Source organism: Nonomuraea sp. NPDC000554, from assembly GCF_040300065.1.
Lineage (GTDB): Bacteria > Actinomycetota > Actinomycetes > Streptosporangiales > Streptosporangiaceae > Nonomuraea.
In genome coordinates this window covers 373845-429080 of sequence record NZ_JBEPDC010000006.1, presented here as the reverse complement: position 1 = coordinate 429080, position 55236 = coordinate 373845, and the positions used below count along the sequence as shown (strand labels likewise).

Here is a 55236-nt window from a genome sequence, read left to right as displayed (position 1 = left end):
GCGCGACACGGACGTCCCGGCGCCCTTGATCGTCACCGGGTAGGTGCCGGCGGGTGTGGCCACGGACGTCGCGAACGTCACCGTCGCGCTCTCCCCCGCCTGCACCGATGCCGGGGAGAACGAGGCCGTCGCGCCGGACGGCAGCCCGGTCGCCGACAGTGTCACCTGCTGCGCGGCTCCGGCGGTGACGGCGGTGCTGACCGTCGCCGTCGCGGATCCGCCGGCCGTGACCGAGCCCGAGGCCGGCGTGACCCCGACGGAGAAGTCGTCGGTGACCGCCGGGGTGAACACCCACTGGCTGGCAGTCCCCGAGCAACCGCCCGCGACCAGGTTGGCGCCGGACTGCCTGAAGCACTTCTGGCCGGTCTGGATGTCGGAGACCGTGCCGTTCGGGTTGATCGACCACTGCTGCGAAGGGCCGCCCGTGCAGGTGGCGAGCACGATGGAGCTGCCCGACATGGCCGCGCACAGGTCGTTGATCTGCAGGAACGCGCCGTGGAAGGTGAAGCGCTGGTTCGCCGCTCCGGTGCACGCGGCGACCTTCAGCGCGGTGCCCGGGGTGGAGCTGTTGCCGGGGTCGTCGATGCACTGGCCGGACGAGCCGTTCTGGTACTGCCCGACCGTCGTGTTGGGCCGCGCGCCGCCGTAGCAGGCGCCGGTGCTCGTGTTGAAGATCGGGGTCGAGTCGTACGCCTCGGACGATCCCGGGTTGACGATGACGGGTTCCAGCGTCGGCGTGCTGTCGGCGTTGTAGTGGGTCAGGGCGTCCTCGCAGTCGATGGCGTTCATCGCGTTGCCGCCCTTGCCGCCGAGCCACAGGTCGAAGTGCCACAGGCCGGGCCCGCCGTTGGGGCCCTGGCCGCTCCAGTCCTCGCCGCACTCCTGGCAGGAGTCCTCCATGATGAAGTACTTCTTCACCCTGGGGACGTAGATCCGGGTGCCTGGGGACGCCTCCGCCGAGGCGGTGGCGAAGGTGATCGGGTCGGCGTAGGTACCCTTGCCGCCGGCCGTGCTGTGGATGCGCGGGTAGGCGATGTCGCCGCCGGGCGGGGTGTTGTCGTACCAGCCGTAGAACGTCAGGAACGTCTGCCGGGTGGTTGCGGCCTGTGCCGTCGCGCCGCCTACCAGGCCCATGGCCACGAGGAGGAGCGCGAGAACGGCTGCTTTCAGGACGAGGGCGGGCGGGCGCCGACTCATGGTGGTCCTCCACGGTCAGGGGGATGCAGCGACCTGAACGAAGGATCAAGCGCCCGCTCGGCGGCGTCAAGAGAGTTCGATAGGAAACTTACCTAACAAACAGGTCGCGCCGGACGAACCTCCACTGGGCCTGGCGGGGCGGTTCGCATGATCACCCCATAGCCGACGATCTTCAATAAAGACCCATAAAGCGCCATATCCGGCATTAATGCAGCCCCTTTTATGGCTTTTCGTTAAATGGGGTCTAGCCGGATGATCGCGTTCTTTGGTAGATATTTCGGGCTGCCCGCTCCACAGGGCTTTCCGGAACCGGCCATCCATTAAGGGCGATAGTGAGCGAACCGATTTCGATGTCTCCTCAGCGGACGCACCCGATTCGGCGGGCAGATCTCTCTCGACGGGGGAACACGGTTGCTGGCCGATGACTTCTTCCTCGTCGCCTGGGACACGACGGGGACGGGCAAGCCCCGCCTGCACCTGCAAGGAATCGCGTTGGGGCTGGCAGGCGCCCTGCTCGGGGAGCTGGTCATGGCGGAGAGGATCACCGTCCGCGGCGTCCACCTCCGGCTCACCGACTCGCGCCGGCTCGGCGAGGCCGTGGCCGACGCCGTGCTCGCCGACCTCGGAAACTCCCCTCAGCACACCGACGTTCGGACGTGGCTCGCTTATCTAGCACAGCGTGCCATAACCAACGTGACCGGACGTTTGATACGCGCCGGACTCCTGGAACGCTTGGATCCGAAACTACTCAAACGCAAGCAGAGCCGGTATTTCTCCACCGATTTCGGTCAGGGAACCTGGCCGTCGGCGAGGTTGCGCCTGGCACTGGCCAAAGGGCAGCCGCTGACCCCGTACGACATGACCCTGGCCGCGCTCGTCGACGCCTGCGGCATGACGGACCTCCTCATGGAGGACCCCGCCGACAGGCCCGCCGCCCGCCGCTACCTGACCACCGTGCTGGCCGCGATGCCGCAGCCGCTGGGCGACCTGACCCGCCAGGTCAGCGCGGCCGTCGGCGACTCCGTCCTCACCTACCGCACCTGAGTCCCCGAAAGGAATTCGATGCGTTCCGTACACACTGGCGACCGGCTGGACCCGATCGCCGGAGCCCTGGCCGCCGACCGGCTCGGCGCCCCCTCGGTCGTCTACTTCGTGCTGTCGGCCGCCGCGCCGCTCACGGTCGTCGCCGGGGTGGTCACCACCGGATACGCCGTCACCGCGATCACCGGGCTGCCGGTCGCCTTCCTGGCCGTGGGAGCCGTCCTGGCGTTGTTCGCGGTCGGCTACGTGGCGATGGCCAGGCACATGGCCAATGCGGGCGCCTTCTACACCTACATCAGCCGGGGCCTGGGACGCCCTGTGGGCATCGCCGCCGCCTGGGTCGCGCTCATCGCGTACAACGCGCTGCAGGTCGGCCTGTACGGCGCGTTCGGGGCGGCCGCCGCCCCGCTGATCGACCAGTGGACCGGCGTCGCCCCTCCCTGGTGGCTGCTCTCGCTGATCGCCTGGGCCCTGGTGGCGACGCTGGGCATGATGCGGGTGGACGTCAACGGCCGCCTGCTCGCCATCCTGCTCACCGCCGAGGTGGCGGTGATCCTCATCTTCGACGTCGCCGACCTGGCCAACCCGGCCGCGTCCGGCCTGACAGTGGAGACGCTCTCGCCCGGCGCGCTGTTCGTTCCGGGCGTCGGCGCGCTCCTGATCATCGCCACGCTGGGATTCGTGGGCTTCGAGTCGTCGGTGGTGTTCTCCGAGGAGAGCCGCGACCCGCGCCGCACCGTGCCGCTGGCGACGTACGCGTCCGTGGCCATCATCGCCGGCCTGTACGCCCTGTCGGCGTGGGCGATGACCGTCGCCACCGGGCCGGCGAACATCGTGGCGACCGCGCGCCGCGACGGCGCGGAGACGATCTTCGTCATCGCGGCGGCGCATCTGGGGGACGCGGTGGTCGACCTCGCCAGGGTGCTGTTCGTCACGAGCCTGTTCGCCGCGATGATCTCCTTCCACAACACCACCGCCCGCTACTTCTTCGCCCTCGGCCGCGAGCGGGTGCTGCCCGCGGTCTTCGGACGCACCCGCGCCAGCACCGGGGCGCCCAAGGCCGGCTCGATCGCGCAGAGCACGCTCGGCCTGATCGTGATCGTCGCCTTCGCCGTCCTGGGCCTGGACCCGCTGGTGCAGCTGTTCTACTACGGCGGCACCTTCGGCGGCTTCGGCGTGCTCCTGCTGGTCTGCACGACGTCCGTCGCGATCGTCGTCTTCTTCGCCCGCCGGCCGAGCGGCGAGAGCGCGCTGCGCCGGGTCGGCGCCCCGGTCCCGGCCGCCGCCGCCCTGACCGTCATGGTGTGGCTGGCACTGAACAACTTCTCGACGCTGCTCGGCGTCGAGCCCGGCGATCCGCTCGCGTGGGTCCTGCCCGCCGTCTACGGCGCGGCGGCGGCCCTGGGGCTGGTGTGGGCGTTCGTCCTGCGTTCCGGCCAGCCCGCCGTGTACTCCCTGGTCGGGATGGGCGCCAAGGCGGCGACCGCGCACGACCCCACCCACTGAGCGGGCCCACTGAGCCGGCCCACTGAGACAGTCTGATGAGACAGGAGACTCCAGCTATGCCGCCAGCCATCCGCCGCGCGGGCGCCGGTGACGCCCACCAGGTTTCGGCGCTGATCGCGACGGCGTTCGCGTCCTTGGACGCGGTGGCCTACGTCGTACCCGATCCGTCCGTCCGCGACGAGATCATGACGGCCGACTTCCGGATCCTCGTGGACCACGCGGTCGAGCACGGCCAGATCGACGTCATCGACGAGGACGCGGTCGCGGTCTGGTTCCCCCGGACGGCCCCCCTGCCGGAGCCGCCGGACTACGACCGCCGCCTGGCCGCGGCCACCGGCGAGTGGGTCGACCGCTTCCGCGTCCTGGACACCCTGTTCGACCAGCACCATCCGAGCGAACCACACCATCACCTGGCGTTCCTGGCGGTCCACCCGTCCCGCCAGGGCGGCGGCCTGGGCACCGCCCTGCTCCGCCACCACCATGCCAGGCTGGACGGCCTGCCCGCCTACCTGGAGGCCAGCAGCCCCCGCAGCCGCGAGCTGTACCTCCGGCACGGCTACCGGGCCCGCGCCCCCTTCGCCCTCCCGAACGGCGCCCGGTTCTGGCCGATGTGGCGCCCCGCGACCGCCTCACACGCCGGCCCGTGACACGGCCGGCCAGGCTATCCCTCATGGGCGACGCCCACCCTGGGAGACTGTCATCTCCAGCAGCCAGGAGGTGGATCGCGTAGGACGGGCCGTGCCGAGGCGGAGCCCCGCGGCGGCCGCGAGCCTGTCGAACTCCGCGAGCTCGCGCTCCTTCCCTCCGTACACCAGCAGCATGTACAGGTCGGAGGCGGTCACCTCGCACCGGTCGGCGTCGTCGGCCAGGACCTGGTCCATCACCAGGACCCGGCCGTCCGGCCCCGCCGCCTGGCCGCAGCGTCGCAGGATGGCGGCGGCCCGCGCGTCGTCCCAGTCGCAGATCACGTTGCGCAGCAGGTAGACGTCGTGTCCCGCGGGCAGGGGCTGGAAGAAGTCGCCGGCGACGAGGTCGCACCGGTCGTCCACGCCTGCCTCGCGCATGGTGTGGGCGGCCCGCTCGGCGGTCATCGGCCGTTCGACCAGCGTCCCGCGCAGGCCGGGGTGAGCTCGAAGGAGGCCGGCCAGCAGGGCGCCGGTGCCGCCGCCGACGTCCGCCACGCTCCGCACGGCGGCCCAGTCGAAGCCGTCGAGCAGCAGCGGCAGGTCCTGCGAGGAGCGCCGGCGCATGAGGGCGTCGAAGGAGGCGGAGCGTTCGGGGTCGTCCTGGAGGTCGTCGAAGAAGGGACGCCCGTGGACGATCGCGTAGGCGGGACGGCCGGTGCGGATGGTCTCCAGCAGGTGGGAGAAGGTCTGGTCGATGCGGCCGACGGCGCCGGTGAGGTCGAGGCGGGCGCGTAACCCGTCCGGATGGCCGTCCAGGAACGGCAGGGCCTCGTCGTTGAGGACGAACCGGCCGGGCTCCGGCTCGGCGAAGACGCCACGGCAGGTCAGGTAGCGCAACAGCCGGCCGAGGCTTTCCGTGTGCGTCCGGGTGCGGGCCGACAGGTCCTCCAGGCGGGACACTCCCTCCGCCATGAGGTCGGCGAGCCCGAGCGTCGCGACGACCCGTATCACCCAGGGCGTCATCAAAGGCTGGCCCGGCTCCGCCGGCTGTTGCATGCCGTCTCCCTCCGTGGGTCGTCGTCGCGCTCGGCGAGCGGCCCCCACCGGCGCGGGTGGGGGCGAGATCAGGGCCGCTCAGCGGTGCCGGAACGGGCGGTCAGGCGGCAGGACATGGCCGTGGGGATGAGCGTGGGGCCGAAGTCGGCGCTGACCTGGTCCAGATCGGACGTCTCGAGGTGGAAATCCGTCGTGAGGTGCGCGGCCGTCAGCAGCAGGATCGCCATGCCCAGGTGGGTGCCGAGGCAGCCGCGGGGTCCTGCGGCGAAGGGCAGGTAGGCGCCCGGGGCGTGCTGCGGGCCGGCCCGCAGCCAGCGGCCGGGGTCGAACCGCTCGGGCTCGTCCCACCAGCGGGCGTCGTGATGGAGCAGGTAGGGGCTGAACATGATGGCCGTGCCCGCGGGCACCTCCAGGTCGCCCAGGGTGACGCTGGTGATGGCGTCACGGCCGAGCAGCCAGGCGGGCGGGTGGACGCGCAGGACCTCGTGGACGAACGCCTGGGTGTACGGCAGGGCGCGTTCGGGGTGAGCGCCGAGTTCGTGCGGGGCCGCGGCGGCGACTTCGGCGCGGATGCGTTCGAACGCCTCGGGGTGGGCGGCGAGGTGGTAGAGCAGCCAGCACCACGCGCCGCCCATGGTGCCGATGGCTCCGAGCACGGTGATGCCGAGCGCGGCCTGGGCGACGTCGGCGGGCACCGGTTCCGGCCGGTCGAGGATGTGCTCCAGCAGCGTGCCGGGAAGGCCGTCCGCGCCGGGCGGATCGCGGGTGAGCAGCGGGGCGATCTGGTCTCTGATCCGCTGGTCGGCGGCCTGGACGCGGCGCCGCAGGCGGCTCGGCCACCAGCTCGGGATGCGGATGCCCGCCTGGCCGGCGCGCCGGCCCTCGACGAAGGCGGTCAGCAGCGCGTCCGTCAGTTCCGGCGGCGGTTCGGGGAAGTAGAGCGGCAGCAGGGCGCTGACGCAGATCCGCCACGCGCGTTCGGCCGGATCGAACCAGGCGCCCTCCAGCGCGCGCAGGTCGGCGGCCACCGTCCGGCTCACCGAGGGCAGGCGGGAGGGCAGCGAGGCCGGTTTGAGCACCGGCAGCGCCACCTGGCGGGTGCGCATCCACTGCCGTGTCTGCTCGGGGGTGGGAAACCGGCCGCCGTGCAGCGGGTTGGCGTTGGGCACATTGTCGCGGTTGGTGTGGACGAGCACCGTGTTGATCACGGCGGGTTCGGTGACGACGACGACGTCGGTGTCGAACCGGAAAACGTCGCCATACCGCTGCCGGCACTCCTCCAAGAACGTCGCCGGATTGGCTTCGTACGCCTCCAGATGATCCGCGAAAATACCGCCCCGCGGTCCAGGGATCTGCACGGCCGAGCGTTTGAACATCGGCACCGCCGCCTCTTCTCCAGCCATTCTCCGGTATCAAGAAAAGCGCGGTGCCGGCGGAACGGATCCGACCGGCACCAGCGCTCGTGGCTCCGTCAGCGGAGCCGGTAGATCGGGTAACGGCCCTTCATCTGCCCGCGGTGCAGGCCCAGTACGCGCTTGACAAGCTTCGCCACGATCATCACCTCTTCTCTGCGGCGGAATGCGTGCCTCCCCATCTATGCATGAATGCGTCGGCTTTTGAAGCCGCCGCAGTGAAGTTGCCACTTAAAGGCGGTGGGAATTGCTTTTTGGTCTGAATAAAGACTTTGCCATCATGTCCGGAAGACGGCGCCACCCGTGCCGTCCTGGGGGAAAAGGCCACTGCCGCCCGCGCCTGGCCCGCACGCCCGATGAATGACCATCACGGAACTGCGCCCGAATCTCCGGAGTTTTCGGAATCTCCGGATCTCCCTACGCGGCGTACGCGCACCGGAGCCCGGCGTGCCCGCCTCAGGGCACGCCTTCCGCCGGGCGCGTTCGCGGGTGTCGATCAGGTCCGGTTCGTGCTGATAGTGCGCACCGAATGAGCACCTTGTTTGGGAGACTGAGGCCATGCGCGCCGACCGTCTCGTGGCCGCCCTGCTGCTGATGCAGGCGCGGGGCCGGGTGACCGCGTCCGAGCTGGCTGACGAGCTGGAGGTGTCGGTGGCCACGGCCCGCCGCGACCTGGAGGCGCTGTCCGCCGCCGGCATCCCCGTGTACCCGCAGCCGGGGCGCGGTGGCGGCTGGTCGCTGCTCGGCGGCGCCCGGACTGACCTCAGCGGGCTCACCGCCGCCGAGGCGCAGGCGCTGTTCCTGCTGGCGGGCCCGGCCGCGGCCACGGCTCCGGAGGTCAGGTCGGCGCTCCGCAAGCTGGTGCGCGCCCTGCCCGGCACGTTCAGGGCCGACGCCGAGGCCGCGGCCGAGGCCGTCGTGGTGGATCCGGTGCGGTGGGGCGAGCGGGAGCGGGAGCGTCCCCCGCTGGTCGAGCTCCTGCAGACGGCCACGGTCCGGCGGGTGAAGGTCCGCCTGGTCTACACCGGCCGGAGTCGCGAGCGGACGGATCGGCTGGTCGATCCGTGGGGCCTGATCGACAAGGACGACGTCTGGTACCTGCTGGCCGGAACCGAAGGCGGGCAGCGGACGTTCCGCGTCGACCGGATCGCCGAGGCCGTGGTGACGGACCTGCCCGCCGAGCGGCCCGCGGACTTCGAGCTGTCACAGGCGTGGCAGCGGGTCGTGGACGAGGTGGAGCGGCAGCGCTCGCTCGTCTCCGCGACCGTCCTCATCGAGGCGAGATACCTGCCGGTCCTGCGCACCCGGTTCGGACGGCACTGCGACGTCCTGGACACGCTCGACGACGGCCGCGCCCGCGCCCGGCTGACGGCGCCGACGCCGTTGATGATCGCCCAGGACCTGGCCGGCTGGGGCACGCAGATCGAGGTGGTTGAATCGGAGGAGGTCCGCGCGGAGCTCGCCCGGATCGGCGCAGAACTCACCGCGCGCTACGCCAAACCGGCAACCAGGTCAAAATAGGCCATTTTCTTCATCCTGCCTTGACCTGGAATGGCACTACTGTGCACGTGCATCCGCTTGTCGAGGTCCGCGAGCCGGAATTCCAGCCGGTCAGCGGCGACGGAGAGGGGCCGCAGGGGTGATCATAGACGGAGAGCAGCGGTCGCGCTGGTCCAACTGGTGGCTGGTCGCGGTGCCGCTCGCCCTGATCGCGCTGATCACGGCCGCGGACATCGTCACGCCGAGCCAGGTCCATCTCGGCCCGCTGCTGGTCGTGGCGCCCGCGATCACGGCCTCGTTCGCGGGCCCCTGGCTCACCGGCGCCATCGGCCTGGTGGCCGTGGCCGCGCAGGCGCTCATCGGCGCGCGCGAGGACACCCTCGACACACAGGGGCTGCAGGTGCAACTCCTCGCGGTCACGGTGATGTCGGCGTTCGTCGTGCTCTTCCGGATCCTGCGCGACCGCGACCGCAGGAAACTCGTGCAGGTGCGATCCGTCTCCGAGGCGGCCCAGCGCGCGCTGCTGCGTCCCCTGCCCCGCCAGGCCGGCCCGCTGCGGCTGGCGTCCCACTACCTGGCGGCGGAGGCGGAGGCGCACATCGGCGGCGACCTGTACGGGGCGATCCGCACCGATGGCGGCACCCGCCTGATCATCGGGGACGCCCGGGGCAAGGGCCTGAGCGCGGTATCCGACGCGGCGCTGCTGCTCGGCGCGTTCCGCGAGGCCGCCCGGCGGTGCCCGACCCTGCCCGAGCTGGCCGCCGACCTCGACGAGAGCGCGAGCTTCAACATGGAGTCGGCCGACGAGGGCGAGAGCTTCGTCACCGCGGTGATGCTCGACATCGCCGACGACGATCCGGCGTGCGTGATCGTCAACTGCGGCCATCCGCCGCCGCTGCTCATCCACGGGGGCGACGTCGAGCTGATCGACTCCGAGCTGTACGCCCCTCCCCTCGGGCTCGGCGGCCTGGCGGCCTCCCGGGTCTACACGGCGCAGGCCTGCCACTTCGAGGTGGGCGACATCCTGCTGCTGTACACCGACGGCGTCGTCGAGGCCAGGGATCCGGCGGGCCGGTTCTACCCCCTGGACGAGCGGATCACGGCGTGGACCGGTTGCGAGCCGCAGGCCCTCCTGGAGCGCATCTGCGCCGACCTGGTCGGGTACGTGGGCGGCCATCTGGGCGACGACGCGGCCATGGTCGCCATCGAGCGGCTGCCGCACGACGGGATCGCCGTCGCGAGCGCGGTCGCGCGCCCCCGGGCGGCCGAGCTGAACGGCCATCCCGGGCCCGCGAGCAGCCTTGGTGGCGCCCGGGTCTAGGGTCGAGGCTGTCGCGTCCGATGCTGGGCCTGGTCCGAGGGGTGTCCGCGTGAGAGTCGTCCTGGTGCAGCCTCCCCGATGGTCGCCCGACGGGCACGAGAACTTCGACACGGTCGAGGAGATCCTCGCGGGCTTCCGGACGGAGGCCGAGGACGTCGTGCTGCTGCCCGAACTGGTGGGCGCGGACCTGCCCGGCCGCGAGTACCTCGCCAGGGTGCGCGGCCTCGCCGCACGGCTGGGGGCCTGCGTCGTGGGCGGGTCGCACTACGAGCCGACCCCGGAGGGGAAGGTCAACCGCGGGGTCGTGGTCGAGGCGGGCGCCGGTGTCGTCCTGGAGTACGACAAGCTCAACCCGTACGGCGTCGAGCGGCGCAGGGGCGTGCTCCCCGGGCGGGGTGAGGGGGTCTTCGAGGTCTACGGCCGGCGGTTCCACGTGCTGTTATGCGCGGATCTGTGGTACTCGGAGCTGCTGGCGCGCTCCGAGGCGACGGACGTGGTGCTGGTGCCCGCGTTCTCGGTGACGCAGTGGCCCACGCCCGACCCGGCGCGCGCCCTGTGGCAGCACATGTGCGTCGCGCGGGCCTACGAGTTCACCGCGTACGTCGCGGTGAGCGACTGGCACCACGCGTCCACCTACGACGGGCAGCCGTGCGCGGGGGTGACCGGCTTCGCCGACCCCTACCCCGCGCGGCCGGGCGGCTACTTCACCGCCCGCCCCGGCCACCCGGTCTCGGCGCACCGCCTGGACTTCGACCGGCTGGACTCCTTCCGGCTCAACCGGGCCCAGCGCGGCTTCAACGCCAGGCCCACGGGCTGAGCCGGCTACCCGGCCGCCGACAGCCGCCGCGCGGCGGCCACCTCGACGCGCGAGCCGAGCACGCGGGCCGGACAGACCTCCACGGCCACCTCCGGCTGGTCCAGGCACACCCCGGTGAGCAGGGAGAAGACCTGCTTGTGCATGGGGGAGGCGACGGTCGGCTCGCCGTTCCTGCTGCCGACGATGCCCCGGGACAGGACGTGCGCGCCGCTGAACGGGTCGAGGTTGGCGATCGCGTGGACCGTCCCTTCGTGGGTGAGGAAGACGGCCACCTGCCGCCCGTCCACGAGCGCGCACACTCCGCGTTCCGACAGCAGCGCACGGTAGTCGCACACCGGAGTCCAGCGACTCATCGGACCACCTCCAGGGGGATGAGGGCCGGCCTGATCTGGCCGCGTTCCGTGTCGAAGACGATCGACGGGTCGGGGACGTCCGGCGCGTTGACGAAGCTGACGAAGCGGCCGAGCTTCTCCGGATCGTCCAGCGTCGCCCGCCACTCGTCGGCGTACGTGGCGACGTTCCGGTGCATCTGCTCGTCGAGTTCGGCGCACAGGCCGAGCTCGTCGTCGATGACGACGCGGCGCAGGTGGTCGAGGCCGCCGTCCAGCGACTGCAGCCAGGCGGAGGTGCGTTGCAGGCGGTCGGCGGTGCGGATGTAGAACATGAGGAACCGGTCGACGGCGGTGATCAGCTCCTCCGTGCTCAGGTCGGTGGCCAGCAGGTCGGCGTGGCGCGGGCTGAAGCCGCCGTTGCCGCCGACGTACAGGTTCCAGCCCTGCTCGGTGGCGATGATCCCGAAGTCCTTGGACCTGGCCTCGGCGCACTCGCGGGCGCACCCGGAGACGGCCGACTTCAGCTTGTGCGGCGAGCGCAGCCCCCGGTAGCGCAGTTCCAGGGCGATCGCGAGCCCGACCGAGTCCTGGACCCCGTAGCGGCACCAGGTGGAGCCGACGCAGGACTTCACCGTGCGCAGCGCCTTGCCGTAGGCGTGGCCGGACTCGAACCCGGCGTCCACCAGCCGCCGCCAGATCAGCGGCAGCTGTTCGACGCGGGCGCCGAACAGGTCGATCCGCTGCCCGCCGGTGATCTTGGTGTAGAGGCCGAAGTCGCGGGCCACCTCGCCGATCACGATGAGTTTGTCGGGGGTGATCTCGCCGCCGGGGATGCGCGGGACGACCGAGTAGGTGCCGTTCTTCTGGATGTTGGCCAGGAAATGGTCGTTGGTGTCCTGCAGCGCCGCCCGCTCCCCTTCCAGGACGTGCCCGTTGTGCAGGGAGGCGAGGATCGAGGCGATGGCGGGCTTGCAGATGTCGCAGCCGCGGCCCTGCCCGTGGGCGGCGACCACCTCGGAGAAGGTGGTGATGCCGCGGACCCGGATGATGTCGAACAGCTCCGCCCTGGAGTGGGCGAAGTGCTCGCACAGCGCCTTGCCGATCTCGACCCCGGAGCTCTCCAGCAGCCGCTTCAGCATCGGCACGCAGCTGCCGCACGTGCTGCCCGCGCGCGTGCACGCCTTGATCCCGGCGACGTCGGTGAGCGCCTTGTCGGCGATCGCGGTGCGCACGGCGCCCGCGTCGACGTTGTTGCACGAGCACACCTGGGCGTCGTCGGGCAGCTCCAGGTTCGCCCCCGACCCGGTGAACAGCAGGTCGGACGGGCTGGCGGGCAGCGGCTTGCCGACGAACGGCCGCAGCGTCGCGTACGGTGAGGCGTCGCCGACGCAGATGCCGCCGAGCAGAGTCCGCGCGTCGTCGCTGATGAACAGCTTCTTGTAGACGCCGCCGACGGGGTCCAGGTAGGTGACGTCGAGCGCCCCCGACATGGCGCCGAACTGCGCCACCTCCACGCCGAGCAGCTTGAGCCTGGTGGACAGGTCGGCGCCGTCGAAGCGGGCCTGCCCGCCCAGGACGCGGTCGGCGGCGACCTCCGCCATGGTGAAGCAGGGCCCGACGAGCCCGTAGACCTGGCCGCCCGCCAGCGCGCACTCGCCGATGGCGTAGACGGCCGGGTCCGAGGTGCGCATCCCGGCGTCCACGACGATCCCGCCGCGTTCGCCCACGTCCAGGCCGCAGGCGCGGGCCAGTTCATCGCGCGGCCTGATCCCGGCGGAGAAGACGACGATCTGCGCGTCGAGCAGCGTCCCGTCCGGTTTGCGCAGGCCGGTGACGCGGCCTGCGGCGTCGGTGACGATCTCCTGGACGCCCGCTCCCGCGTGCACGCTCAGCCCGAGCCCCTCGATGTGGCCTTTCAGCACCGAGCCGCCGCCCTCGTCGACCTGCCGGGGCATCAGCCACGGGCTCATCTCGACGATGTGGGTGCGCAGGCCGAGCCCGCGCAGCGCGTCGGCGGCCTCCAGGCCGAGCAGCCCGCCGCCGACCACGACGCCGTCGGTCGCGTCCGCGGCGGCCCGCCTGATCGCGTCGAGGTCGTCGATCGTGCGGTAGACGTGCGCGTGCTCGGCTCCCGGCACCGGCGGGACGAACGGCGCGGACCCGGTGGCCAGCACCAGCACGTCGTACGGCTCGCTGCGCCCGTCGGCCGTGGTGACCACGCGGGCGGCCCTGTCGACACCGGTGACACGCGTGCCGAGCCTGGTCACCGCCTTGTCCGGCACGGGGTAGGTGAGCTCGGCCAGGCCGGTGCCCGACAGATAGGACGTGAGCGCCACCCGGTCGTAGGCGGGGCGCGGCTCCTCCCCGATCACCGTGACACGCCCGTCGAAGCCCCGCTCCAGCAGGTTTTCGACGAACCGGTGGGCCGCTGGGCCGTACCCGGCGACGACGATTCTGGTCATGCCGGAACCCCTTCCTGATCGCACAGCCAGCCGAGGATGCCCGCCACGGCGTCGCGGCAGGTGCCGCAGCCGGTGGTGGCCCTGGTCACGGCGGCCACTCCGGCCACGTCCCGCGCGCCCGCCTCCCAGCACGCCCGGATCTGGCCCTTGGTCACGTTGTTGCACTGGCAGACGCGCGCCGCGTCGGGCATGAGCACCGGGCTGTCGGCCTGCGGCGCCGCAGACAGGCCGGGGAACAGCAGCCCGGCACGGTCGCCCGGCAGCGGGCCGCCGCGGTCGAACAGCTGGGTGAGGGTGCCGACCGCGTCGCTCTCGCCGAGCAGGATCGCCCCCACCAGCCGGCCGTCGCGGATGACGAGCTTGCGGTAGGTGCCGCGGGCCCGGTGGCTGAAGCGCACCACCTCGGCGTGCTCGTCGGTGAGCTGGGTCTCGCCCATCGCGGCCAGCTCGACGCTCCTGGCCTTGAGCCTGGTCACCAGCCGCGAGCCGCGGTAGAGGGCCTTGCCACCGGTGATGACGTCCGCGGCGACCGCCGCCTGCTCCCAGGCGGGGGCGACCAGGCCGTAGACGGTGCCGTTGTGCTCGGCGCACTCGCCGATGGCGAAGACGGCGGGGTCGTCGGTGCGCATCTCGTCGTCCACGACGACGCCCCGCCGCACCTCCAGGCCCGCGTCGGACGCCAGACCCGTCACCGGGCGGACCCCGCACGCCAGCACGACGAGGTCGCCCTCGACCAGCTCGCCGCCCGCCAGGCGGACGCCCTCCTCCAGCACCTCCTCGGCGACCACGCCGGTGCGCACGCGCACGCCGAGCCCGGCCAGCGTCTCGCCGAGGACCAGCCCGGCCTCGGCGTCGAGCTGGCGTTCCATCAGATGCCCGGCGAGGTGGAGCAGCGTCACGGGCAGGCCGCGCCCCGCCAGCCCGCGGGCGGCCTCGATGCCGAGCAGCCCGCCGCCGATCACCACGGCCCCGCGGCTGTCCGCCGCCGCCCGCAGGATGCGGCGGCAGTCGTCGAGCGTGCGGAACGGGATCGCCCGCCGCACGCCGGGGATGCCGGGGACGATCGCCTCGCTGCCCGTCGCCAGGACGAGCACGTCGTAGGGCACGCGCCGCCCGTCCGCGGTCAGCACCGCGCCGGCGTCCCTGTCGATCAGGGTGGCGCTGCTGCCGAGGGCCGCGTCCACGTTGTGCGTGCCGTACCAGGACGGGTCGAGCAGCCGCAGCTGTTCGGGCCGCGCGCTGCCCGCCAGCACGTTGGACAGCAGGACCCGGTTGTACGGCGGGCAGTCCTCGGCGCCCAGCACGGTGACGGCGACGCGCGGATCGCGTGCGCGGACCTCGCCGACCAGCCGCGAGCCCGCCATGCCGTTGCCCACCACGACCAGCCTCATCCGATCCGCTCCACTCTGACGGCGCAGACCTTGAACTCCGGCATGCGGGAGACGGGGTCGAGCGCCGGGTTGGTCAGGCGGTTGGCGCCCTCCCAGTGGAACGGCATGAAGACCGTGTCGCGCCTGATCGCGTCGCTGATCCTGGCCCGGCCCTGCCCTTCGCCTCTGCGGCTGCTCACCAGCACCAGGTCTCCCGCCGTGATCTCGAGCTGCTCCGCGAGGTCGGGGTGGAGTTCCACGTACGGCTCCGGCACGGCTTCGGCCAGCGGGCCGATCCTGCGGGTCTGCGCGCCGCTCTGGTAGTGGGCGAGGACGCGGCCCGTGGTCAGGTGGACGGGGTAGTGCTCGTCGGTCTCCTCCTCCGCGGGCCGGTGGGCGACGGGGACGAACCTGGCGCGGCCGTCGGGGGTGGCGAACCGGTCGAGGAAGGGGCGCGGCGTGCCGGGGTGGCCGGGTCCGGGGCACGGCCAGAACACGCCCGTCTCCCGTTCGATCCGCTCGTAGGTGATGCCGGAGTAGTCGGCCGTGCCACCGGCGCTGGCGCGGCGCAGCTCGTCGAAGACCGCACGCGGGTCGGCGTCGAAGGTGTGGCCGAGCCGCCGCGCCAGCCCCTGGATGACCTCCAGGTCGGACCTGACGTTCGCGGGCGGCGAGACGGCCTGCCTGCGCAGCAGCACCCTGCCCTCGAGGTTGGTCATCGTGCCGGTCTCCTCCGCCCACTGGGTGACGGGCAGCGTGACGTCGGCCAGCGCCGCCGTCTCCGACGGCACCACGTCGGCGACGACCAGCAGGTCCAGCGCGCGCAGCCGGCCGGCGACCCGGCTGGAGCGGGGGGCCGAGACCACCGGGTTGGAGCCGAACACCAGCAGCGCCCTCGGGCCGTCCGGGGTGCCGAGCGCGTCGAGCAGCTCGTAGGCCGAGCGGCCGGGACCCGGCAGGCTGTCGGCGGGCACGCCCCAGACGGCGGCGACGTGCTCGCGCGCCGCCGGGTCGTCGATCTTGCGGTAGCCGGGCAGCTGGTCGGCCTTCTGCCCGTGCTCCCTGCCGCCCTGGCCGTTGCCCTGGCCGGTGAGGCAGCCGTAGCCGGACCCCGGCCTGCCGGGCAGGCCGAGCGCGAGGGCCAGGTTGATGAACGCGGTGACCGTGTCGGTGCCCTTGGCGTGCTGCTCGGCTCCCCTGCCGGTGAGCACGACGGCCCGCCCGGCCGCCGCCAGGGCCGTGACGGCCTCGCGCATGCGGGCGACCGGCACGCCGGTGATCCGTTCGACGCGCTCCGGCCACCAGGTGGCGAGCGAGGTCCGCACCTGCTCGAAGCCGGACGTCCTGGAGGCGACGTACGCCTCGTCCACGAGCCCGTCGGCGACGGCCAGGTGGAGCAGCCCGAGGGCCAGTGCGAGGTCGGTGCCCGGCGTGGGCTGCAGGTGCAGCCAGGCCAGCCTGGCGGTGGGGGTGCGGCGCGGATCGACGACGATCAGCCTGGGCCCCGTCAGGTGGCGGACGAGCGGCGGCATGGTCTCGGCGACGTTCCCGCCGGCCAGCAGGACGACGTCCGCCTCGGCCAGGTCGGTGACGGGGAAGGGCAGGCCGCGGTCCATGCCGAACGCCCTGATGGAGGCGGCGGCGGCCGACGACATGCAGAAGCGGCCGTTGTAGTCGATCTGGCTGGTGCCGAGCGCGACCCTGGCGAACTTGCCCAGCAGGTACGCCTTCTCGTTGGTGAGCCCGCCGCCGCCGAACACGGCCACGGCGTCGGGGCCGTGCTCGGCGCGGATGTGCGACAGCCGCTCCGCCACGTGGTCGAGGGCGGTGTCCCAGTGCACCGGGCGGCCGTGCAGCAGCGGGGTGGTCAGGCGCTCGCCGTTGGTCAGCAGCTCGGCGGCCGTCCAGCCCTTCTGGCACAGCGCGCCCGCGGAGTTGGCCGGGATGTCCGTCCGGGGGGTGATCGTGATCCCCGGCCCGTCGGCGGTGACCGCCATGCCGCACTGCAGGGCGCAGTACGGGCAGTGAGTCAACACAGGTGGTGTCCCTTCCACCGGGTCAGACCCGGGCGTAGGCCAGGCTGGAGACCCGCGAGACGCCGACGGTGCGCACGTAGCACCACCAGGTCAGCGCGAAGCAGGCCACGTAGAAGGCGCCGAACGCGACGAGCGCGGTGGCGGGGCCGCCCGTGGCGGCGAACGACATGCCGAACGCGCGGTTGATGAGGAAGCCGCCGAGCGCGCCGACCGCGGAGATGATGCCGACGGCGGCCGACGCCTCGCGCTTGCCACGCAGCGCGGCCTCCTCCCCTGAGCCGAGGTCGGCCAGCGCCTTCGCCTGGAAGATCGCCGGGATCATGCGGTAGGTGGACCCGTTGCCGATGCCCGCGGTGAGGAACAGCGTCTGGAAGGCCAGGAAGAACAGCCAGAAGGCGCCCGAGGCGCTGGCCGGCCAGAGCAGCGCCACTCCTGCGCCCATGGCGGCGAAGTTCCACAGCGTGACCGGCGCCCCGCCCTTCCGGTCGGCGAGCCAGCCGCCGACCGGCCGCACCAGCGAGCCGACCAGCGGGCCGACGAACGCCACCGTCGCCCAGGGCGAGCTGGGGAACAGGCTCTTGGCCAGCAGCGGGAAGGCCGTCGAGTAGCCGATGAAGGAGCCGAACGTCCCGACGTACAGGAAGGACATCACCCAGGTCTGCGCCCGGCCGGCCACGGCCAGTTGCGCGCGCGGCGAGGCCTTGGCGCTGGTCAGGTTGTCCATGAGGAACCAGGCGCCCGCGGCGGCCGGCACGACCAGCGGGATCCAGAACCAGCCCGCGGCGGCCAGCCCGAACGCGCCGATCACCAGCGGCATGACGAGCTGCACCGAGCTGACGCCGATGTTGCCGCCCGCGGCGTTCAGCCCGAGGGCCAGGCCCTGCTTGGAGCTGGGGTAGAAGTAGGTGATGTTGGCCATGCTGGAGGCGAAGTTGCCGCCGCCGACCCCGGCCAGCGCGGCGATCGCCAGGAACACCCAGTACGGGGTGCCTGGGTCGCTCACCGCGACGCCGAGCAGCACCGTGGGGATGACCAGCAGCAGCGCGCTGACCACGGTGAAGTTGGCGCCGCCGAACCGGGCGGGGCCGAAGGTGTAGGGCACCCGGAGCACGGAGCCGATCAGGTTCGGCAGCGCCACCAGCCAGAACAGCTGGTCGGTGGAGAAGGCGTAGGCGCCCATCTTGGCGGCCACGATGCTCCACAGCGTCCAGACGGTGAAGCCGAGATGCTCGGCGACGATCGAGAGCACGAGGTTGCGCCGCGCGACCCTCCTGCCCGTGCTCTCCCAGAATGACCTGTCGTCGGGGTGCCATTCAGCGATCCAGCGCGCCATCGTTCCTCCTGCGTTCGGCGGCGGGCCCCGAGCGTAGGAATCGCGTGTTGCGCCTTCTTCACCACCGGCCATGGTGCGCCGTTACATGTAACTAACCGGCGTAACAGGCAATACATATGCGTCACCGAGGAAACCTGGGCGAAACCTCGTCACACTTGAGACATAATATCCCAAGTCTCAATCTTTGGAGTTGCGATGGACGCCGTCAGGTCACCCCTGAAGTTCTTCACGCTGGTCTTCGCCCTCGCCGTCCCCTTCTGGGTGGTCGGCGCCTTCACCGGGAACCTCCCGGGAGCCCCGATGGACCTCCCGGTGAGCGCGCTCATGTTCCCCTGTCCGCTCGTGGCCGCCGCGCTGCTCGTCCGCCGGGAGGACGGGCCCGGCGGGGCGAGGCGGCTGCTGAGGAGCGCGTTCGACGTCACGGGGCTGAGGCGGCGGATCTGGCTCGCCCCCACTCTCCTGCTGATGCCCGCCGTCATGTTCGCGTCGTCCTGGCTGACCTCCCCGGAGCCGCTGCCGTCCACCTCGCTCCCGGTGGTCCTGCTGCTCTTCGCGGTGTTCTTCGTCAGCGCGCTGGGCGAGGAGGTGGGCTGGACGGGATACGCCGCCGGGCCGCTGCAGGAACGCCGGGGCGCGCTCGGCGCCGCCCTCATCCTCGGGACGGCCTGGGGCGCCTGGCACGTCGTGCCGCTGGTCCAGGCCCATCGCACCCCGTCATGGATCGCCTGGTGGTTCCTCGGCACGGTCGCCGCGCGGGTCCTCATCGTCTGGCTCGCCAACAACACCGGGGCGCCCGTGCCGTCGGCGACCGTCTTCCACGCCACGCTGAACGTGACGCCGTCCCTGCTGCCCGGCTACGCCACGCACGACGGGATCGTCGCCGTCTCCGCGATGATCACCACCGTCGCGGCCGCGCTCGTGGCGCTCGCCTGGGGCCCGCGAACCTTGGCAGGACGGCGCCACCGCGCCGACGCGCTCACGGTCAGAGGGAGACGGAGCCCAGGGTCAGAGCCGCGGCCGCGAGGATCAGCATGACCAGCGCGTTGGGCATGCCCTTGATGTCGCTCTTGCGCAGATGGGTGCCCACGGCGCCGACGAAGTAGACCACCAGACCGACGCCCGCCGCGATGCCCAGCGGGGCGTACCAGATCCCGATCAGCAGGCCCGCCGCGCCGGCGATCTCGCAGGCCGCCAGGAACGGGAACAGGCCGAGGGGCACGCCGATACCGGTGAGGCCGTCGACGATGCGCTTGCTGCGGGTGAGCTTGGCGTAGCCGGAACCCAGCAGAAGGAGTGCGAGCAGGATCGCGACGACGACGTAGGCGATGAACATTCTTTGCTCCAGATGGTCGAACTCGAGACATCGTGGAGGCTAGCAGATGATTGAAGAAATTCAATGAATGAGCATGGTCAACTATCAACGCGCTGGTAGGATCACCGTGTGATCGGAGACCGTCCCGGCCTGGTGCTGGCCTACTCGGGTCAGATCGCCAACGTGCGGATCAAGAAGGCGATGGCGCAGCACGGCCTCAAACCCGCCCACGGCCACGTGCTCCTGCTGCTGTCCGAGCAGGGGGCGAGGAGCCAGCAGTCGCTCGCCGAGACCCTCGGGGTCGATCCGAGCGTGCTGGTCGCCATCCTCAACGATCTGGAAAGCGACGAGCTGGCCGTACGGCGGCGCGACCCGGCCGATCGACGCCGGCACATCGTCGAGATCTCCGCGCGCGGCAAGCAGCTGGTCACCGAGATCCAGACCGCCATCGCCGCCGTCGAGGCCACGCTCTTCGCCGACCTCGACGCCGACGAGATCGCCACGCTGCACCGCCTGCTGGCCCGCGTCAGCACCTCACCCGACGACGACGCCTGCACCGAAGACTGACCGGGCCGGGAGAGCCGTCCGGCCGGCCTCCTACCGGCCGCGGACGACCGCCACGGCGCAGTGGGCGTGGTGCAGCACGCCACGGCTGACCGAGCCGAGCAGCACCGAGCCCAGCGTGCCGCGCCCGTGCGAGCCCACCACCACCAGGTCCGCCTCTTCGGAGGCGGCGCCCAGCGCGTCGACCGGATGCGCCGACTGGACGTCCTCCACCACCGTCACCTGCGGGTACTCCTTCTCCATCGCCTCCACCCGGTCCCTGACGACGCGGTACTGGGCCTGGCTGACCTCGTCCATGTCGTAGGCGATCTCCGGCGCGAACGCGTGCACCGGCAGCTGCCAGGCGTGCAGCGCCCGCAACTCGCTCCCTCTCAGCGACGCCTGCCGGAAGGCGTAGGCCAGCGCCGGTTCACACTCCGGCGAGTCGTCCACTCCCACCACGATCCGGCCGCGGACCGGGTGCGGTTCGGCGCGCACCACCACGACGGGGCTGCGCGCCTGCCCGGCGACGTGCGCGCTGACCGACCCCAGCAGCGCCCCGGTGAACCCGCCGTGGCCGCGAGTGCCGATCACCACCTCGTCCGCGGGGCCGGTCGCGTCGTCGGCCTGCTCGCGCAGCACCAGCGCAGGAGGTCCCTCCAGCAGCCGCGTCGTCACGTCGATCTCCGGTTGGCGGTCACGGGCCACCGCCGCCGCGTCGGCCAGCACGCGGTGCCCCTGACGGAGCAGCGCGTCCGGCCAGTCGGCGGTCGGGAACTTGCCGATCTGGTACGGCGAGCGGTCCACCGCGTGCACGATCCGCAGCGGCACGCGCATGCGCAGCGCGTCATCGGCCGCCCACTCCACCGCGGCCCGCGCCGCCGCGGAGCCGTCAACCCCCACAACGATCATGATTTCTCCCTCCACCCCCATCGCAGCCCGGCGCTCGGACGTCGCGCAAGGAAGTCCCGACGGCACAGGCCCAACGGCCACAGGCCGCCTGGCGGCCCGCGCGCCGGCGCTGCAAGAGGTATCCCCACCAGCGACGACGGGAATCGATCATGACCGATCCCGGACGCCGCGTCGTCACAGCTCGGCCGCACGCGGGACCCATCGGCCGGTTCGGCCGGGACGGCGGACAGCCCGCACCGGCCGAAGGTCAGGGGCGCCGCCACGGGGCCCGGACCACGGCCACCGGGCAGCGCGCCCGGTGCAGGACGCCATGGCTGACGGACCCGAGCACGGCCGAGGCGAACCCGCCCACCCCGCGCGACCCGACCACCACGAGCTCAGCCGTCAGGGACGCCTCGACCAGGACCGGCACCGGATGCCCGCGCACCACCGACTCGGTCACCTCGACGTCCGGGTACTTCTCCCGCCATGCCACCAGCAGCTGCCGGAAGTCCCCCACCGGGATCGCGCCGGCGCCCGCCTGCTCCGTGGCGGGCGGGGCGAGCTGGCGGCCGTGCACCACGCGCGCCCGCGCGCCCCGGGCGCTGGCCTGCTCCATCGCGTACTCCAGGGCCGACTCCGAGTCGGCGGACCCGTCGTACCCGATGATGATCTCGCCGCTCTCGCCGGCGGGCCTGCGGACGTAGACCACCGGGCAGTGCGCGCGCCCGGCGAGGCCCAGCCCGACCGACCCCAGCACCAGGCCGGTGAAACCGCCCCGCCCCCTGCTTCCCAGCACCACGGTGTCGCCCGTCTCCGACTCGGTCACCAGCCGCTCGACCACCGCCCCCGTGACCAGGGCGGTCGAGACGTCCAGGCCCGGGACCTGGGTTCTGGCCTGGTCCGCGGCCTCCTGGAGCAGGTGGGTCCACTGCTCGGTCCGCGTCGTCTGGGGGCTGGCGGCGGTGAGCGGGTGCTCGGCCCTCCAGGGTTCGCGCACGTGCACGATCCGCAAGGGCAGCTTCCTGCGGGCGGCGTCGTCGGCCGCCCAGGCGAGCGCCGACCCCGCCGACCGCGATCCGTCGACTCCGACCACGACCGGTCCGCTCATCACCGGCCTCCTTCCGCTGGGCACGCCTCCTCTCCAGCACACTCCCTGACGCGCGCGCCTTTCCAGGGGACGAAGTCCCGGCACGTCAGGGACCAACGGCCCGCCGCGGGACCATCGGCAGGCGGAGAGGGGACCTTGGACTCGTCCATCAGGCCCGGACGCCGGTGGATCCTGGACGCGTACGACTACGGGAGCACATCCAGGTCGAGCGCGAGCTCCTGGACGGAGGGGGTCCGACCACCGCTCCCACCAGTGTGAGGAGATGGTCATGGAAGCCAAGGAGTGGACCGTCAAGATCTTCATCAGCGAGGACGACGGCGACGAACGCACCCTGGCGCGTGCCGTGCTGTCCGCACAGGGCAGCCAGTGGCACGAGAGCGTGGGTCTGGCCAGGCGTAACCCGCACGACCGGCCGGTGCCGGAGATCGGCGACGAGCTGGCGGCGGGACGCGCCCTGATGGACCTGGCCGACAAGCTGATCGGCGACGCCACCGAGGACGTCGCCCGGCTCGGCGGCCCTGTCGAGGCCGGTTGACCGCGCATCGCGTCCGGCGGGCTCCCGCCGGACGCGATCCTTGTCTCTGAGCGCGGATAAGGGCTCCGAGACTCCCGCCGTGGCCGAACTTTCGCGCCCGACCGGCACTCCAACCAGGGTAGGACTCAGAAGATCGTGGAGGGATCACCATGAAGCAGTCGACTGCCCTGCGGATCGGCCGTTCGGCACTGGTCGCGGCGCTCGCTGGAGGGGTGGTGCTGGCCGGCGTCGCGCCCGCCGCGCTCGCGGCGCCCGCCGCGCACCGGAGTGTCACGCTTGGGCCGTTCGGGTACGGGAGCGTGAAGCTGGGAATGTCCGCCACGACGGCCAAGACGACCGGGCAGATCGTGTCCAAGTCCGCCCCCGGAAGGGCGCCCGGGTGCTCCGGCTGGGACCTCAGGGACCACCCGACCGGCAAGGACGACGTGGGGTTGTACATCTCCAAGAAGCGCGGCGTGGCCGTGATCTTCGCGTCCAAGGGCGTCAAGACCCCTGAGGGCATCGGGCTCGGCTCCACCAGCGCGCAGCTGAAGGCCGCCTATCCCAAGCTGGAGCAGAGCGCGAGCGGGTTCCCCATGGTCAGGGTGCCGGGCAACCCGAAGGCCAGCTACTCCTTCCTCCTGTCACACAACAAGATCTACGAGATGTCTCTGAGCGTGAACGGCCAGGACTGCGTCAACTAGACCCTCCCGTCCGAGCGACGGCGGGGCCGCCGGCCTCGCCGTCGCCTCTCGGAAGAGCCGTTCGGCCAGGACGTCGTCCACGAGCGACGCCTGACGCCCACGGCCTACCGGGCCGGCTTCAACCGCGCCCTGACCCGTCCCGGCCGGGCGTAGGAGCACCCGCACCCGGCTCGTCACGGTGACCACCTGGGCCGGGCGGTTCTCGCCGGTCCGGTGGGCGTAACGTGGCGTTCATGCCGAAAGTTCGCCTCACCGGCGAGCAGGCCACCATGCTCGCCACCCTGTACTGCAGGGCTCTGGACGCCCGGTCGCCGAGGCCGCTGCTCAACGACACGATGGCGCTGGACGCGATCGAGCAGCTCGACTTCGACGCCGCCGCCACCGGGGTGCGGCGCGGCGACCACATCATCTTCGCGCTCCGCGGCAGGCACCTCGACTCCTGGACCCGCGAATTCCTGGCGAGTCACCCCGCGGCCACCGTGCTGCACCTCGGCTGCGGCCTCGACAGCAGGGTCTACCGCGTCGCCCCGGGCCCCGGCGTGCGCTGGTTCGACGTCGACTACCCTGAGGTGATCGACCTCAGGCAGCAGCTCTACCCGCCGCGCGACGGCTACCAGACGATCGCCTCGTCCGTCACCGATCCCGCGTGGCTGGCGGACGTGCCCGCCGACCTGCCGGTCCTGGTCGTCGCCGAGGGCCTGACCATGTACCTGGAGGAGGCCGAAGGCAGGGCGCTGTTCCGGCGCATCGCGGACCGCTTCCCGCACGGCCAGTTCGTCTTCGACGCGTTCAGCACGCGCGGCATCAAGCTGCAGAAGATCAACAAGATCGTCCGGGCGGCGGGCGCCACGCTGCGCTGGGGGGTCGACGGCTGCTCGGACCTGGAGTCGATCGCACCCGGCCTGCGGTGCGCGAGCGCGGTGGGCCTCTTCGACATCGACGGCTACGACGAGCTGGGAGCCGGCTACCGGACGCTGGTCCGGGCAGCCAGGCTCCTGCCCTTCATGCGGAGAATGTCGGTCTTCTACCGGCTCGAGTTCTGACGGTCTCCCGCCCGTGCGGGCGGCGGGGCTCTCGCGCCGCCGCCCGTCCGTCACCGCGTCCCGGCTACCGGCGTCACCGGGACGCCCGCCAGGGGTTGGGCGGCGTAGGTGACCCGGACGACCCCGTCCGGGTCACGCGCCGCGCGGGCGCGCACGCCGAAGACGCGGCGCAGCACGTCCGGCGTCAGGGCGTCGAGCGCGGGCGCCGCCGCCGCGACCCGCCCGCCGTGCAGGACGACGAGCGAGTCGCACACGCGCGCGGCGAGGTCGAGCTCGTGCATGACGACGAGCGTGGTGGTCCCGAGTTCCCTGATGAGGTCCAGGAGTTCGAACCGGGCCTGGATGTCGAGGTGGTTGGTGGGTTCGTCCAGGACGAGCAGCCGCGGTTGCTGGGCGAGCGCGCGGGCCAGCAGGACACGCTGGCGCTCCCCGCCCGACAGGGAGCCGAAGGCGCGTTCCGCCATGGCGGACACCCCGGCCCGCGCCATCGCGTCCCGCACGGCCGCCTCGTCGCCGGGGGCGTGGCGGGTGAACAGCGCGTGGTGCGGGGTGCGTCCGAGCTCGACCACCTCGGCGACGGTCATGCCCGCCGGTGTGGTGTCGTCCTGGAGCACCGCCGCGATGCGGCGCGCGGCCTCCCTCGACGACCAGGCCCACACGTCCCGCTCCCCCAGCCGCACGGTTCCCGAGCCGGGGCGCAGCGAGCGGTAGACCGTGCGCAGCAGCGTGGACTTGCCGCTGCCGTTGGGCCCGACGAGGCCGACCACCTGCCCCGGCTCCGCGACGAGGGAGACGTCGTGCAGGACGGGCACCCCGCCGAGCGCGACGCTGACGTTGTCGACGCGCAGCCTCATCGCTCCTCCCTGCGCAGGAGCCAGACGAAGAACGGGGCGCCGAACACCGCCGTGAAGATGCCCAGGGGCAGCTCGGCCGGACGGTCCACGGTCCGCGACAGCAGGTCGACCAGCACCATGTAGAGCGCCCCGACGAGCGTGGCCAGCGGCAGCAGCCGGCGGTGGTCGGTGCCGAAGGCCATCCGCACCAGGTGGGGGACCATCAGCCCGACGAACCCGATGCCGCCCGCGACGGCGACGACGGTGCCGGTCAGCAGCGAGGAGACGACCAGCAGGCCGGCTCGGGCGCGCCGCACGTCCACGCCGAGGGCCGTGGCCGGCTCCTCGCCGGTGATCAGGGCGTTGAGCCGCCGTCCGTACAGCACCAGGCCCGCCGTACAGGCGAGCACGGCCACGGCGACCGCGGGGAGATGGCCCCACTGCGCGCCGGCCACGCTGCCGAGCATCCAGAACATCACCTTCCGCAGCTCCTCGGGGTCGGCCTGGAGCTGCAGGTAGCTGGTGGCGGCGAGCAGCACGTAGCCCACCGCCACGCCCGACAGCACCAGCCGCGTGGGCGTGAGGCGGCCTCGCCGCTGGCCGAGGGCGAACACGACGAGGGCGGCGAGCATCGCTCCGGCGAACGCGGCCGAGGAGACGCCGAGGCCGCCGGCGGCCGCCGACCCCAGCGTCATGACGAGCACCGCGCCGGCGGAGGCGCCGGAAGAGACGCCGAGGACGTACGGGTCGGCGAGCGGGTTGGTCACCAGCGCCTGCAGGACCGCGCCGGCGACGGACAGGCCCGCCCCGGCGAGCGCCGCGAGGAGCACCCGGGGAATCCGGTACTCCCAAATGATCTTGGCGTTGACCGGGTCTCCCGGCCGACCCGTCACGATGTCCCAGGTCTCGGCGAGCCGGATGTTGACGGACCCGACGCCGATCGCGACCAGCATGCCTGCCACCAGCGCCGCGGCGAGCGCGACGAGGCAGACGGTCAGGGGAACGCGGCGCAGCATCAGAACTTCTCCGGGTGGAGCATCTTGGCGATCCGTTCCACGGCGACGGCGTTGTCGGGGCCGAGGTAGGCGGAGTCGGAGAGCACCACGTACCGGTTGTCCCTGGCCGCCCGCCAGTGCGGGAACTGGGCGAAGAGATTCTTGGCCGCGCCGTCGGGGTCCGGGTTGCGCCAGTTGATGAGGACGACGGCGTCGACGTCGGTCCTGGCCACCTGCTCCTTGCTGAGATTGGCGAAGACCGCGTCGGTGACCCCGGCGAACGCGTTGACGCCTCCGGCCTTGGCGAAGATGTCGTTCCACATGCCGTTGGCGCCGATCGAGCTGAACTCGGCGGCGCCCATCTCCATGCCCGGGATGATGTACATGACCTTCGGCCGCGGCCCGTCCTTGACCTTGGCCGCGATCTGCTCGATGCGCTCGCGTGAGCGCGCGATCAGCTCTTCGGCCCGGCCGGAGACGCCGTACACCCTGCCCAGCTCGCGCAGCATCTCGTAGCTGTCGTCGATGGTCTGGGTGCCCTTGATGGTGCCGGGGCCGCCGCAGGTGGAGTCGGGGAGCCAGGTGTTGGCGCCGATTTCGAGCAGCTCCTGCCGGGTGGCGTAGCCGTTCTGGGCGTCGAAGTCGAAGCCGGTCGTGCCGATGACGAAGTCCGGGCGCAGCGCGAGCATGCTCTCGCGGGAGATGTCGTAGCTCCCCTTGTTGATCTTCGCTTTGGGGAGCCGCTCGATCGCCTCCGCCCGGCCGGGCACGTCCGAGGCGCCGTAGGACTGGGCGTTGGCGACGATCCGGCCTTCCACGCCGAGAGCGATCAGCGCGGAGACCTGCCCCACCGCGCCGCCGCTCATCAGGACGGTGCGGCTCGGCGGCCGGTCGAAGGTGTACGAGTGGCCGCAGTTGGCGATCGTGACGGGATAGCCGGGGGCCGGACGTCCGGCCGCCGAGGCGGTCGGGGCCGATGGGGTCGACGAGGTCGAGGGGGCCGCGCACGCCGTCACCGGCAGGCAGAGCGCGGCGAGCAGGGGGAGCGCATGCGAAAAGCGCACAGGAGGTCCTAATCAGTTTCGCGGCACGCAGGAAGGGCGCACCGATGCCAGCGGTCGTTTCCGTCCGGTCGGAGACCGGGAACCAGAGGTCCCGTCGTGGACCGGAACCAGAGGTCCCGTCGTGGACCTGGACTCAGAGGTTCCGGCCGGGGACCGGGAATCAGAGGGAGGAAACGACCGCAGGCGGGCCCCGGCGGCTGACCGCGGACCGCAGCATCGCGGACCGCAGCCGAAGGACGTCGGGAAAGGCCGGGACGGGGTGGCGTCCGGCCGCCGGCTCGGGCTCCGGCCAGGCGACGATCAGACGGCTGATGCGGGCGCCGAGCAGGCGCAGGATCGCCCACACGCCCGCCTCGCCCTTGGCCAGCCAGACGGCGGTCAGCGTCACGGCCGCGCCGTGCAGGACCGTCATCCCGAAATCGGGCGCCGCGCAGTGGAGGTGCTGGACGACGGCCTCCCCGGGAGGGGTGGCGTCGACGGCGGCGAAGATCACGTGCATCCCCGCCTGCACGGCCGCCAGCAGCGGGAGGATCACGGGGAGGCCGCGTTCCCGCCGGGTCGCCGGCAGCGCCGCGAGCAGCGACAGCCCCAGGCCCCACGTGGCCGTCTCGGCGCTGACCGTGCCCCCGGCGAACACATGCGCGAGCACGCCCAGCGCGACGCACACCGTGGCGAAGGCTGCGGCGCGGGCGAGACGAAGCAGGGGGGCCGCCAGCATGACCCGGACATCATCGCACGGGATCCGGCAGCCCCGGCGATCACCTCCCCACCCCGGCCGCCGGGGCCGAGCCGCTCGGGAGGCTGGCCCCCGCGCCACCCCTGTCGAGCCGTTCCGGAGGCTCGCACTACGCGACGCCTCGTCGAGGCGGTCACGCCGGCGGGGTCGCCTCCAAGCGGTCGCGGAGCCTGCGGATCACCAGCGGGCCGTAGCCGCGGACGAGCGGCTCCACGGCCGGAGCCAGGAGTCGCATGCCAGTGAAGCGGAAACCGCCGAGGAAGGCGAACCGGGTCCGGCCGCCGTCGGGGACGGCCGCCATCCCGCCGAGCAGGAACCGGCTCTGCATGACGCACCACCCCGGGCGCAGCACGATGTCGAAGCGGGCCCGGACCCCGCCGTAACCGCGCGCGCGGCCTTCCAGGCGTTCCCCGTCGGCCGCGGTGATCCGCATCGACCGGACGTCCGGCAGCAGGACGGGCAGTTCGCGCTCCAGGTCTGCCGCCACGGCCCACACCGCGTCGAAGGGGGCGTCCACCACCTCCTCGGCGAACAGGGCGCTGGGCTGGGCGGCGGCGAGGATTCTCAGCCGTGCCACGTTGTCGAGTTCCGCGACGGGCCAGGTCATCGGTCCCACTCCTTTCTGAAACTGCGCCGCGCGCGGAACAGCCTGGACTTGACGGTGCCCGCGGGCAGGGCCAGCAGTTCGCCGATGGCCTGCTCGTCCAGGCCTTCCAGGTCACGCAGGGTCAGCACGGCGCGGTGTTCCGGCGTGAGCCTCTCCAGCACGTCCCGGACGTCGGCCGACAGCTGCGGGTCGCCTCGGTCGGGGACGTCGTCGAGCTCGGCGGGCCTGGCCCGGCTCGCCTTGCGGGCCACCCGTACGGCCTCGCGCACCGTGATGGCCCGCGCCCAGCCGAACAGCGCGGCCGGCTCCTTCAGCTGCCGGAGGCTGGTGAAGATGACGATGAGGGCCTCCTGCGCGGCGTCCTGGCCGTCGTCGAGCGCGATGGGGCCGGCCAGCCGCCCCACGTACGGGGTGAGGGCGGCGAGCAGCTCCTGCATGGCCAGCGCGTCGCCACGCTGGGCGGCGCGCACCAGCGTGGGGAGACGGGCGGGGTCGACGTGGTCCGCCGTCCCCGCCGGAAGCGTTGACATGCGCACCATTACAGTCCGCGCAGGAACGGGACGAGCGTGCGGGTCAGCTCGTTGCGCCCCGGAGCGGCGAACAGCGGGTCGAGGTGCTTCATGGCGTGATCGCCCGCGTAGGTGGCCCGGGGGATGCGGGAGTGCTTGACGACCCAGCGGGCGGCCGTCAGTTCCGTGCCCTTGTCCAGGCCGCTCTCGAAGGCGTACAGCGGCACGTTGACGCGGCGGGCGTGCCACAGCCGCAGGCCGAGCAGCTCGGCGGACTCGGTGTCGGCGTACGGGTCGACGGCGTCCAGGTCGAGGCTCAGCCGCTGCGGCCAGTACCACTCGAACGTGCCCGGCGCGGGCCCGGCCATCGCCTCGGCGACCCGCGACAGCGGCGTCATGCCGTCGTCCACCCAGTCACCGTCGTCGCCGAGCCGTCCGGACACGACCGCCAGTTGCGGCGCGGTGCCCGGCGCGGCCTGCACCAGCCAGCCGAGCAGGCCCGCGTTGGTGACGGGCCGGGAGGGACGCAGCTTCTCGGGGAGCCGGTCCGCCAGGACCGACGGCGCGTGCGGGTCACGATGGGCGTACCAGGCGACGAGCTGGTACCAGATGGCCGCCTGCTCGGGCCGGGCGCCGAACCCCTTCCCCTGCGACAGGTAGCTGTCGAACGGCTCGCCCTTCTCGATCGCGGCGAGCCGGGCGCGGACCTCCTCGGGCGCGTTGTGGATCGTCCCGCCCTCGCCCGCGAACGCGCCGTGCACGCCGCCGTCGATCAGCAGCAGCCCGGACAGGTCCTGGTAGCCGGGACGGCCGGCGAAGTCCCAGGCCGCGTACGCCAGCGCGGTCGTCGCACCCCAGGAGTGGCCGCCGAGGACCACCTTGCGGCGGCCGTGGTCCGCGGCGGCCTGGACGACGCCGCGCAGGTCGTCCAGCGCGACCTTCAGCCCCCAGGAGCGGGCCCGCGAAGAGGTGGGGCTCTTGCGGTAGCGGCCGTCGAGGTAGTAGCGGGCCGGGTCGCCGCCCTGGAATCCGCCGAGGTCGGCCAGGTTCTGCTCGCGGCGGTCCACGGCCCACACCTGCGTGTCGGGGGTCCGTGCGACCAGGTCGCGGGCCAGGACGCGGAAGCCGTTGGCCGCTCCGTACATGCCGGACACCAGGACCACCACGCGCTTGGCGGAGGGTCGGCCGATCTTGAGGACGTGCACGTCGCCGAGCGCCGCGTACGACTCGCGCGGCCCGGACGTGCTCGCGGCGGCGGACGCGGAGGCGGGGCCGGCCGCCAGGAGACCGGCGGCGAGTGCGGCGGCGAGCAGCTTCCTGCGGGTGGGGTTCAACGGGACCTCCGTGAGGCTGATGGGGTGTTCGGCAGGAAGAGCAGGCGGAACGCCCGGAAGTTCCTGTGATCCGCGACACAGCCAAGCTGCGGGGCGGCGCCCGTTCCTCCGGCGCCGGATCCGGCCGCTGGTGGCCGCCACCATCACCTACGACGTGATCGAGGCCGCGGTGGCCGTCTCCGCGCACCGGCCGCCGACCCCGCCGTCCGGTGGCAGCGGCTGGAAGGCGCGCACATCCTGTCCCAGCCGTGGCCCTGGCCGCACACCCGCGACCACATCGCCATGTTCGCCCTGGCGATCGCCCAGCGCGACCGGCGCGAAGCGAGCGGCCAGGTGGTGCGGATCATCGGGGACGGCGCCGATCGCCGCCTCCAGGCGTGCACCGCCGACGTTCTCGACGCCGACGTCCGCGCGGTCGGGCACCGCCTGGGCGAGCAGGCCGGCGATCGGCCCCTGGAGGTAGTCGAAGGCGATCAGCGAGGACGTGCTCGCCTCGCTGTCGCTGACCGACCCGGTCGAGGCGCACCTGCGCCCCCGGTCTGCGGCCACGGCAAGCGTCGTTGTCCCGAAGGCTTCCTTGAGCCGCGTGGGCGGTGGGCGTCACCCCGTCGGATCCGGCGAATGGTCCGCCGTGCCGACCTCATCGACGCCGTTCACTAGGTCGCGCGGATGCCCTCCGCGATCTTTTTCAGCTCACTCAGGCCATCGATTTCCTTGGCGTACTCGGGGTTGATGAATACCTCCACGGCCAAATCGTCACGGAGCTTCCAGATGATCGTGGGCGTACTCGGCCCGCCGTCGACGGCGGAGTCACCGTGCTTGGACAGCCGCGCCGGTCTGCCGCCGATGTCCACGATCTCGACCTGCAGTTCAGGCATGAAGTTGTACAGAGCGTCTGCGGACGCGCCGTGGGCCACGATCACCTGGACGGAATATTCACCATCGGGGATGCCCGGCTTGTCATAGCCGGTGGTGTAGCTCTTGCCGGCGCCGATGACATCGTCGTTTGACCATTTGCCCCATTCGAGGCCCTCGGGTAGGTAGGTGAGCCGGATGCCGCCGAACTCCCGCCCGTCGCCGAGATCTCCCAGGGCCTGCGGCGTCGGCGCGGGCGGGAGTTGGACGGTGAGCGTGATCGGACTGCCCCAGGCGACGACCGTGCCGGCGGCGGGCTCCTGTGCCCTTACCTGGCCGTTGTGCACCTTCATCCCGGAGAGCACGGCCTTCAGCCCGGCGTCGCGGAGCGCCTGCACAGCCTCGGTGGCGCGCCGGCCCGTCACGTCGGGCACGGTCACGTCGTTTCGTATCACGGCGCGATCCTTGCCGCTGGCGGCGTTGGAGGTGTTCGCGGGTTCGCTGGAGTTCAGCGCCACTGGCACGACCACGGCCACGGCCGCAGTGATGAGTGCCGCCCCCGCCGCGCGGAACCTGATCACGTGAGCCCGATGCCTGCGGCGTACGGTCCTGCCCAGGTTCGGCGGGGCCTGAACGCCGTTGACATGCGCCGCCATGGCGTTCGCGAGGTCGTCCTCGATCGTCATCTGGTCACTTCCTTAGCGACATCCATGCTTTCGCGGATTCTGGCGAGCCCTCGCGCCGCCTGGCTCTTGACCGTCCCGATCGAGCAGCCGAGCAGGGCCGCGGTGGCCTGCTCCGACTGGTCCTCCCAGTAGCGCAGCACGAGCACGGCCCGCATCCTGGGCGGTAGCCTGCGCAGCTCACCGATGAGCGTGTCGCGCAGGTCGAGGTCGGGAGAGTCGGCGGCGGTCTCAGGCGGCCGGGCGAACATGATCTCTTGGACGACCTTGCGCCGCCGCGCCCTGCTGATCGCCGCGTTCACGACGACCCTCTTCGCGTACGCCTCCGGGTTGTCGCGCCTGATACGGGGCCAGTTCCGGTAGACCCTCTCCAGCGCGTGCTGGACCAAATCCTCGGCGTCGTGGCGCGTCGCCCCGCACACCAGGATCGCCGTACGCAGCAACGAGGTGCTCCTGGTGGTGAGGAAATCGTCGAAGGCCGCCTCGTCGTCATCTGTCATCAGTGAGAGTCCCCTTTCGCCCCTCCCCAACGCGCGAACCCGCCCAGAGGTTGAGTGCCGGGCGCGGACGCCATCCACTTCGTCGAGCGACAGGCGAATGTAAGCGGCGAGCGACACGATGTGTCAGCTACGGGAAGGATGCCCTCCGCAAGATAACTGCCGCCCGTACTGAGCTTGGCGGTCTCCCACGAGTGGCAAATGGTGGACGTCATCGGTTGCGGGATAACCTTCGCTATCTGGCAGGGCGGTTCCCTCCGCACCAGCCTGAGCTGGACATGGGACTCGCGCTCCTGCCCAGTTCAGCTCCTGGTCATCTGGCAACTCGCGCCGAACCTGCCTTGTTACCAGCCGGTACCGCCAACCGCTGTTCCTGGGTTCCTCGACCCCGGCGTTGCCGTCCCACTGTTCCGGCAGACGCAGGAGGAATCCCGTCATGCCCTGGAGGAACTGCGGGAGGTGGCCTGGCGTATCTACCCGGTGGCCCTGGACGACGGAGGCCTGTCAGCCGCGCTGGAGTCGCTCGTCGAACGCTCGAACGCTCGAACACCCTCGACTACGGCGTACCGGTGCAGCCGGGCCCAGCTCAGGAGACGGTCGCCTACTTCGTGGTCTGTGAGGCGGTGACGAACGCTGCTTCGGGCCGCTTCCCACTGCCTACGGGACAAGACCATCGATCATACAAAAGGCCAGGTCAACCTGCAGATTGCCGGGTCTTCGAACTTAACCGTGCCCGGTGGGCACGGTCCGCTGTCAGGGTCTTGACGGGTGCAGAACGCCCGTGACGCTCTGTGATTCTTCGAGTTGCGACGCTTGAAGGATCACGTGAAGGGCCACGGGCTTGTCCAACGATACGACGCGGCTGTTCGGCTTGGTCGGGGTGGAGGTGGTCGGCGGCGAGGTCGGCGCCGACGACATTCCGATGCTGGCCCTGGTCACCTGCGATGAGCAGGCCCGATGCTGTCCCGACTGTGGGGTGCGGTCCGGGCGGCCGCACTCCTGGGTACGCACTCGTCCGCGGGACCTGCCCGTGGCCGGGCGGCGAACCGGTCTGACCTGGACCAAGCGCCGATGGCGGTGCGTCAACGAGCAGTGCCGGCGCAAGACGTTCACCGAGGCGCTGCCGTCGATCCCACCGCGGTCGCGGTTGACGTCGCGGCTGCGTACCTCGGTCGGGGAAGCGGTCGCCGACCGCGGACGGACGGTGGTGCAGGCCGCGCGCGACTTCGAGGTGTCGTGGCCGGTGGCGAACACCGCGTTCACGGCCGCGGCCGTGAACGCGGTGCTGCCGAAGGACACGCCGCCGGTGACGCACCTGGGGATCGACGAGACCCGACGCGGGAAGGCGAAGTTCCGCCTGGTCGAGGCGCCCGACGGCGGTGAGATCTGGGAAGTCGTCGCCGACCGGTGGCATGTCGGGCTGGTTGACCTGGTCGGCGGTGCCGGGCTGCTGGGGCAGGTCGAGGGCCGCACCGCGGCGAGTGTGTCGGCGTGGATCGGCGCCCAGACTCGCCAGTGGCGGGCCGGGGTCCAGGTGGTCGCGATCGACATGTGCACCGTGTTCAAAGCCGCGGTGCGCGAGTCGCTGCCGCACGTCAGCACGTGGTGGCCGCAGATCCTCGCCGCGATCACGACCGGCGTCACCAACGCCGCCTCCGAAGGGATCAACAGGGCGATCAAAACCGACGCCGTTCATCTTTACGGGAACGCGTTGTAGGTCAAGTATCGCCGAACCCTGATCGGGAGATGCATAAAGGATTCATATAAAGCTGCTATGCTTCAGGCGTGAGTCGCCGAGACGCCGCGCACGGCGCTTCCGATGCCATCGGGTCAGCCCTCTACGGTCTGGCCACCAGGGCCGTGAGACGCCTTCCCCGCGACATGAGCCTGACGTCCGCCGCCACCTTGGCCACCCTGGACAAGACCGGCCCGCGACGGATCACCGATCTGGCGGTGGCCGAGGGCGTCACCCAGCCCGCGATGACCGTCCTGGTCCGGGTGATGGAGGAATCCGGGCTGGTCGAGCGGAAGGGCGATCCGTCCGACAAGCGGGTCACGCTGGTGTGCCTGACCGAGGCCGGCGCGTCGTACGTCCGGACGCGACGCCAGGCGGGCGTCGACGCGTACGCGCGGTTGATCGACGAACTCACCGGTGACGAGGTCGAGGCCTTGGCAGCAGCCCTTCCGGCGCTGCTGCATCTGGCGGAGCTCGAAAGCCACGCCCGAGAGGAGTCGGACCGGTGACCGCGGCCCAGGCTCATGACCAGCCCATGAGCACTGCCCTGATACGTTCCGAGGCACGTCTGCTGGTCCCCGCCCTGATGTTCATCGCCCTGGTCGTGGCGGCGGTCGCCAGCCTCGGGACGCCGCTCATCACCAGCGTGGCGACCACGTTCCACGTCTCCCTCGACAGCGCGCAGTGGACGCTGACCATCGCCCTGCTCAGCGGCGCCGTCGCCACACCCGTCCTCGGCCGGCTCGGCGCCGGTCCGCACCGGCGGGCCACGATTCTCGCCACACTGGCGATCGTCGTCGTCGGCAGCGCGCTCACCGTGCTGCCGCTGCCGTTCGCCTGGCTGCTCGTGGGCAGAGCGGCCCAAGGCGTCGGACTCGGTCTCACGGCGCTGATGATGGGCGTGGCCCGCGACCATCTTCCCGAGGAGCGCAGCGCGGCCACGATCGCCCTGATCTCAGTGGTCTCCATCATCGGAGCCGGCGTCGGCTACCCGCTGGCCGCGCTGCTCGCCGAGTTCGGCGGACTGCGGGCCGCCTACGGCCTCGGCCTGCTCGTCACCGCCATCGCCTTCGTGACCGCGTGGCGCTCCATGCCCGCAGCTCCCGAAGGCCGCTCCGCTCACGTGAACGTGGCCGGTGCGCTCGTCCTGGCGGGTGGACTGCTCCTCGTCCTGTTCCTGGCCGGCGAGAGAAGCCTGTGGAGCCGACACCTCGCCGTGGCGGTGACCCTTGCCGTCGCCGCCGTACTCCTGCTCTGCGTCTGGACCGTTTCCGAACTGCGAACCAAGACGCCCCTGGTCGACGTCCGGGCGGTACGGCACCCGGCGGTCGCCGGGGCGAACATCGCCATGTTCGTCGGCGGGAGCGGCATGTACCTCCTGCTCACGCTCATCACCCGCTACGCGCAGACGCCGCACAGCGCCGGCTACGGCTTCGGACTGACCACCTTCGTGGCGGGCCTGGTCCTCATCCCGTTCTCCGTGCTGGGGTTCGTCGCCGGCAAGCTCACGCCGCGGGTCCGCGAACGGATCGACGGCCCCCTGCTCCTGGCCGGCAGCGCCGCCATCGTCGGCGGCGGGTTCGTCCTGTTCGCCACCGCCCGGTCCAACCTGGCCGAACTGCTCGCGGCCATGGGCGTGCTGGGCTTCGGCGTCGGCAGCTTCTCGGCCGCCATGCCCGGCGTCATCCTGGCCGTCACCCCCAAGAGCGAGACGTCGAGCGCCATGAGCTTCAACTACGTCGTCCGCAGCGTCGGGTACTCCCTGGGCAGCGCCATCGGCGGTCTGGTCCTGGCCGCCGGCACCGCCACGGGCCGCCTCTTCCCGAACGACGACGCCTACACGACCGCGGCGCTGGTCGGCGTCGCCGCGATGGCGATCACGACGATGGCCAGCCTCGCCCTCGCCCGCCGACGCTCACCCGAGACCAATCGGATCACAGCCCCAGTCGGTGTGCCGGGCCTGGGCCGGTCGAGTCGAACCGGAAGCTGAGGATCGAAGCCGTCCGACTTCGACGCCGTCTCCGTCGGCTCGCTGACCCACAGCGCGCCGGCCATGGATCTGAGCATGCTTCTGAGCATCAATTCCGAACACAGGAGGTACCGTGGTCAAGGGCTATTGGGTCAGCGCCTACCGCACCATTGCGGACCCCGAGAAGCTGGCTGCCTACAACAAGCTGGCTGGTCCAGCCGTCGAGTGCGGCCTACCAGGAGGCGCTGGCCGCACTTGCTGACGGCGTCGAGCGCGACTTCCGCATCATCGAAGGCCTCGACTGACGATCGAGGCTGCGTCGGCGACGAACACGAAGCCGACTGCGGGGATCACCCCGGCTCGTCAGCGCGCCGCACCGTCGCGAACAGCGTCAGGCCAGTGGCATCGGCGGTGATGTCCAGTCCGGCGACGGTTCCCGGCGGCGCGGCGGCACGGACGTCGGCCTCGATGTCGGCGGGGGCGTACGACGGGCAGAGAAGATCATCCCGCACGCCCGATCCGCTAACGTGACGACGTGTCGAGTAGTGAGCGTCATCTGTCAGTCGAGGAGCAAGCCGTCATCCTGGCACTCCTCGCGCAGGATTTCCCCGGCGCGGACGAACTTCGAGCTCAGGTTCCTTCGGCAGTTGTCAGCGGGCGATGCGGATGCGGATGCGCGACAGTGGATCTCCGAGCGGGAACAGGACCTCGCGCGCTCGCCTCGCCGGTGCAAGACGGCGTGCTGATCTCCGCCGACGTACGTGGGCGAAGTGATGGCGTCTTGCTCTTCGTCGAAGAAGGCCATCTTTCGTGTCTTGAGGTCTACTCCATCGAAGATGAGCCGACCACGCTCCCACGGCCCGAAGATCTCATCGTTGAATCGCCAGGCTCCTGGGAGTGATACCCCGCGCAAAGAAGCGAGTCCAAAGGTCAACTCATGAACCCGCGGGATCAAAAGCTCGGCCGATCATGGTTCCGGACGGTTCAATGCAGGTCAGCGTGCATGCGCGGTCCGATCTGAACGGCAATGGACCGCCCTGAACTGCAACCCGCTTGGCCTGGCGACCTCTTCCTTATCAGAACCGTCCGGATCGTGATCAGAGGCCCGCAACCCGGCCCTGATCAGTGCCGAACGGGTGTAGGCGGCAGCTGTTGTGTGCGTGTGTTGCAGTACTCGTTGCAGTAGGCGACCTCGCCTGAAGCCGAGAGACCTACTGCCCGTAGGAGAAACGGCGAACATGATCACAGTACTGATCACCAACCGTCACCGGATCACGAAAAGTGAACCAGAACCTCCCGGGGTCCCAGTAGCTTCGGCCGAAAAACCCACAGATACGCCTCTGGCCTGCATTGATAGGCAGGGCTCAGGTATGGCCCACCAGCCCGAAACCTCTGCATAAGACCAGGCGAGAGGCGTATCAGTTGGATCCTGCGCCATTACTACCGGGACCCCTGGACGCGCCACTCATCTCATGTCCGCGCGCAGGGCAGGTGTCGGGGGCGGTAGTTCATGCCGTCGGTGGTCCACGGCACTTCGTCCAAGGGGATCGACGGTCGGAGTGCGGGCAGGCGGGCCACGATGGCCTTGAGGGCTTCCTGGAGTTCCATGCGGGCCAGGTTGGCGCCCAGGCAGTAGTGCGGTCCATGACCAAAGGCCAGGTGCTTGCGGGTGTCGGGGCGGGTGTAACGGCGGGTGTCGAAGCGGCCCGGCTGCGGGAACGCGGCTGGATCATGGTTGCCGGCGTACGGACTGGGCAGCACCACGGTTCCGGCGGCGATCACCCCGGATGGCACGACGACGTCCGCGGTCATCCGGCGAAGCAGCCCGTAGTTGCCCGGACCGTCGTAGCGCAGCACCTCCTCCACGGCCGGATCGATCAGCGACGGGTCGTCGACCAGCCAGGCGTAGGTCTTGGACCACATCAGCCGGTAGACGGCGCGTGAGATCATCAGGGCCAGTGTTTCGTGGCCGGCCACGATCAGCATCAGCAGCATGTTCACCAGCTCGGTCTCGGTCAGCCGGTCTTGCTCATCGCGGGCGTGGATCAGCGAGTCGACGAGGTCCTCGCCAGGGTCAGCCCGATGCCGGGCCACCAGCGTGGCCGCGTACTCCATCAGCGAGCCCATGGCCGCACCTCGGGCCTGCGCGCCGGCTGAGCTGGTCGACAGGAACGCCTCCCCCCAGGTGTGGAAGCGATCGTGGTCCTCGCGTGGCACGCCGAGAACCTTGCAGATCGCTCGCGAGGACAGCGGCAGGGCGAAGTCCTCGACGAGGTCGAACGAGTCGCCGAGCCCATCGATGAGCTCGCCGGAGATCGCCGCTATGGCCGGGCGCCAGCGTTCGATCTGCCGCGCCGAGAACGGAGCTGCCACGATTCGGCGCAGGCGGGTGTGCTCGGGAGCGTCCTCGTTGATCAACACGTCGGGGACGCGCTCGATCGACGGTCCCTGCACCATCGTGGGATCGCTGTCGCTGAAGGTCCGGCTGCTGGCTGGATCGGCGAGCGCGGCCTGGACGTCGTCGTAGCGGACCAGCATGGGCACCTCATCGCCGCTCGGCAGCCGCACGGGCTCCAAGAGGGCGTCCCGGTGCCGCCGGGCCAGCGCCGGCGAGCGGGTGGCGCCTGGGCCGGGGGGCAGGTCCACCCACGGCCACGAGTCGGATTCGGCGGTCATCGTGCCTCCCACATGTCGTCCAGACATCGAGATGATCATTCGATGCGTTCGAAATACCCCATAATCGCCGGTTCGTACTCACGCACTCTGACAAGATCAAAGAAGAGTACAAGCACCTGCTGGACGACCTCACCGCCGCCTGTCCCGAGATGATCGACCTGGCCGGACTCGTCAACACCTCTGCCGACCTGCTCCGGCCCAGCGAGGGCAATGCCGAGCGTCTCGACGCCTGGATCGCCACCGCCCGCACCGCCGACTTCCCTCACGTGCACGCCTTCATCCGCGGCCTTGACCAGGATCGCGAGGCCGTCACCCTGCCTTTCCACGACGGCGGAACCGAAGGCGTGAACACGAAGACGAAGCGCATCATGCGCCAGATGCACGGCCGGGCCGGCTTCGCGCTGCTCCGCCACCGAATCCTCTTGGCCTAACGCTCCGTGCGGAACATGGAAACCCCGGGGGCCAGCAGGCCGCCGCCGCCAAAGGCAACCACGGCGGCTGCCCCCGTAATCGACGAGGACATGCTCATCTTCGCTCGCGCGCTACGCGGCCGTGGCGTGCCCGTCCCGGAGATCGCGGCCAAGCTGACCATCAAGACCGGCAAGAACGCCGGACCGGGCCTTGGCCGACGCGGATGTCGAGCCCGACGCGGAGACAGCGACCTCGTGAAGTCGGCGCCGCCTAGGTGTTCTGTCCCGTGAGGTTGGAGACGCGACTGGCGGATGGTAGACCGCCCAGTGCGGTGTGGCCGCGCTGTCGGTCAGATGTTGCCTCGGGCTGGCCGAGGATTGTTCAACGGTGCGGGGATCGGCTGCTATTTTTCAGCCGGGTTCAGGCCGCTGCGCCGTCCAGCCCTGGTCGAGCAGGCCGAAGATCACGTTTGCGGCTTCGTGTGGGTCGGCGTGTCGCTGGACCAGTCCGGCGGCCTCCAGGGTGAACCGGGCCAGCGCGGCGCAGGCGAGATCGTCGGCCGGGACTCCGCAGTCATCGGCGATGGCATGCGCAAGGGCGGTCTCGTGGCGTACCCACATGCGACGGGCGTACTCGCTCAGGGCCGGGGTCTTCTCGACCATCCGCCGCATGGCGGCCGCCCGTTCATCCGCGGCGGCCTTGACCGCCCACCCCAGGATGTGGTCGCGCAGGGCGGCGGGGGCCGACTGGCCGGGCGCGCGGTCACGCACCGCCGACACCAGCGCCGCCTCAAGATCGGCGTCAAGGTCGAAGACCAGGGCCTCCTTGCTGGGGAAGTGCTTGAACAGGGTGGTCACCGCCACGTCGGCGGCATCGGCGACGTCTTTGACGCCGACGGCGTCGTAACCGCGTTCGAGGAACAGCCGAAGCGCGGCGTCGGCCAGGGCCTGACGGGTCTGGGCCTTCTTCCGCTCGCGGCGTCCGAGAGGTTCGCTCACCCGCCCAGCATACGGCGGAGGCGCATCCACTTCAAAAGACTATTGACTACACTTATGAATCCAATACGCTTTTCTGGCTCGATATGCCCGTGCCATGAAGGGACCTCATGCCATGACCTCTGTCTCCATCGCCATCGTGGGAGCCGGTATCGGCGGCCTTGCGTGCGCCCGAACCCTCCAGCAGTACGGCCGCCCGGTCACCGTGTTCGAACGCGAGCCCTCCGCACGCTCACGTTGGCAAGGTGGCATGCTGGACCTGCACGACACCGGCCAGGCCGCCATCCGCGCCGCGGGCCTGGTCGAGGAGTTCCGGGCCTTGGCCCGCCCCGAAGGCCAGGAGTTGCGAGGTCTCGACCCCGTCACCGGAGAACTGGCCCACCACGAGTTGCCCGCCGACGCCACGATGAGCGCGCCCGAGATCGACCGTGGCCAGTTGCGCGGCCTGCTCCTGGACTCCCTGGCTCGCGGCACCGTTTGCTGGGGGCAACCGGCGGCCGCCGTGTCCCAGACCGGTGACGGCACTGCCCGTCTGCACCTCGATGACGGCACGAGCCAGGACTTCGCTCTGGTCGTGGGCGCGGACGGCGCATGGTCGCGGACCCGTCCGGCACTTTCTGACGCGAGTCCCGTCTACACGGGCGAAACCCTGGTCGAGACCTACCTCGATGACGTGGACACGCGCCATCCCGCGCTGGCGCGCCTGGTCGGCAGCGGCACCATGGCGGCGAAGTCCGGCCGCAGGATGCTGTCGGCCCAACGCAACAGCGACGGCCACGTCCGCGTCTACGCCGGGTTCCAGGCACCACGTGACTGGCACATCGCCGCTGGCCTGGACTTCGAGGACACCGCAGCCGTCCGCGAACACCTGCTCACGGTGTTCGACGGCTGGCACGACAGCCTGCTCGACCTCATCCGCGACTCCGACGGCGGTTTCGTCAGCAGGCCCCTGCATGTCCTGCCCGTCGGACACACGTGGGACCATGTCCCCGGCATCACCCTGCTGGGCGACGCCGCCCACCTCATGCCTCCCTACGGCATCGGCGCCAATCTCGCCATGCTCGACGGCACTGACCTGGCGATGGCCATCGCCACCCACGACGACCTCGACCAGGCCGTCCGTGCCTACGAGAACCTGATGCTGACCCGCGCCACAGCAGCCGCCCAAGCCTGCGCCGACCTGACCGCGACCATCACGTCAGACACGGTCATCAACGTGGACGCCGCACGCCAGCACCTCAACGAGAGAATCCGTGACGCCCAGCCTGCCGGTTGAACGCGTCTCGCTCGGTGCGGGCGACAGCCATCAGGTCACCTGACGGCGTCGTTTCGACGCGGGTCGCTGGAGTCATTCCCACGACCCGCCTGGATGGGCAAACGTCGGTGAAGTCGGCCGATGCCGAGCCGGTCATTGCCGCGAAGGACGAAGCGCGTCGGACGAGCTCGGTCATGGGATCAGCTGAGCAAGAGCTGCTCCTATTCGAACTGCGGACGAGTCCCGTGACTCCCGGCTGGCGGTCGGTGACCTGGTCTTTGAGCGGCACGCCGCCGGCCCCGTGCAACCGATTGGAGCAATCCTTCGATCATCTGAAATCCTGCGGAGACGGGAGGAATCAGGCGGGCCTCGGCGGCCTAACGTGTGCTCCCGGGTCGTCACATCGTCAGGTGAAGGAGAGAGTCCATGGTCCGCCGTTGGAGCCCCGCCGGCCTCGCGCCGCCGATCGGCCAGTACAGCCACCTGGCCGGCGTGCCAGCCGACCACGAGCTGGTGTTCATCTCCGGCCAGGTCGGGGCGCTGGACGACGGCACGCTCGCCGGCCCGGACGCGGAGTCGCAGACGCGGCAGGCCCTCGCCAACATCGAGACGCTGCTCGCGTCCCTCGGTGCCGGACCCGGGCACCTGGTGAAGCTGTTGACGCTGGTCGCGGGCGCCGAGCACCTCGACGGCTGCCGGGTCGCCCGGTCGGAGGCGTTCGCCAGGTGGTTCCCGGACGGCGACTGGCCGGCCCACTCCCTCGCGGTGGTGGCCGCGCTGGCCACCCCCGAGCTGGTGGTGGAGATCGAGGGCATGGCGGCGGTGCCGCGCCGATGACCGCCCGCCCGCTCCGCTCCGGTGGAGTTCCGTGAGCTGTTTCCCGCGCTCCGTTCGACCGTCTGGCTCGACAGGCCCGGCGCGCGGCCGGTGGTGGAGGCGATGCGGGACACGCTGACAGCCTGGTCGTCGGGCGCGTTCGACTGGCTCGACTGGGACGCGGCGGCCGAGGAGGCCCGTGGCCTGTTCGCGCGGCTGACCGGCGTGGGCCCGGAGACGGTGTCCACGGTCGGCTCGCTCGCCGAGGCCGCGGCCACAGTGGCGGCCTCAATGCCGCCCGGCAGGATCGTGGCGCCGGGCGAGGAGTTCAGGAGCAATCTCTTCCGTGGTCGGCCCGGCACGAGGTGGTCGCCGTGCCGACGCGCGACGGCACGACCCGGGTGGAGGACCTGGTCGGAGCGCTCGACGAGCGCGTCTGCCTGCTGGCGGTGAGCGAGGTGACCAGCAGGGAGGGGCAGCGGCTCGATCTCGCCGCCGGGTCGGTGAGCTGCGCCCCCTCATGCCGAGCTGGAAGTCGACGCCCCCCGTACGGGTACTTCGGCGGCCCGCCTGTCCCTCGCGTCTCACGCCCGACGGCGTGGAGCGGAGGGGCTCGTTGTGAGTCCGGGTCCGCGAAAATCCGTTGCCGGGTCATGGGGCCTCCTTCGTAGGGTCGCACCATGACGATCACCTATGAGTGGCGCGGCCCGTTCGACAACGCCGCTGTCAACGCGTTGCACGCGGAGGGCTTCGATCACGCGCCCCTGGACGACGACTGGTGGGTACAGGTCAACCGGCACAGTCTCGGATGGGTCTGCGCCAAAGAAGGTGACGAACTCGTCGGCTTCGTCAACGTGGCGTGGGACGGCGGCGTCCACGCCTTCCTGCTGGACACCCTCGTGGCCACAAGGCTCCGACGGCACGGGGTCGGGACCGAACTCATCGCCGTCGCCGCCCGAGAAGCTCGCGCGACCGGGTGTGAGTGGCTCCACGTCGACTTCGACGACCATCTGCGGAGCTTCTACTTCGACGCCTGCGCATTCCGTCCGACGAACGCCGGACTCCTCGCCCTGTCCTGAGCGATAGGGGCGTCCTTCGGAGGGTTCTTGGTGGTGACGGTGCGGCGCGCTGGTCGCAGCGTGCCAGGGTGCACAGTACATCCCGATTTCGCGCAGAAATACGCAATAGAGGGAAATTCTAACTCTATATCTACGACAGGGAAGCAAATCTCTGGCTGATGGGGAATATGGTGGCTGGCCTGGCGCGCGTGCCAGTGTTGTCCGACGGCCAGTCAATGGCGATTTGCCGATATAGGAGCGTGTATGCCGAGTTCTCGCGGTATAGGCGGTCTGACCGATATCCCTGATGGGGAGTCCCGTCAGTCCGGGCCGATAGCCCTACGGATGCTGGTCGGCGCCCAGCTGCGCCGGCTGCGCGTGTCACGAGGGATCACCCGCCAGGCAGCGGGATACGTCATCAGGGGCTCGGATTCCAAGATCACCCGTTTGGAGCTGGGGCGCACCGGATTCAAGCCACGCGACGTGGCCGACCTCCTCACCCTGTACGGCGTGGACGAGGCCGAACGCGCAGCCGTGCTCCTCCTGGCCGAGCAGGCCAACGCGCACGGCTGGTGGCAGGACTACCGGGACGTGGTACCCGACTGGTTCGAGCCCTACCTCGGGCTGGAGCAGGACGCGGCGCTGATCCGCACCTACGAGATCCAGTACGTCCCCGGCCTGTTGCAGACCCCGGACTACGCCCGCGCGGTCATCGCACAAGGCCACGAGGGCGCGTCCGCCGAGCGGATCGAGCGCCGCGTCGCGGTCCGGATGCGCCGCCAGCAGGTCCTGACGTCACCCACGCGGCGCAGGCTCTGGGTGGTGATGGACGAGGCGGCGCTGCGCCGCCAGGTCGGGGGCGGAGCGACGATGCGCGCCCAGCTCGAGCACCTCCATCAGATGGCCGCGCTGCCCCACGTCATCCTCCAGGTGCTGCCGTTCGGTTCTGGCGGCGACGTCGGAGGCGTCGGGCCGGTGACCATCCTTCGCTTCTCCGAGGCGGACCTGCACGATGTGGTCTACCTCGAGCAGATCGCCGGCGCGCAGTACGTCACCAAGGAGTCGGACACCCTCCCCTACCAGCACCTGCTGAACCAGCTGGGCCTCCTCGCGCAGCCGTCGGCCGCCACCCCGGCGATCCTCCGCGAGATCGCCGGCACGCTGTAGGGCTACCGCTTGCGGGCGACGCCACCGAAGGCGTCCACCTTTGGCTCGTCCGTCACGAAAGCTTCTCCTCATATGTCGCATTCGCGGATCTTCAAACCTAGCGTCCCGGCCTTTCTTGTGCTGTCGCACCACAAATCAGGATTCAGCGGATATTTCATGACTAAAGCCTTTCCGGGCAGGGCTTCCTTCCCGGAACGACCCGTCCACCGGCGGTCAAGGGGCGCTGGTCGTGTTCCCCAGGAAGGGACGTTCATAGGAGAAGCGCGGCCACCCCGCCGGGCCCCGTGGGCCGTCCCGCGGAACTAGCCTGGGCCCATCATGAACAAGGAGAACGCGCTCGGAGAATTTCTGCGGGCCCGTCGTGAGCTGGTGCGGCCCGAGGACGTGGACCTGCCGGTCGGTGGCCTGCGCCGGGTGGCGGGCCTGCGGCGGGAAGAGGTCGCGACGCTGGCGGGGGTGAGCAACGACTACTACGTGCGGCTGGAGCAGGGCCGTGAGCGGCACCCGTCGGCACAGGTGGTCGACGCGCTGGCACGGGCGCTGGGCCTGGAGGACGACGCGGCCGCCCACCTGCACCAGCTGGCCCGACGGGCCCCGGGCCGGCGCCGCCCGGCCGCGCGGCGGGAGCGGGTCAGCCCGAACCTGCTGCGCATGCTGGACGGCTGGCCGCGGACCCCGGCCGTGGTCCTGGGACGCTACCTGACCGTGCTGGCCTGCAACGACCTGGGCAGGGCGCTGTTCGACGGCCACACCTACAGCGGAGACCTGGTGCGCCTGGTCTTCCTCGACCCGGACGCGCGGGACTTCTACCCGGACTGGGAACGGGTCGCGGTCAACACCGTCGGCGGGCTGCGGGCCGCGGCCGGAATCGACGTCGACGACCCCCAGCTGATCGAGACGGTGGGCGAGCTGTCGGTGAAGAGCGAGGCGTTCCGAAAGCTGTGGGCCCGGCACGACATCCGGCAGAAGACCCATGAGACCAAACGCTTCCGGCACCGCCTGGTCGGGGAGCTGACGCTGACCTACGAGGCGCTGACCGTGAACAGCGCTCCCGGCCAGCAGCTCATCGTCTACCAGGCGGAGCCGGGCAGCCCGTCGGAGCAGGCGCTGTCCCTGCTGGGCAGCCTCACCGCCCCAGAAGCCGCCGGGCGTGCGATCCCGTCCGAGAAGGACGGGTAGGCGGCCGCCAGACATGCGGGCGACGTGCGCCGAGCTACGCCCATCAGAAACATCCCATGATCCCATGAACGAAGGACTACTCTGTATGACTGTCAACGACTCCCCCGTCTGGTTCATCACCGGCTGTTCCACCGGACTGGGCCGCGCGCTCGCCACCGCCGTGCTGGAGCGCGGCTGGCGGGCGGCGGTCACCGCCCGTGACCCACGACACGTGGCCGACATCGTCGCCGAGCACGAGGGCCGCGCCCTGGCCCTGGCGCTCGACGTCACCGACGCCGCCCAGATCAACGAGGCGGTCAAGCAGGCGGACGCCGCCTTCGGCCGCATCGACGTCCTGGTCAACAACGCCGGCTACGGCTACCTCGCGGCCGTGGAGGAGGGCGAGGACCACGAGGTGCGCGCCCTGTTCGACACCAACGTCTTCGGCCTGGTCGACGTCGCCCGGGCCGTCCTGCCCGGGATGCGCGCCCGCCGCGGCGGCCACATCGTGAACATCTCCTCGCTGGGCGGCCTGGCCGCGTTCGGCGCCACCGGCTATTACCACGCCACGAAGTTCGCCGTGGAGGGCATCTCAGAATCGCTGGCGGCCGAGGTCGCCCCGCTGGGCATCAAGGTGACGATCGTCGAGCCCGGCGCGTTCCGTACCAACTGGTCCGGCCCCTCGATGCGCCAGTCCCCGACGCGCATCGACGACTACGCCGAGACCGCGGGCGCACGCCGCGAGGCCACCTTCGCCACCTACGGCCACCAGCCCGGGGACCCGGCACGCGCCGCCGCAGCGATCATCAGCGCGGTCCAGGCCGGCGACCCGCCGCTGCGCCTGCTGCTCGGCAAGGCCGCCTACGACGTCGCCCAGGCCAGGCTCGACTCGCTCAGGACCGTCTTCGACGCCTGGCGGGACGTCACCCTCAGCGCCGACTACCCCACCGCCTGACCCCGCCGGGCACCCCCGGTACCGAACCCAGACAGGAAGCACATGACCATCGAAGCGATTCCCGACGTCCGCGACCAGGGTCAGAAGGTCGTCCTGGTCACCGGCGCGAGCAGCGGCATCGGGCAGGCCACCGCGCTGCGGCTGGCCCGTGAGGGACACCACGTCGTCATCCGGCCGACCAGGCAGCGCTGAGCACCGGGCGTGCCGGTCGTCTTGCAGAGGGTGGCGCGGCGACTCATGGGCGTCACTTTCCGAAGAGCCGGGGATTGTCCTTGACGTACTCTTCCAGGCTCGACGCCGGCCTTCCGGTGATCGTCTCGACGTCGTGCGTCACGCGGTCGTAGCGGTTCTGCGCGTGCAGGCGCGCCATCGTCGCGAGATGGTCGAAAAGGTGGTCAGGGAGCCCCAGCGCGGCCAGGTCCCGGTCGACCCATTGCTCGTAGGGCACGTCCACGTAGGTGACGGGCCGGCCCAGCGCCGCGGAGAGCTCCGCGGCCATGGCGTACAGGTCGCGGGAGGCCGGGCCGGTCAGATGGTAGGTGTGGCCGAGGTGCGGGGACGGGTTCGCCAGGATCTCCGTGACGACCTCGGCGACGTCCCGGGCCGCGATCGGAGAGGTGCGCCCGGAGCCGAACGGCAGGCGAATCGTGCCGTCCTTCACGATCGAGGCGAAGGCGAACTTCTGGAAGAGCGGATTCTCCATGAACACGGTGGGCCTGACGTGGGTGACGGGGAGGCCCGACCAGTTGAGGGCCTGTTCGGCGAGCCAGTGCTCCCGCTGCTGGATGGATTCTGACGTGCTGGTCAGGTCCATCTGGGCCACCGTCATCTGCGACATGTTGACGAACGCGTCCAGGCGCCCGTAGTCGCGCGCGACCGCGGCCGCCGTGACGGTCGCCTCCAGGTACTGCGACGACACGCTCATGCCGAAGTACATGCGGTCGCAGCCCGCCATGGCCCTGGCGACGTCCGCAGCGAGCGTGAGATCACCGACGACGACCTCCGCGCCCGTGGCGCGCAGCGCCTCAGCCCGATCGTCCTCGCGATGGACCAGGGCGCGGACCGGCAGGTTCCGCCTGCGAAGGTTCTCGACCACCGTCCGGCCGACGGCTCCGACGCTCCCCGCGGCGCCGGTCACCAGGATCGGTTGCTCAGTGGACATCGGCAGCTCCCGTCGTGCACACCGGGACAGCCGGCGGGCGTCCTGGACGAACGTCCTCCCCCGGCCGCAGGACTCCTGCCCAGGATAGGCCTGAGCAGGACGAACGACGCGGATGGCAGCCGTGTCGCGGCACGAGGCAGGCCCGCGCCAGGAGTCCGGGGCCGCCAGCGTCTCCCCGAGCGCGGCGCGGCAGTCATCGGTGTCGAGGGTGACGACCGCACGCCGAGGACCACCGCGCAGACGGCGAGCTACCGGGCAGGGTTAGCCCGCGCCGATCTCGGGATCGGCTGTGAAGCGTGGACGAGTCTCGGCGACAGCGCCGGCCGGAGGCGGGGGTTTCAGCGGGGGCGTCACCATCGTGACGTTACGCCGCCCACCGGCCGCACGCCTGACTATCCCAACCTAGCGATGATCGTTTCCCGGGGAGTGAGGTTCTGGCCAGAGCGGAGGGTTTGGGGGCAGCGAGCCTATTCGGATGTGGTGGCTGCTGAGCCCTACAGCGCCACCTTGACGTAGAGCGGCATGTGGTCGGAGGTTGATGTCCGCTGCTCGACGTGGCACTGCCGTACGCTGCCCTTGGGGGCGAACAGGTAGTCGAGCTTCTTCGTCACGTTGCCGTCTTCGCGGGTGCTGGTGTGTGTCCACCGTCCCGTACGGCGGCCGCCACGCTGGTCGCATTCGTCATACGCCTTGTAGGCGGGGACGATGGCCCGGCGGCCTGCGGCGCTGCCGTAGTCGCTGTCCGGCGGCGCGACGTTGAGATCCCCGCCGAAGACGGTCCGGTAGCCGGGTTTCGCCGCAGCCGCCATCAACTCCCTGATCTGCTGTTTCCGGTACGGCGCGCCTGGCTGCCGGTCGTCATTGGGCAGTCCGGCCGACAGGTGGGTGCCACAGACCTTGACCCGCTTGGCGGAGATTGTCGCGCAGAGCGCGCTGCGCTTGACGTACCACGGCGGCGAGGTCAGCGGGTATGTCTGGAAAGTGGCCGCGTGGTCGGCCACCGCAACGGTGACGCTTTGGCTGCCACGCGAGCCGCCCTGGTAGTCGGGGTGGCACGCATAGGGGGTGCCGTCGTTGGAGGTAAGGCCCCACGACTGGATGGTCCACATCCGTCCGGTCTGCTTTTCCAGCCAGAGCTCCAGCGCCCCGGCAGCGCCCGTGCAGAACTCCTGCAGGAAGATCACGTCGGGCTTGATCGGCCCCGTGAGGGCGTACCGGCCGATGTTCCACGCCAGATCCTGTGCGCTCCTGCGGTAGAGGGAGCAGTAGGGGTTGGTGCCGGCGCAGACGTTCCAGGTCATCACGGAGAGCGCAGATGCCTGTGGGGCGGCGGGAGCTATGGCCGCGAGGCCGATTCCCACCGCAAGCATCGTGTGTCCCATCATGAATGGCTATGTAACCATGCGGATCACCCAGGACGATGTCCTCAACCATTGGCCCAGCGGCATCGGTTGCGTGACCGCCCGCAGGCTGCGCGCCAGCGGGCGCGTGGGAACGCCCGCAGTTGCTTGTCGTGAGGACGAATCGGAGCATTAGTTGTGTGCCGAGTTCGGCTGAGGTGACCAGGACTCGGTCCGGCACGGCCCTGGCCTGGACGGGGCGGCCGTCCAGGCAGACTGCCGTGGCGGGTTCCAAGCGGCGAACAGGCCAGGCAGGTCCCGGCGGCCCGCGTCCCAGTCGAGTCCGCCGGAGTAGATGCCGAAGCGCAGCCCCCTGGCCCGGGTGGCGGTGGCGAGGTCGGCGATCAGGCCGCGGTGGACGGTGTTGCGGGTGCGGGTGCCGGGAGCGTTCCAAAAGGCGATGCCGTCGTGATGCTTGGTGGTCGGGACGACGTCCAGGTCGATGGCTCCCAGTTCACCGACGGGCTCGGCCCAGGCGGGCGTCGAAAACACGCCCCAAATGGAGGAAGATGCCGAGCTTGGCGTCGGTGAACCAGGCAGGAACCGGCCCGGCGTCTATGACACCGCCACGAAGATCGGGTTGGTGTAGCACCAGAGGTCGTTCCACGGGTTCTCGTTGGGGCCCGTGTCGGCGGCCGGCTCAAGGCCCCCGGCGGCGCTGCGCTTGCCGTCGGTACCGCGCAGCCGGAAGTAGAACGGCTCGCGAACGTCACGGAATTTGTAGTGGAACTCGGCGACCCTGGCCCTGCCGTTCGGCGTGAACGACTCGACGACGCGCACGTCCGGGGCGGTGAAGGTGTCGGGGTCGGTGGCGGGACCCGTGACCGCGCCGCGGATCAGGTCCAGGCGGGCCAGCCTGGGTACCTCGTCGTTGGCGTTGGGGCGTCCGGCCAGGTCGACGGAGATGGTGACGGTGACGTCGTCGCCTCGTCGCACCGACAGCCGGCCGCCGAGGGTGACCCGCGCGTTGCCGGGGGCGTGCGCGTCCACGTGCAGGCCGTCGATCAGACCGCCCATCGACACCCAGACGCGGCCGGCCCTGAGAGCCTCCATGACCGCGCCGCGGCTGCGCGAGGTCGCGCCGACGACGGTCCGGCTGAACTGGCCGGGCCAGAAGTCGGCATGCCGCTGCGGGACGCCGCCGTCGATCGGGTCCGGGTATTTGCCGTGCTGGTCGTACCAGTCGCCGGGCCGCTGGGGCTCAATGGTCGTGTCGTTGTTGTAGAAGTGGCCGTCGGAGTTGGTGGTGATCCACCAGCCCTTGCCCTCGGCGAGCATCGAGTCCCACATGCCGCCCAGGATGCCGGTCATCGAGTCGAAGCCGCCGTAGGTCGGATAGTGCTCCGGCCGCCAGCCGGTCCAGGAGGTGGCGTCGGCGGTGTTGTTGAAGTCGCCGCGGGCCCGGGGCTCGTTCTGGGCGCCGGGCGCGCCCTCCATGCCGACCGCGATGTGCGGGGCGGCGTCGCGGAAGGCTCGCAGGTCGCGCGGGGAGAAGCGGCCGCGCCGCATCACGTGGTTGATCAGGAACAGCGCGGAGTTCGCCGACCCGGTGCGCAGGGCGGTGTCGAGCCAGCCGAGCGCCTCCAGCGCCTTCGCCTCGTTGGCGGGGGTGCTCGCGCCGGTGCCGTTGATCCGCGAGTCGAAGAGCCGCTCGAACGCGCGCAGCAGTTGGATCTCGTCGCGGGCGCCGTCGAAGAACACCGTGGCGTGCTCTCCGCTGGGGACGTTCCACTCCAGGCCCTGCCACAGCAGCAGCTCCGGGTGCCTGGCGCGGGAGGCGACGATGTCGGCGTAGGTGGACTCGACCGCGAACTTCTCGTGTGCGGCGTGCCCGTGGTCGGTGATGACCAGCCAGTCCAGGCGGCCGTGCTTGATGGCGCCGGCAGCCTGCTGCTCGATGGTGTACATGCCGTCGTAGCTGTACTGCGTGTGGACGTGATGATCACCGGCAAGCCAGTGGTGGCCGCGCGAGCCGCCGGTGATGGCGGCCGCGGGACGCGCCGCGGCCAGGCCGCCCAGGGCGGTCACGCCGACAGTCGCGGCGCCGAGCAGGCCGCTGTTCAGCAGGAAGCGGCGCCGGCTGACGTCAGTGGGGGGCAGCTCACTCTCCGGCACGGACAGGTCCGCGAACGCGGCCGTCCCCTCCGGGACGCCGTGGGAGTGATCATGATTATGACTGCGGCACATGGGTGCACGCCTTTCTGGAGTACTTCATCCGGGGATGCTGGGCGCGCCGTTCACGATGTGACCAGCGAGCCGGCGCAGGAAAAGGGGGTCGTCGGGGCAGGTGACCGTCAGGTCGTACCAACCGCGGGCATCCTCACAGGAGATCGTGACGACTTCGGGTTGGCCCCGGTGAACGCTGAGTGAGTCACCGCTGATCTGCACGTGAACCTTTCGCCGGGCGAGGTTCACGATCTCCAGCGTGATGGTCCGCGGATCCGCCGCGACGGAGCTGCGGATCGCGACGAGATCACCCTGAGCCTGGCCCCGTGCATCATCGCCGCCGACCGTCTCGCCGACGACTATCGTCGCGCGCCGGCCCGACGCGGACCAGGATTTCACCGACCGGACGGCCTTCCCGCCCTACTCGGCACGCCGCAGTTGACCGCCGCCTGACCGGGCGCGGCGTGACTCAGGCCGGTGAAAGGTCGAGGTTGGTGCCGCGGTCCGCCAGCGCGCCCGCCGCCACCCTCAGCGGGACGGCGGGCCGCCTGCCGGGACGCAGCAGCAGCATGATCAGGGCCTGGGTGAGCAGGTTCTCGACGAACCATCCGGTGTGGAAGGCCTCCTCGCCGCCCGCGCCGGCGGCCTCGGGCACGACCCAGGTCAGCATCGCGAACGTGGTCAGGTCGGCGACCGCGTTGAGCAGGCCGAAAGCGACGACGAAGCGCAGGATGCGGCGAGGCCGCAGCCGGAGCGGGCGGCGCAGGGTGTCGGGCGCCGGCGCGTCGAAGGCGAGCGCCAGTTGGGCGGCGTCGAAGCACAGGTTCTGCAGCAGGACCTGCGCGGGAAGCATCGGCAGGAACGGCAGCAGCAGCCCTGCCGCGAGCATCGCGACGGCCGTCCGGGCCGTCGCGCGCGCTCCACTGGTTCTCGTCCCTACGGGTTGACGCGGACGTGCGCCAGGTCCGCTTCCATGCGCGCGGCGGCCTCGAGCAGCGCGGGCAGGACGTCGCGGACGAGCTCGGCGGGGGTGGCGCGGCCGGCGTGCGTGGCCACGTTCACCGCCGCGACGGCCCGGCCGTCGCGGTCGCGGACGGGGACGGCGATGGACCGCACCCCCTCCTCGAGCTCCTGGTCGACCAGGGCGTAACCGTCCACCGCCGCCTGACGTACGGCCGCCACCAGCTCGGCGGATGAGTCGACCGTGTACGGGGTCAGCGGTTGCGGGACGATCTCGGACAGGCGCTCCTCGGGCAGGTCGGCCAGGAGCGCCCGGCCCATCGAGGTCGCGTATGCGGGGAAACGCGTCCCGATGCCGATGGTGACGCTCATGATGCTGACCGTGGGCACGCGTGCCACGTAGACGACCTCGTCGCCGGAGAGCACCGCGACCGAGGCCGACTCGTTCACCCTGGCCACCAGGTCGGCCAGGTGAGGCTGGACGACCTCGCCGAAGGTCCTCGCCGACACGGGCGCGTACCCCAGTTCGAGCACCCTGGGCAGGAGGACGAACCTGCCGTCGTCGGCGGCCGCGTACCCGAGCCGCTCCAGGACCAGGAGGGCGCGCCGGACGGTGGCGCGCGGCAGGCCGGTGACCTTGGCGGCGGACGCCAGGGTCAGGCCGCCGCGCGCCGTGCCGAGGCTCACCAGGACGGCGAGCCCGCGCGCCAGCGACTGCAGGAAGCCCGCGCCCAGCTCCCGCTTGGCGGCCAGGGAGTCGTCCACGCCCGCCGTGTCAGGCGGACCGCTGGTCTCCGCGCGGGCCAGGGCGGCCTCCATCTCGGCGACCGTGGCGCGCATGGCGGGCAGCGCGCGCTCGCGCAGGGTGGAGACGGTGTGCCTGCTGGTGTGGCTGACGACGCTGAGCGCGCAGACGACCGCGCCCGCCGGGTCGCGCACCGGGACGGCGACCGCCACCAGGCCGGACTCGACGAGCTGGTCGTCTTCCGCCCACGGGCTGCTCGGATCGAGGAGGACCAGGCCCGCGGCGCACCGGTCGGCGGGGAGCAGGTCGCCGACCCGGAAGACCACCGACAGTGTGCGCCGCCGGGTGAACCGGCTGACGAACCGGGCCCCACTCTGGTCGAGGACGGCGAGGGAGGTCGACTCGTCCAGCTCCGCCGCGAGCCGTCCGGCGTGGGAGGCGAGCGCCGCGGGGAGCCCGGAGCAGGCCAGGTACGCCTCGCCCAGTTCCATCAGCGGCGGGGCGAGCAGCACCTCGCGGTCGTCAGCCCGGAGGTGGCCGAGGTGGACGAGGGTCGCCACGATCCGGTCGACCGTGGACCTGGCGAGGCCGGTGAGCCGGACCAGGTCCGTGGCGCGCAGGCGCCGCCGGGGCTCGGCGGACAGCACGCGGACGACGGCCAGCCCGCGCTCCAGCGCTCCGGCCGGCTCTTCGGGGCTGGACATCGGCACCTCCAGTACGGATACTCGACGGCACGATAGCGAAAAAAAGTTCATCTAGCGAACACATCGGAGCCTCGTGCGGACAGACAAGGTGATCACCAGCGCTGGGGAGGCCCTGGCCGGGGTACGGGACGGCGCGACATTCGCGGTCGGCGGCTTCGGCCTCAGCGGCATCCCGAACGTGCTGATCCAAGCCCTCTACGACACCGGCGTGCGTGACATCGGCGTCGTGTCCAACAACTGCGGCGTCGACGGAGGCGGCCTCGGCGTCCTGCTTGCCGCCCACCGCGTCGCCCGGGTGACCGCCTCCTACATCGGCAACAACAAGGAGTTCGCCCGGCAGTACCTGGCCGGAGAGCTCGAGGTGGAGTTGACCCCGCAGGGCAGCCTGGCCGAGCGGCTGCGCGCCGGCGGCTGCGGCATCCCCGCCTTCTACACCCCGGCGGGAGTCGGCACGCCGGTCGCCGAGGGCGGGCTGCCGCTGCGGCACGCTCCCGACGGCTCGGTCGCGGTGGCCTCGCCACCGAAGGAGGTGCGCGAGTTCGACGGCAGCCGGTACGTGCTGGAGCGCGGCATCACCACCGACTTCGCGCTGGTCCGTGCGGCCAAGGGGGACCGGCTGGGCAACCTGGTCTTCGCCAAGGCCGCCCGAAATTTCAACCCACTCGCCGCTATGGCGGGAAAAATCACCATTGCTGAGGTGGAGGAGCTGGTCGAACCCGGCGCACTCGGCGCCGACGAGATCCACCTGCCCGGCGTCTTCGTCCAGCGGGTCGTCCCGCTCACCCCGGAACAGGCCGCCGACAAGCGCATCGAGAACAGGACCGTCGCATGAGCTGGACCCGGGACGAGGTGGTCGCGCGGGCGGCCGCCGAGCTGCGCGACGGCGACTACGTCAACCTCGGCATCGGGCTGCCCACGCGTGTTCCGTCCTTCCTGCCGCCGGGCGTGGCCGTGACCGTGCACTCGGAGAACGGCATCCTGGGCGTTGGGCCCTACCCGGACGCGGACCAGGTCGACCCCGACCTGATCAACGCGGGCAAGGAGACGGTGACCGTGCTGCCGGGCGCGTCGTTCTTCGACTCCGCGCTGTCGTTCGGGATGATCCGCGGCGGCCACATCGACGTCGCCCTGCTGGGCGCGATGCAGGTGTCGGCCCGCGGTGACCTGGCCAACTGGATGGTTCCCGGCAGGCTCGTCAGGGGCATGGGCGGGGCGATGGACCTCGTCCACGGCGCGGGAAGGGTCATCGTGATCATGGATCATACGGCCAGGGACGGCTCGCCGAAGATCGTCCAGGAGTGTTCGCTGCCGCTCACCGGGCGCGCGTGCGTCGACCGGATCGTCACCGATCTGGCCGTTCTCGACGTCACCGGCCACGGGCTGGAGCTGGTGGAGACCGCGCCGGGAGTCGAACTCGCCGAGCTGCGCAGCCGTACCGGAGCGGAGGTCATCGCATGAGAGCCGTCTACGTCCTGGACGCCGTCCGCACCCCGTTCGGCCGGTACGGCGGCGCGTTGGCGGGCGTCCGTCCCGACGACCTCGCCGCGCACGTCATCAGGGCGCTCGCCGAGCGCAACGGCCAGGAGCACGCCGACGAGGTGATCCTCGGCAACGCCAACGGCGCAGGCGAGGAGAACCGCAACGTCGCCCGCATGGCCGCGCTG

The 55236-nt window shown here is 71.1% G+C and carries 59 protein-coding genes and 1 pseudogene (2 of these 60 running past the window's edge); 29 read left to right on the top strand and 31 right to left on the bottom strand.

Translation table 11 applies throughout. The features are described 5' to 3' along the window. Positions 1-1197, bottom strand: the 5' portion of a protein-coding gene (locus ABT294_RS15350; RefSeq protein ID WP_350806193.1) for a ricin-type beta-trefoil lectin domain protein. Its footprint begins 426 nt before the window's first position; 1197 of the gene's 1623 nt are visible here — the first part of the coding sequence; it begins with the start codon at positions 1195-1197; its stop codon lies beyond the left edge, outside the window. A gap of 411 nt (positions 1198-1608) precedes the next feature. Between ABT294_RS15350 and ABT294_RS15345 the strand changes: the two genes are divergently transcribed. Genes ABT294_RS15345 through ABT294_RS15335 form a run of 3 tightly spaced genes read left to right on the top strand, consistent with a single transcriptional unit; the run spans position 1609 to position 4391 of the window. Continuing rightward, positions 1609-2241 (top strand): GOLPH3/VPS74 family protein, encoded by a 633-nt coding sequence (locus ABT294_RS15345; RefSeq protein ID WP_350806192.1) that lies wholly within the window; start codon positions 1609-1611, stop codon positions 2239-2241. An 18-nt stretch (positions 2242-2259) separates the two neighbouring features. After that, positions 2260-3744: an APC family permease gene (locus ABT294_RS15340; RefSeq protein WP_350806191.1), complete on the top strand. Its 1485-nt coding sequence runs from the start codon at positions 2260-2262 to the stop codon at positions 3742-3744. A gap of 56 nt (positions 3745-3800) precedes the next feature. After that, positions 3801-4391: a GNAT family N-acetyltransferase gene (locus ABT294_RS15335; RefSeq protein WP_350806190.1), complete on the top strand. Its 591-nt coding sequence runs from the start codon at positions 3801-3803 to the stop codon at positions 4389-4391. A gap of 21 nt (positions 4392-4412) precedes the next feature. On the opposite strand, the gene ABT294_RS15330 is transcribed toward ABT294_RS15335, so the two are convergent. The 3 genes from ABT294_RS15330 to ABT294_RS15320 form a co-directional block, all read right to left on the bottom strand. Continuing rightward, on the bottom strand, positions 4413-5426 hold the full coding sequence (locus ABT294_RS15330) for a methyltransferase (RefSeq protein WP_350806189.1): 1014 nt from the start codon (positions 5424-5426) through the stop codon (positions 4413-4415). A gap of 68 nt (positions 5427-5494) precedes the next feature. After that, complete coding sequence (locus ABT294_RS15325; RefSeq protein WP_350806187.1) at positions 5495-6829, bottom strand: cytochrome P450; 1335 nt, start codon at positions 6827-6829, stop codon at positions 5495-5497. Between the two features lie 68 nt (positions 6830-6897). Further along, positions 6898-7020 carry a hypothetical protein gene (locus ABT294_RS15320; RefSeq protein WP_350806186.1) on the bottom strand — a complete coding sequence of 41 codons (123 nt, stop codon included), beginning with the start codon at positions 7018-7020 and terminating at the stop codon, positions 6898-6900. A gap of 376 nt (positions 7021-7396) precedes the next feature. Here ABT294_RS15320 and ABT294_RS15315 point away from each other — a divergent pair, with 376 nt between their 5' ends. The 3 genes from ABT294_RS15315 (at position 7397) to ABT294_RS15305 (ending at position 10476) form a co-directional block, all read left to right on the top strand. Beyond that, entirely contained in the window at positions 7397-8359 is a 963-nt protein-coding gene (locus ABT294_RS15315; protein WP_350806185.1) for a helix-turn-helix transcriptional regulator, read from the top strand. Between the two features lie 118 nt (positions 8360-8477). Beyond that, positions 8478-9659, top strand: coding sequence for a PP2C family protein-serine/threonine phosphatase (locus ABT294_RS15310; RefSeq protein ID WP_350806184.1), 1182 nt, complete (start codon positions 8478-8480; stop codon positions 9657-9659). A 49-nt stretch (positions 9660-9708) separates the two neighbouring features. Next, positions 9709-10476, top strand: coding sequence for a carbon-nitrogen hydrolase family protein (locus ABT294_RS15305; protein WP_350806182.1), 768 nt, complete (start codon positions 9709-9711; stop codon positions 10474-10476). A gap of 5 nt (positions 10477-10481) precedes the next feature. Here the strand turns inward: ABT294_RS15305 and nirD are convergent, their stop codons facing one another. The 5 genes from nirD to ABT294_RS15280 are packed head-to-tail and all read right to left on the bottom strand — an operon-like array spanning position 10482 to position 18009. Next, positions 10482-10829, bottom strand: coding sequence for a nitrite reductase small subunit NirD (gene nirD / locus ABT294_RS15300; RefSeq protein ID WP_350806181.1), 348 nt, complete (start codon positions 10827-10829; stop codon positions 10482-10484). Continuing rightward, the gene (gene nirB, locus ABT294_RS15295) at positions 10826-13270 is read right to left on the bottom strand and encodes a nitrite reductase large subunit NirB (RefSeq protein ID WP_350806180.1); all 2445 of its coding nucleotides are present in this window, start codon (positions 13268-13270) and stop codon (positions 10826-10828) included. Before nirB ends, nirD begins: the two co-directional genes overlap by 4 nt. Continuing rightward, positions 13267-14661, bottom strand: coding sequence for an FAD-dependent oxidoreductase (locus ABT294_RS15290; RefSeq protein WP_350806179.1), 1395 nt, complete (start codon positions 14659-14661; stop codon positions 13267-13269). Before ABT294_RS15290 ends, nirB begins: the two co-directional genes overlap by 4 nt. Continuing rightward, positions 14658-16676: a molybdopterin oxidoreductase family protein gene (locus tag ABT294_RS15285; protein ID WP_350806178.1), complete on the bottom strand. Its 2019-nt coding sequence runs from the start codon at positions 16674-16676 to the stop codon at positions 14658-14660. The genes ABT294_RS15290 and ABT294_RS15285 overlap by 4 nt, the downstream gene beginning before the upstream one ends. Positions 16677-16698: 22 nt before the next feature. Further along, positions 16699-18009, bottom strand: a complete 1311-nt coding sequence (locus ABT294_RS15280) for an MFS transporter (RefSeq protein WP_350806176.1) — start codon at positions 18007-18009, stop codon at positions 16699-16701. Between the two features lie 195 nt (positions 18010-18204). Between ABT294_RS15280 and ABT294_RS15275 the strand changes: the two genes are divergently transcribed. Next, entirely contained in the window at positions 18205-19044 is an 840-nt protein-coding gene (locus ABT294_RS15275) for a CPBP family intramembrane glutamic endopeptidase (RefSeq protein WP_350806175.1), read from the top strand. Here the strand turns inward: ABT294_RS15275 and ABT294_RS15270 are convergent. Next, positions 18992-19342: a DoxX family protein gene (locus tag ABT294_RS15270; RefSeq protein WP_350806174.1), complete on the bottom strand. Its 351-nt coding sequence runs from the start codon at positions 19340-19342 to the stop codon at positions 18992-18994. The genes ABT294_RS15275 and ABT294_RS15270 overlap by 53 nt on opposite strands. A gap of 108 nt (positions 19343-19450) precedes the next feature. Here ABT294_RS15270 and ABT294_RS15265 point away from each other — a divergent pair, with 108 nt between their 5' ends. Continuing rightward, on the top strand, positions 19451-19888 hold the full coding sequence (locus ABT294_RS15265) for a MarR family winged helix-turn-helix transcriptional regulator (RefSeq protein ID WP_350806173.1): 438 nt from the start codon (positions 19451-19453) through the stop codon (positions 19886-19888). Positions 19889-19918: 30 nt separating this feature from the next. Here ABT294_RS15265 and ABT294_RS15260 read toward each other — a convergent pair whose 3' ends face one another. Further along, positions 19919-20776, bottom strand: coding sequence for a universal stress protein (locus ABT294_RS15260; protein ID WP_350806172.1), 858 nt, complete (start codon positions 20774-20776; stop codon positions 19919-19921). 247 nt (positions 20777-21023) lie between these two features. After that, complete coding sequence (locus ABT294_RS15255) at positions 21024-21866, bottom strand: universal stress protein (RefSeq protein ID WP_350806171.1); 843 nt, start codon at positions 21864-21866, stop codon at positions 21024-21026. Positions 21867-22134: 268 nt separating this feature from the next. On the opposite strand from ABT294_RS15255, the gene ABT294_RS15250 reads away from it, so the two are divergent. From ABT294_RS15250 to ABT294_RS15240, 3 genes are all read left to right on the top strand, one after another. Then, positions 22135-22401 (top strand): DUF1876 domain-containing protein, encoded by a 267-nt coding sequence (locus ABT294_RS15250; RefSeq protein ID WP_350806169.1) that lies wholly within the window; start codon positions 22135-22137, stop codon positions 22399-22401. Positions 22402-22550: 149 nt separating this feature from the next. Continuing rightward, positions 22551-23084: a hypothetical protein gene (locus ABT294_RS15245; protein ID WP_350806168.1), complete on the top strand. Its 534-nt coding sequence runs from the start codon at positions 22551-22553 to the stop codon at positions 23082-23084. Positions 23085-23317: 233 nt separating this feature from the next. Beyond that, a complete protein-coding gene (locus tag ABT294_RS15240) occupies positions 23318-24127 on the top strand; it encodes a class I SAM-dependent methyltransferase (RefSeq protein ID WP_350806166.1) in 810 nt (269 codons plus the stop codon). Positions 24128-24177: 50 nt separating this feature from the next. Here ABT294_RS15240 and ABT294_RS15235 read toward each other — a convergent pair whose 3' ends face one another. The 7 genes from ABT294_RS15235 to ABT294_RS15205 all read right to left on the bottom strand — a co-directional run bounded on the left by ABT294_RS15235 (position 24178) and on the right by ABT294_RS15205 (position 30205). Beyond that, positions 24178-24981, bottom strand: coding sequence for an ABC transporter ATP-binding protein (locus ABT294_RS15235; protein ID WP_350806165.1), 804 nt, complete (start codon positions 24979-24981; stop codon positions 24178-24180). Next, entirely contained in the window at positions 24978-25976 is a 999-nt protein-coding gene (locus tag ABT294_RS15230; protein ID WP_350806162.1) for a FecCD family ABC transporter permease, read from the bottom strand. Before ABT294_RS15230 ends, ABT294_RS15235 begins: the two co-directional genes overlap by 4 nt. After that, positions 25976-27019, bottom strand: a complete 1044-nt coding sequence (locus tag ABT294_RS15225) for an ABC transporter substrate-binding protein (RefSeq protein ID WP_350806161.1) — start codon at positions 27017-27019, stop codon at positions 25976-25978. The genes ABT294_RS15230 and ABT294_RS15225 overlap by 1 nt, the downstream gene beginning before the upstream one ends. Positions 27020-27179: 160 nt before the next feature. Then, positions 27180-27737 carry an MFS transporter gene (locus ABT294_RS15220; protein WP_350806159.1) on the bottom strand — a complete coding sequence of 186 codons (558 nt, stop codon included), beginning with the start codon at positions 27735-27737 and terminating at the stop codon, positions 27180-27182. Positions 27738-27888: 151 nt separating this feature from the next. Then, complete coding sequence (locus ABT294_RS15215) at positions 27889-28362, bottom strand: SRPBCC family protein (protein ID WP_350806158.1); 474 nt, start codon at positions 28360-28362, stop codon at positions 27889-27891. Beyond that, positions 28359-28892, bottom strand: a complete 534-nt coding sequence (locus tag ABT294_RS15210; RefSeq protein WP_350806157.1) for an RNA polymerase sigma factor — start codon at positions 28890-28892, stop codon at positions 28359-28361. The genes ABT294_RS15215 and ABT294_RS15210 overlap by 4 nt, the downstream gene beginning before the upstream one ends. Positions 28893-28900: 8 nt before the next feature. Continuing rightward, a complete protein-coding gene (locus tag ABT294_RS15205; protein WP_350806156.1) occupies positions 28901-30205 on the bottom strand; it encodes an alpha/beta hydrolase in 1305 nt (434 codons plus the stop codon). A 219-nt stretch (positions 30206-30424) separates the two neighbouring features. On the opposite strand from ABT294_RS15205, the gene ABT294_RS15200 reads away from it, so the two are divergent. After that, on the top strand, positions 30425-30865 hold the full coding sequence (locus tag ABT294_RS15200; protein ID WP_350806212.1) for a DUF3703 domain-containing protein: 441 nt from the start codon (positions 30425-30427) through the stop codon (positions 30863-30865). Here the strand turns inward: ABT294_RS15200 and ABT294_RS15195 are convergent. After that, positions 30862-31746 carry a PASTA domain-containing protein gene (locus ABT294_RS15195; RefSeq protein WP_350806155.1) on the bottom strand — a complete coding sequence of 295 codons (885 nt, stop codon included), beginning with the start codon at positions 31744-31746 and terminating at the stop codon, positions 30862-30864. The genes ABT294_RS15200 and ABT294_RS15195 overlap by 4 nt on opposite strands. Further along, on the bottom strand, positions 31743-32243 hold the full coding sequence (locus tag ABT294_RS15190) for a SigE family RNA polymerase sigma factor (RefSeq protein WP_350806154.1): 501 nt from the start codon (positions 32241-32243) through the stop codon (positions 31743-31745). The genes ABT294_RS15195 and ABT294_RS15190 overlap by 4 nt, the downstream gene beginning before the upstream one ends. 838 nt (positions 32244-33081) lie before the next feature. Between ABT294_RS15190 and ABT294_RS15185 the strand changes: the two genes are divergently transcribed. The 4 genes from ABT294_RS15185 to ABT294_RS15170 all read left to right on the top strand — a co-directional run bounded on the left by ABT294_RS15185 (position 33082) and on the right by ABT294_RS15170 (position 36249). Beyond that, on the top strand, positions 33082-33957 hold the full coding sequence (locus ABT294_RS15185) for a transposase (protein WP_350806152.1): 876 nt from the start codon (positions 33082-33084) through the stop codon (positions 33955-33957). A 68-nt stretch (positions 33958-34025) separates the two neighbouring features. Next, on the top strand, positions 34026-34484 hold the full coding sequence (locus ABT294_RS15180; protein WP_229876805.1) for a MarR family winged helix-turn-helix transcriptional regulator: 459 nt from the start codon (positions 34026-34028) through the stop codon (positions 34482-34484). Between the two features lie 26 nt (positions 34485-34510). Then, the gene (locus tag ABT294_RS15175) at positions 34511-35965 is read left to right on the top strand and encodes an MFS transporter (protein WP_350806151.1); all 1455 of its coding nucleotides are present in this window, start codon (positions 34511-34513) and stop codon (positions 35963-35965) included. A 149-nt stretch (positions 35966-36114) separates the two neighbouring features. Then, positions 36115-36249 (top strand): DUF1330 domain-containing protein, encoded by a 135-nt coding sequence (locus ABT294_RS15170; protein ID WP_350806150.1) that lies wholly within the window; start codon positions 36115-36117, stop codon positions 36247-36249. Positions 36250-36294: 45 nt separating this feature from the next. Here ABT294_RS15170 and ABT294_RS15165 read toward each other — a convergent pair whose 3' ends face one another. Then, positions 36295-36456, bottom strand: a complete 162-nt coding sequence (locus ABT294_RS15165) for a hypothetical protein (RefSeq protein ID WP_350806149.1) — start codon at positions 36454-36456, stop codon at positions 36295-36297. A gap of 23 nt (positions 36457-36479) precedes the next feature. On the opposite strand from ABT294_RS15165, the gene ABT294_RS15160 reads away from it, so the two are divergent. Beyond that, positions 36480-36845, top strand: a complete 366-nt coding sequence (locus ABT294_RS15160) for a hypothetical protein (RefSeq protein WP_350806148.1) — start codon at positions 36480-36482, stop codon at positions 36843-36845. 569 nt (positions 36846-37414) lie between these two features. On the opposite strand, the gene ABT294_RS15155 is transcribed toward ABT294_RS15160, so the two are convergent. Further along, entirely contained in the window at positions 37415-38620 is a 1206-nt protein-coding gene (locus tag ABT294_RS15155; protein ID WP_350806146.1) for a cytochrome P450, read from the bottom strand. A gap of 68 nt (positions 38621-38688) precedes the next feature. Between ABT294_RS15155 and ABT294_RS15150 the strand changes: the two are divergent. Continuing rightward, positions 38689-39051 (top strand): annotated as a pseudogene (locus ABT294_RS15150) (transposase); the annotation flags it as partial. 390 nt (positions 39052-39441) lie between these two features. On the opposite strand, the gene ABT294_RS15145 reads toward ABT294_RS15150, so the two are convergent. Beyond that, a complete protein-coding gene (locus ABT294_RS15145; RefSeq protein ID WP_350806145.1) occupies positions 39442-40029 on the bottom strand; it encodes a TetR/AcrR family transcriptional regulator in 588 nt (195 codons plus the stop codon). Between the two features lie 112 nt (positions 40030-40141). Between ABT294_RS15145 and ABT294_RS15140 the strand changes: the two genes are divergently transcribed. From ABT294_RS15140 to ABT294_RS15105, 8 genes are all read left to right on the top strand, one after another. Next, positions 40142-41302: an FAD-dependent oxidoreductase gene (locus tag ABT294_RS15140; RefSeq protein WP_350806144.1), complete on the top strand. Its 1161-nt coding sequence runs from the start codon at positions 40142-40144 to the stop codon at positions 41300-41302. Positions 41303-41707: 405 nt separating this feature from the next. Then, positions 41708-42118 (top strand): RidA family protein, encoded by a 411-nt coding sequence (locus tag ABT294_RS15135; RefSeq protein ID WP_350806143.1) that lies wholly within the window; start codon positions 41708-41710, stop codon positions 42116-42118. A gap of 21 nt (positions 42119-42139) precedes the next feature. Further along, complete coding sequence (locus tag ABT294_RS15130) at positions 42140-42550, top strand: hypothetical protein (RefSeq protein ID WP_350806141.1); 411 nt, start codon at positions 42140-42142, stop codon at positions 42548-42550. A 227-nt stretch (positions 42551-42777) separates the two neighbouring features. Further along, positions 42778-43176, top strand: a complete 399-nt coding sequence (locus ABT294_RS15125; protein ID WP_350806140.1) for a GNAT family N-acetyltransferase — start codon at positions 42778-42780, stop codon at positions 43174-43176. A 243-nt stretch (positions 43177-43419) separates the two neighbouring features. Continuing rightward, positions 43420-44322: a Sco1979 family transcriptional regulator gene (locus tag ABT294_RS15120; protein WP_502912042.1), complete on the top strand. Its 903-nt coding sequence runs from the start codon at positions 43420-43422 to the stop codon at positions 44320-44322. Positions 44323-44640: 318 nt separating this feature from the next. After that, positions 44641-45501 (top strand): helix-turn-helix transcriptional regulator, encoded by an 861-nt coding sequence (locus tag ABT294_RS15115; RefSeq protein WP_350806138.1) that lies wholly within the window; start codon positions 44641-44643, stop codon positions 45499-45501. An 85-nt stretch (positions 45502-45586) separates the two neighbouring features. After that, complete coding sequence (locus tag ABT294_RS15110) at positions 45587-46435, top strand: oxidoreductase (RefSeq protein WP_350806136.1); 849 nt, start codon at positions 45587-45589, stop codon at positions 46433-46435. A 42-nt stretch (positions 46436-46477) separates the two neighbouring features. Beyond that, positions 46478-46627 carry an SDR family NAD(P)-dependent oxidoreductase gene (locus ABT294_RS15105; protein WP_350806135.1) on the top strand — a complete coding sequence of 50 codons (150 nt, stop codon included), beginning with the start codon at positions 46478-46480 and terminating at the stop codon, positions 46625-46627. A 52-nt stretch (positions 46628-46679) separates the two neighbouring features. Here ABT294_RS15105 and ABT294_RS15100 read toward each other — a convergent pair whose 3' ends face one another. From ABT294_RS15100 to ABT294_RS15070, 7 genes are all read right to left on the bottom strand, one after another. After that, positions 46680-47597: an NAD(P)H-binding protein gene (locus ABT294_RS15100; RefSeq protein WP_350806133.1), complete on the bottom strand. Its 918-nt coding sequence runs from the start codon at positions 47595-47597 to the stop codon at positions 46680-46682. A 494-nt stretch (positions 47598-48091) separates the two neighbouring features. Continuing rightward, positions 48092-48898, bottom strand: coding sequence for an endonuclease/exonuclease/phosphatase family protein (locus ABT294_RS15095; protein ID WP_350806132.1), 807 nt, complete (start codon positions 48896-48898; stop codon positions 48092-48094). Positions 48899-49129: 231 nt separating this feature from the next. After that, on the bottom strand, positions 49130-49489 hold the full coding sequence (locus ABT294_RS15090; protein ID WP_350806131.1) for an alpha-L-fucosidase: 360 nt from the start codon (positions 49487-49489) through the stop codon (positions 49130-49132). A 63-nt stretch (positions 49490-49552) separates the two neighbouring features. After that, positions 49553-51184: a PHP domain-containing protein gene (locus tag ABT294_RS15085; RefSeq protein WP_350806129.1), complete on the bottom strand. Its 1632-nt coding sequence runs from the start codon at positions 51182-51184 to the stop codon at positions 49553-49555. Between the two features lie 24 nt (positions 51185-51208). Next, the gene (locus tag ABT294_RS15080; protein WP_350806128.1) at positions 51209-51562 is read right to left on the bottom strand and encodes a phospholipase domain-containing protein; all 354 of its coding nucleotides are present in this window, start codon (positions 51560-51562) and stop codon (positions 51209-51211) included. Between the two features lie 70 nt (positions 51563-51632). Further along, positions 51633-52052 carry a cation transporting ATPase C-terminal domain-containing protein gene (locus ABT294_RS15075; RefSeq protein ID WP_350806126.1) on the bottom strand — a complete coding sequence of 140 codons (420 nt, stop codon included), beginning with the start codon at positions 52050-52052 and terminating at the stop codon, positions 51633-51635. Between the two features lie 47 nt (positions 52053-52099). After that, positions 52100-53572, bottom strand: coding sequence for an IclR family transcriptional regulator domain-containing protein (locus ABT294_RS15070; protein WP_350806125.1), 1473 nt, complete (start codon positions 53570-53572; stop codon positions 52100-52102). Positions 53573-53645: 73 nt separating this feature from the next. On the opposite strand from ABT294_RS15070, the gene ABT294_RS15065 reads away from it, so the two are divergent. The 3 genes in view from ABT294_RS15065 to ABT294_RS15055 are tightly spaced (each overlapping or abutting the next) and all read left to right on the top strand, a layout consistent with a single transcriptional unit that may run on beyond the window. Continuing rightward, complete coding sequence (locus ABT294_RS15065; protein ID WP_350806124.1) at positions 53646-54404, top strand: CoA transferase subunit A; 759 nt, start codon at positions 53646-53648, stop codon at positions 54402-54404. After that, positions 54401-55030 carry a CoA transferase subunit B gene (locus tag ABT294_RS15060; RefSeq protein ID WP_350806123.1) on the top strand — a complete coding sequence of 210 codons (630 nt, stop codon included), beginning with the start codon at positions 54401-54403 and terminating at the stop codon, positions 55028-55030. The genes ABT294_RS15065 and ABT294_RS15060 overlap by 4 nt, the downstream gene beginning before the upstream one ends. Beyond that, a protein-coding gene (locus tag ABT294_RS15055) for a thiolase family protein (RefSeq protein WP_350806121.1) crosses the window boundary here: on the top strand, positions 55027-55236 show its beginning. The gene runs 936 nt beyond the window's last position; 210 of the gene's 1146 nt are visible here — the first part of the coding sequence; the start codon lies at positions 55027-55029; its stop codon lies beyond the right edge, outside the window. Before ABT294_RS15060 ends, ABT294_RS15055 begins: the two co-directional genes overlap by 4 nt.

Coding starts and splice junctions, on each gene's coding strand:
- ABT294_RS15335 (WP_350806190.1), top strand. CDS start 3,801: ATGCCGCCAGCCATCCGCCGCGCGGGCGCCGGTGACGCCCACCAGGTT.
- ABT294_RS15280 (WP_350806176.1), bottom strand. CDS start 18,009: ATGGCGCGCTGGATCGCTGAATGGCACCCCGACGACAGGTCATTCTGG.
- ABT294_RS15140 (WP_350806144.1), top strand. CDS start 40,142: ATGACCTCTGTCTCCATCGCCATCGTGGGAGCCGGTATCGGCGGCCTT.
- ABT294_RS15085 (WP_350806129.1), bottom strand. CDS start 51,184: ATGTGCCGCAGTCATAATCATGATCACTCCCACGGCGTCCCGGAGGGG.
- ABT294_RS15325 (WP_350806187.1), bottom strand. CDS start 6,829: ATGGCTGGAGAAGAGGCGGCGGTGCCGATGTTCAAACGCTCGGCCGTG.
- ABT294_RS15230 (WP_350806162.1), bottom strand. CDS start 25,976: ATGCTGCGCCGCGTTCCCCTGACCGTCTGCCTCGTCGCGCTCGCCGCG.
- ABT294_RS15125 (WP_350806140.1), top strand. CDS start 42,778: ATGACGATCACCTATGAGTGGCGCGGCCCGTTCGACAACGCCGCTGTC.
- ABT294_RS15155 (WP_350806146.1), bottom strand. CDS start 38,620: ATGACCGCCGAATCCGACTCGTGGCCGTGGGTGGACCTGCCCCCCGGC.
- ABT294_RS15260 (WP_350806172.1), bottom strand. CDS start 20,776: ATGATCGTTGTGGGGGTTGACGGCTCCGCGGCGGCGCGGGCCGCGGTG.
- ABT294_RS15210 (WP_350806157.1), bottom strand. CDS start 28,892: ATGTCAACGCTTCCGGCGGGGACGGCGGACCACGTCGACCCCGCCCGT.
- ABT294_RS15315 (WP_350806185.1), top strand. CDS start 7,397: ATGCGCGCCGACCGTCTCGTGGCCGCCCTGCTGCTGATGCAGGCGCGG.
- ABT294_RS15220 (WP_350806159.1), bottom strand. CDS start 27,737: ATGCTGGCGGCCCCCCTGCTTCGTCTCGCCCGCGCCGCAGCCTTCGCC.
- ABT294_RS15095 (WP_350806132.1), bottom strand. CDS start 48,898: ATGACCTGGAACGTCTGCGCCGGCACCAACCCCTACTGCTCCCTCTAC.
- ABT294_RS15135 (WP_350806143.1), top strand. CDS start 41,708: ATGGTCCGCCGTTGGAGCCCCGCCGGCCTCGCGCCGCCGATCGGCCAG.
- ABT294_RS15175 (WP_350806151.1), top strand. CDS start 34,511: ATGAGCACTGCCCTGATACGTTCCGAGGCACGTCTGCTGGTCCCCGCC.
- ABT294_RS15100 (WP_350806133.1), bottom strand. CDS start 47,597: ATGTCCACTGAGCAACCGATCCTGGTGACCGGCGCCGCGGGGAGCGTC.
- ABT294_RS15330 (WP_350806189.1), bottom strand. CDS start 5,426: ATGCAACAGCCGGCGGAGCCGGGCCAGCCTTTGATGACGCCCTGGGTG.
- ABT294_RS15120 (WP_502912042.1), top strand. CDS start 43,420: ATGCCGAGTTCTCGCGGTATAGGCGGTCTGACCGATATCCCTGATGGG.
- ABT294_RS15235 (WP_350806165.1), bottom strand. CDS start 24,981: ATGAGGCTGCGCGTCGACAACGTCAGCGTCGCGCTCGGCGGGGTGCCC.
- ABT294_RS15190 (WP_350806154.1), bottom strand. CDS start 32,243: ATGACAGATGACGACGAGGCGGCCTTCGACGATTTCCTCACCACCAGG.
- ABT294_RS15250 (WP_350806169.1), top strand. CDS start 22,135: ATGGAAGCCAAGGAGTGGACCGTCAAGATCTTCATCAGCGAGGACGAC.
- ABT294_RS15340 (WP_350806191.1), top strand. CDS start 2,260: ATGCGTTCCGTACACACTGGCGACCGGCTGGACCCGATCGCCGGAGCC.
- ABT294_RS15275 (WP_350806175.1), top strand. CDS start 18,205: ATGGACGCCGTCAGGTCACCCCTGAAGTTCTTCACGCTGGTCTTCGCC.
- ABT294_RS15075 (WP_350806126.1), bottom strand. CDS start 52,052: ATGCTCGCGGCAGGGCTGCTGCTGCCGTTCCTGCCGATGCTTCCCGCG.
- ABT294_RS15060 (WP_350806123.1), top strand. CDS start 54,401: ATGAGCTGGACCCGGGACGAGGTGGTCGCGCGGGCGGCCGCCGAGCTG.
- ABT294_RS15105 (WP_350806135.1), top strand. CDS start 46,478: ATGACCATCGAAGCGATTCCCGACGTCCGCGACCAGGGTCAGAAGGTC.
- ABT294_RS15115 (WP_350806138.1), top strand. CDS start 44,641: ATGAACAAGGAGAACGCGCTCGGAGAATTTCTGCGGGCCCGTCGTGAG.
- ABT294_RS15245 (WP_350806168.1), top strand. CDS start 22,551: ATGAAGCAGTCGACTGCCCTGCGGATCGGCCGTTCGGCACTGGTCGCG.
- ABT294_RS15240 (WP_350806166.1), top strand. CDS start 23,318: ATGCCGAAAGTTCGCCTCACCGGCGAGCAGGCCACCATGCTCGCCACC.
- ABT294_RS15215 (WP_350806158.1), bottom strand. CDS start 28,362: ATGACCTGGCCCGTCGCGGAACTCGACAACGTGGCACGGCTGAGAATC.
- ABT294_RS15320 (WP_350806186.1), bottom strand. CDS start 7,020: ATGGGGAGGCACGCATTCCGCCGCAGAGAAGAGGTGATGATCGTGGCG.
- nirB (WP_350806180.1), bottom strand. CDS start 13,270: ATGACCAGAATCGTCGTCGCCGGGTACGGCCCAGCGGCCCACCGGTTC.
- ABT294_RS15195 (WP_350806155.1), bottom strand. CDS start 31,746: ATGACGATCGAGGACGACCTCGCGAACGCCATGGCGGCGCATGTCAAC.
- nirD (WP_350806181.1), bottom strand. CDS start 10,829: ATGAGTCGCTGGACTCCGGTGTGCGACTACCGTGCGCTGCTGTCGGAA.
- ABT294_RS15270 (WP_350806174.1), bottom strand. CDS start 19,342: ATGTTCATCGCCTACGTCGTCGTCGCGATCCTGCTCGCACTCCTTCTG.
- ABT294_RS15290 (WP_350806179.1), bottom strand. CDS start 14,661: ATGAGGCTGGTCGTGGTGGGCAACGGCATGGCGGGCTCGCGGCTGGTC.
- ABT294_RS15110 (WP_350806136.1), top strand. CDS start 45,587: ATGACTGTCAACGACTCCCCCGTCTGGTTCATCACCGGCTGTTCCACC.
- ABT294_RS15070 (WP_350806125.1), bottom strand. CDS start 53,572: ATGTCCAGCCCCGAAGAGCCGGCCGGAGCGCTGGAGCGCGGGCTGGCC.
- ABT294_RS15255 (WP_350806171.1), bottom strand. CDS start 21,866: ATGAGCGGACCGGTCGTGGTCGGAGTCGACGGATCGCGGTCGGCGGGG.